Source organism: Massilia sp. IC2-476, from assembly GCF_020707295.1.
GTDB lineage: Bacteria > Pseudomonadota > Gammaproteobacteria > Burkholderiales > Burkholderiaceae_D > Telluria.
In genome coordinates, this window is sequence record NZ_JAJFER010000001.1 from 223,285 (window position 1) to 279,839 (window position 56,555).

Below are 56,555 nucleotides of genomic sequence, written 5' to 3' on the forward strand. Positions count from 1 at the left end.
AGACCAGCGAATTCTCGGACGCGAAGATGGTTGAACTCTCCGGATGTGCCGGGTCGTAGCGGACGGTGAATCTCTCCAGGCTGAGAACTTCGCGACGGGCGTCCTCGTGCGGACGTCGGCTGCTGGACCCGCCGTAGCCGATCGCCAGGGTATCGCCCTCGTAGCGGACGCCAGCAATGGTGTACGAATACTTCACCGACACATGGTAGGCCCTGGTGTTGCTGGCGTATCTGGGTACGACTTCGCATTTTTCCAGCCGCGCGTCGACCGATGGCCAATCACGCGCCGCAAGTCCAGTCCGGATCTGCCGCACTCCGGCGGTCAGAATGACGATGCCGGCAGCGTAGCTCAGTACCAGCATCGAGACGATCAGGATCGTGGCGAAATTCATCGTCAGGATGATGCCATTTCCTAATGACGGAAAATGCTCGGAAAGTCACACCCCGATGGGGAGTCGAACGAAAAAAAAGCGGGCCGAAGCCCGCTTTTCGTTGACGCTGCGTTGAGATTAACGCTTGTCGATCGACGCCACGTCGCGCACCGGCGAGCCGACGAACAGCTGGCGCGGGCGGCCGATCTTCTGTTCCGGATCGGCGATCATTTCGTTCCACTGGGCGATCCAGCCGATGGTACGGGCCATCGCGAAGATACCGGTGAACAGCGAGACCGGGATGCCCAGGGCCGACTGCACGATGCCCGAGTAGAAGTCGACGTTCGGGTACAGCTTGCGCGACACGAAGTATTCGTCGTTCAGGGCGATCTTTTCCAGTTCCATCGCCAGCTTGAACAGCGGGTCGTCCTGCAGGCCCAGTTCGTTCAGCACTTCGTGGCAGGTTTCGCGCATCAGCTTGGCGCGCGGGTCGAAGTTCTTGTAGACGCGGTGACCGAAGCCCATCAGCTTCACGCCCGAGTTCTTGTCCTTGACCTTCTCGATGAAGGCCGGGATGTTCTCGACGCTGCCGATTTCCTTCAGCATGGTCAGTGCGGCTTCGTTCGCGCCTCCGTGCGCCGGGCCCCACAGGCAGGCGATACCGGCAGCGATACAGGCGAACGGGTTGGCGCCCGACGAACCGGCCAGGCGGACGGTCGAGGTCGATGCGTTCTGCTCGTGGTCGGCATGCAGGATCAGGATGCGGTCGAGGGCGCGCACCAGCACGTCGTTGACCTTGTACTCTTCGCACGGGTTGGCGAACATCATGTGCATGAAGTTCGCGCTGTACGACAGGTCGTTGCGCGGGTACATGAACGGCTGGCCGATCGAGTACTTGTATGCCATGGCGACCAGGGTCGGCAGCTTGGCGATCAGGCGGATGGCCGAGATTTCACGCTGCTTCGGATCGTTGATGTCGAGCGAGTCGTGGTAGAACGAAGCCAGCGCGCCGACGGTGCCGACCAGGACCGACATCGGGTGCGCGTCGCGGCGGAAGCCACGGAAGAAGAAGTTCATCTGCTCGTGGACCATCGTGTGACGGGTCACGGTGTTTTCGAACTCGGCCTTCTGTTCGGCGTTCGGCAGTTCGCCGTTCAGCAGCAGGTAGCAGGTTTCCAGGAAGTCGCAGTTGACGGCCAGCTGCTCGATCGGGTAGCCGCGGTACAGCAGCTCGCCCTTGTCACCGTCGATGTAGGTGATGCTCGAGTTGCACGAGGCAGTCGACATGAAGCCAGGGTCGTAGGTGAACTTGCCGGTCTGGCCGTACAGCTTGCGGATGTCGATGACGTCCGGGCCGATGGTGCCTTTGTAGATCGGCATGTCGACCGACGGGCTGCCGTCGGAGAACGACAGGGTGGCTTTGGTATCAGAGATATTCATGGCACTTCCTTCTTGTGGGAGTGGATCTAAAAACAAAAAACTGGCGTCTCACGCTTGCCGCAGGCGCGCCAGCAAGGCGCGCACATGCGGCTGGTCGACCTCGCCTTCGGGCTCGGTCCGGCCCAGCAGCAGGTCCATCAGCGGATTGTCCGCCAGGTCCAGCAAGCGGGTCAGCGCATCGACTTCCTCGTCGGTCAGTTGTTCTTCATGCGCATCGAGGAAGCGCGTGAGGATCAAATCGTTCTCGAGCAGGCCACGGCGCGCGCGCCAGCGCAGGCGGGCACGGTTCGCGGGGTCGGATTGATGCGTTTTCACTAGAGTCCGTTGTTGGGTCAACATCATACTCCGCATGCCGGGATAAGGCAGTACGGTACTTTTACTGTATTTGCGGCATCATTATTGCGGGATGCTGCGAGTTGCTGCTGTTCGCAGACCGCGTGGGCGGGAGGACCCGCCCACCCTACCGGTTCGTGGTTCCGTAGGGTGGGCGGCTTTGCCGCCCATGCGGTATGTGCAGAGAAATACCGGAACGACGTTTAAATCGCGCGACGAACCAACAGTTCCTTGATCTTGCCGATCGCCTTGTTCGGATTCAGGCCCTTCGGGCACACGTCCGTGCAATTCATGATCGAGTGGCAGCGGAACAGGCGGTACGGGTCTTCCAGGTTATCCAGGCGCTCGTTGGTGGCTTCGTCGCGCGAGTCGGCGATGAAGCGGTAGGCCTGCAGCAGGCCGGCCGGGCCGACGAACTTGTCCGGGTTCCACCAGAACGATGGGCACGAGGTCGAGCAGCAGGCGCACAGGATGCACTCGTACAGGCCGTCGAGCTCTTCGCGCTCTTCCGGGGTCTGCAGGCGTTCCTTCTCCGGCTTGATCGAGTCGTTGATCAGGTACGGCTTGATCGAGTGGTACTGCTTGAAGAAGTTGGTCATGTCGACGATCAGGTCGCGCACCACCGGCAGGCCAGGTAGAGGACGCAGCACGATCGGCTGGGTCAGCTCGTTCAGGTTGGTGGTGCAGGCCAGGCCGTTCTTGCCGTTGATGTTCATCGCGTCCGAACCGCACACGCCTTCACGGCAGGAGCGGCGCAGGGCCAGCGAATCATCGACGTCCGACTTGATGCGCTGCAGGACGTCGAGCAGCATCTTGTCGGTGTCTTGCAGCTCGACGGTGACGTCTTGCATGTAAGGCTTCGCATCCTTGTCAGGATCGTAGCGGTAGATCTTCAGTTGGACGGTGCGTGCCATGTTTTTACCTGTGTGTTTTACTTAACTGCGGGGGCAGCGTGTTCGAACGCCGCCCTACACAAAATTAGAAAGTACGGGCCTTCGGCTTGAAGGTATCGACGGTCAGCGGTTTCTGCACCACCGGCTTGTACTCGAGGCGGTTGCCTTCCGAGAAGAACAGGGTGTGCTTCATCCAGTTCTCGTCGTCGCGGTTCGGGTAGTCGCTGTGGGCGTGGGCGCCGCGCGATTCCGGACGGGCCGCGGCCGAGACGATGGTTGCCTTGGCGGTCTCGATCAGGTTGTCGAGTTCCAGCGCTTCCACGCGGGCGGTGTTGAACACCTTCGACTTGTCCTGGAAGGAGACGTGCTTGCGACGCTCGTCGAGCTTCATGATTTCCTTGACGCCGGTTTCCAGCAGTTCCTGGGTACGGAACACGCCGCAGTACTTCTGCATGGTGGCGCGGATGTCGTTGGCCACGTGCTGGACTTTTTCGCCGCCGGTCGAGGTCTCGAGGCGGTTCAGGCGATCCAGTGCGAAGTCGGCGGCGTCCTTCGGCAGCGGCTTGTTGACCTTCTGCTTCAGGTTCGATGCCACCACGTGGTTGCCGGCCGCGCGGCCGAACACGACCAGGTCGAGCAGCGAGTTGGTGCCGAGGCGGTTGGCGCCGTGGACCGAGACGCAGGCGCATTCGCCGATCGCGTACAGGCCGTTGACGATCTTCTGGCCGCCGGTACCGTCAGGTGCAACCACCTGGCCGTGGATGTTGGTCGGGATGCCGCCCATCTGGTAGTGGATGGTCGGGACGACCGGGATCGGTTCCTTGGTCGCGTCGACGTTGGCGAACTTGTGGCCGATTTCCAGGATCGACGGCAGGCGCTTCTCGATGGTGTCCTTGCCGATGTGGCGCAGGTCCAGCAGCACGTGGTCCTTGTTCGGACCGCAGCCGCGGCCTTCCTTGATCTCCTGGTCCATCGAACGCGAGACGAAGTCGCGCGGCGCCAGGTCTTTCAGGGTCGGCGCGTAGCGCTCCATGAAGCGTTCGCCGTTCGAGTTGATCAGGATACCGCCCTCGCCGCGCACGCCCTCGGTGATCAGGACGCCCGCGCCGGACACGCCGGTCGGGTGGAACTGCCAGAACTCCATGTCCTGCAGCGGCAGGCCGGCGCGTGCCGCCATGCCCATGCCGTCGCCGGTGTTGATGAAGGCGTTGGTCGATGCGGCGAAGATGCGGCCTGCGCCGCCGGTGGCGAAGATGGTGGTCTTCGCTTCCAGGATCATGACGTCGCCGGTTTCCATTTCCAGGGCCATCACGCCGACCACGTCGCCGTCGGCGTCGCGGATCAGGTCGAGGGCCATCCACTCGACGAAGAAGTGGGTGCGGGCGCGGACGTTGCGCTGGTACAGGGTGTGCAGCAGTGCGTGGCCGGTACGGTCGGCCGCGGCGCAGGCGCGCTGGACCGGCTTCTCGCCGAAGTTCGCGGTGTGGCCGCCGAACGGACGCTGGTAGATGGTGCCGTCCGGGTTGCGGTCGAACGGCATGCCGAAGTGTTCGAGCTCGTACACGACCTTCGGTGCTTCGCGGCACATGAATTCGATCGCGTCCTGGTCGCCGAGGTAGTCGCCGCCCTTGACGGTGTCGAACATGTGCCAGTACCAGTCGTCTTCGCTCATGTTGCCCAGCGAAGCGCCGATGCCGCCCTGGGCAGCAACGGTGTGGGAACGGGTCGGGAACACTTTCGACAGCACCGCCACGTTCAGGCCGGCTTCAGCCAGCTGCAGCGATGCGCGCATGCCGGAACCGCCGGCGCCAACGATGACCGCGTCGAAGCGACGCGAAGGGATTGCAGTTTTAATAGCTGCCACGATTACACACTCCAGAGAATTTGCACGGTCCAGGCGGCGCAGGCGAGCAGCCAGAAGATGGTCAACAGCATCAGGAACAGGCGCAGGCCTGCCGATTTGACGTAGTCCATCCAGATGTCACGGATGCCGACCCAGGCGTGGTAGAACAGGCCCAGGAAGGTCACCAGGGCGAACAGCTTGAACCACTGGCGCGCGAACAGGCCAGCCCAGCCTTCATAGGTGAAATTCTGGCCGGTGAGGAAAGAAACCAGCAGCACGACCGTGAACACGGCCATCACGATGGCGGTGACGCGCTGCGCCAGCCAGTCCTTGACGCCGTAGTGGGCGCCGACGACGAGGCGGCGCGGTCCGATATTATTCTTGTTTGCCATGATTAAAAGACTCCGAACAGTTTCAGGGCGACCAGTGCGGTCAGCACCAGGCTGATGATCAGCACCCAGCGTGCGGTCTTCTGGGCGGCATCCTTGTCCAGGGCCAGGTGGTTGTCCATGAACAGGTGACGCACGCCGGCGACGAAGTGGTGCAGGTAAGCCCAGGACAGGCCGACCAGGATGATCTTGGCAAACGGGTTGCCAACGACACCGCGGAAATGCTCGAACGAGATTTCCGACAGCAGGCTTTCCTGCAGCAGATACAGCAGGAACGGCAGGAACAGGAACAGGCCCGCGCCGCTTACGCGGTGCAGGATCGACACGATGGCCGATGGCGGCATGCGATATTTACTTGTAATATCCCCAATGCCAACGTTGCGGAACTCCGGCCGCCCTTTTTTTGCAGCTTCTCTCACGGCTTCGGACATGTAACACCTCCCTTATGACGACAGATTTTTAGTGAACCCTTCATTTTCGCCGATTTTGTAACGGGGCACCAAGCATCTGCATGCAGAAAACCGGAACATCCCTGCGGCGCACCGGGTAACGTACGCCACTTACGCAAAACCAACATATTTTAATCGCTTCATGCGATCACTGCAGAGCGCCAGTCTGGCCCACCACAGTTGGGCGTCAGCAAGCCGGCGCCGTGTTTTCGTAGGGTGGGCGGGTTTCCCGCCCACGCGTTCAGGCAACGCATGCCCGTTTGAACGCGTGGGCGGCGAAGCCGCCCACCCTACGGGTATCTCTTATGACAACTCGTTCTGATAATGGTGGCGAGCTGTCGAATAAATGCCGCGGCGCAGCTCGACCGGCTTGTCGCCATAGGTAAACGACACCCGGTCCGCACACAGCAGCGGCGTGCCTTCCGCCACCTTCAGGTGCTCGCTCGCGGCCGCATCCGCCGCCACCGCGCGGATCTTCTCGGTCGCGCGGATCATGCGCGTGCCGAATTCCGACTCGAACAGGCCGTACATCGGCCCCTTGTATTCCACCAGGCGCTCCGCCGTCAGGCCCTTGAAAAGCTGACCCGGCAGCCACAGCTCTTCCAGGATGGTCGGCACCCCATCGAAGGACTGCACGCGCTTGATGTAGACCACGGCGTCGCCCGACTTCAGCTCGAGCAGGCGCGCGACCTCGGCCGTGGCGCGGATGCGCAACACGGCGATGATGCGGTTCTCGGGATGGTGGGGAACGCCCTCGTCGGGGTTCAAGCGCAGGAAGCGGAAATGGGCGCGCTCTTCCGCGTGGGTGGCAACGAAGGTGCCCTTGCCCTGGCGGCGCACCACCAGGTTCTCGGCCGCCAGCTCGTCGATGGCCTTGCGCACGGTGCCCTGGCTGACCTTGAAGCGGCCGGCCAGCTCGACCTCGCTCGGCATCAGCTCGCCCGGCTTCCATTCGCCCGACTGCAGGCTCTGGGTGATCAGGGCCTTGATCTGCTGGTACAACGGACGGAACGACGGCGACGCGTCGACCGCATCGCTGCTGTTGGGCGGAAGGGGGTTCATAGACCGTGATTTCACCACAAAAAGTGCACGTCCGTCCAGTGCGCGACCGTCAACACATGTGTCTTATATAAGACATATGATATGAATTGACAGATAGAACAGCGGAGGCATAAACTCGCGGTCGGTTTGGACGTCCACGCCTGCCCTTCACGTATGCGCGCGATATCCAATTGACACGGTGTCGCTTTTGGTATCATTGCAGTTTCCCTAAAACCGGCACCCCGGCTCGACCGTTTTCATTCCCACTTTGGAGATTCATCATGGCTAAAACCCCAATGCGCGTCGCCGTCACCGGCGCGGCCGGCCAGATCGGCTATTCCCTGCTGTTCCGCATCGCTAACGGCGACATGCTGGGCAAGGACCAGCCGGTCATCCTGCAGCTGCTCGAGATCGACAACGAGAAGGCACAGAAGGCGCTCAAGGGCGTCATGATGGAAATCGACGACTGCGCATTCCCGCTGCTGGCCGGCATGACCGCCCACGCCGACCCGATGACCGCCTTCAAGGATGCCGACGTGGCCCTGCTGGTCGGCGCCCGTCCGCGCGGCCCGGGCATGGAGCGCAAGGACCTGCTGGAAGCCAACGCCCAGATCTTCACCGTGCAGGGCAAGGCGCTGGACGCCGTCGCTTCGCGCAACGTCAAGGTGCTGGTGGTCGGTAACCCGGCCAACACCAACGCCTACATCGCCATGAAGTCGGCCCCGAACCTGCCGGCCAAGAACTTCACCGCCATGCTGCGCCTGGACCACAACCGCGCCCTGTCGCAAGTCGCCGCCAAGCTGGGTAAACCAGTCGGCAGCATCGAAAAGATGGCCGTGTGGGGCAACCACTCGCCGACCATGTACGCCGACTACCGCTTCGCCACCATCGACGGCCAGTCGGTCAAGGAAGCGATCAACGACGACGTCTGGAACCGCGACACCTTCCTGCCGACCGTCGGCAAGCGCGGCGCCGCCATCATCGAAGCGCGCGGCGCCTCGTCGGCAGCATCGGCCGCCAACGCAGCGATCGACCACGTGCGTGACTGGGTGCTGGGCACCAATGGCAAGTGGACCACCATGGGCATCCCGTCGGACGGCTCCTACGGCATCCCGGAAGGCACCATGTTCGGCTTCCCGGTGACCACCGAAAACGGCGAATACAAGATCGTCCAGGGCCTGGAAATCGATGCCTTCTCGCAGGAGCGCATCAACCTGACCCTGAAAGAGCTGGAAGAAGAGAAAGCCGGCGTTGCTCACCTGCTGGCCTAAGTAGTACAACGGCGCGCCCGCATGTCGCGGGCGCGCCAACCGCGCCATGCCGTTTCAACGACGGCATGGCCGATCCGTTTCAAGACATACCATGCACCCTTCCGAGGTTTTATTCCAGGGCAAACGCCAGCCGCTCCTCCTCCCCGCCTGCGATCACTACGCCGGCTCGGAGAAGCTGATGCGCAAATCGATGGCCCTGCAACAAGAGCTTGGGCCCGTCTTCGACATCACCTTCGACTGCGAGGACGGCGCCGCCGCCGGCAGCGAGGTCGAACATGCGCTGCTGGTCACGCAGCTGATCAATAGCGAGGACAACCGCTTCAACCGCATCGGCGTGCGCCTGCACGACACCGGCAGCCAGCACTTCGCGGGCGACGTCGCCGCCATCGTCGGCGCCACGGCAAAACGCCTGGCCTACGTGGTGCTGCCGAAGGTGGAAAGCACCGCCGAAGTCATTCGCGCGATCGACCTGATCAACCAGCACGCCTGCAAGGCCGGCCGGAATGACCTGCCCGTCCACGTCCTGATCGAAACCCACGGCGCCCTGCGCGACGCCTACGACATCGCCGCCCTGCCCCAGGTCGAGTGCCTGTCCTTTGGCATCATGGATTTCGTCTCCGCCCACTACGGCGCGGTGCCGGCCAGCGCGATGCGCACGCCGGGCCAGTTCACCCACCCGCTGGTGGTGCGCGCCAAGCTCGAGATGGTCGCGGCCTGCCACGCGCACGGCAAGGTGGCGTCGCACAACGTCACCACCGACATCAAGGACAGCGCGGTCGTCGCCAACGACGCCCAGCGCGCCGGGGCGGAATTCGGCTTCACCCGCATGTGGAGCATCCACCCGGACCAGATCAAGCCGATCCTGAAAGCCTTCACGCCGCGCCTGTCGGAAGTGAACGAAGCCACGAATATTCTGCAGGAAGCGATGAACGCGGGATGGGGACCCATCGCCCAGCACGGCCGCTTGCACGACCGCGCGAGCTACCGATATTATTGGACCGTTTTGCAGCGCGCGAAGCTGGCCGGCCTTGCGCTGCCGGAAGCCGCTGCGGCAATCGTCAACCAAACGGACTCCCCATAATGGCCACCCTCCTCTCCCGACTTCTGGCTGCCGGCGCGTTCGCGCTGGCAGCCCTCGGCCTGTGCGCGCACGCCAGCGCGGCGCCCGAGAAGCACCCGAAAGCCGAAGACGTCCTGAAGGCGAAGTCGAAAGCCAAGCCGAAGGCCAAGGCAAAGAAAGCTGCCGCCGCGGGCGCCGCTGCAGCCGCCGTCGCCGCGCCGGCCTTCACTGCCGAAGACGAAGCGGAACCGGACATCACGGACACGATCGTCACCGAGTACAGCTGCGAACTCGGCAACAAGATCACGATCTACACGAACGCGAAGGACGAGGGCCATATCGCCCTGCGCTGGAAGAAGCGCCTGCACCGCCTGAACCGCGTGGGCACCACGACGGGCGCGCTGCGCTTCGAGAACCCGTTCTGGGGGCTGATCTGGATCGGCATCCCGGCCAAGGGCATCCTGCTGGATTCGAAGCTGAACCGGCAGCTGGCCAACGAATGCAAGAACGCCGAACAGGCGGCGGCCGTGGCGAGCGCTGCGACCGCGCAAAAGAACGGATGATCCGCGGCTGACACCGTCGGATCGCCCTGTGAAGTAAATGGCAGTACCGGAATAACAATTAATCCCCACTGAAGGAGAGATTATGTCTCGCAACACCCTGAACACACTGAAGGAATTCCCGGCTGGCGCCGGCCAGACCGGCCAGTACTACTCGCTGCCGGCCCTGGGCGAAGCCCTCGGTGTGAACCTGTCGCGCCTGCCGGTGTCGATCCGTATCGTCCTCGAATCCGTCCTGCGCAACTGCGACGGCAAGAAGGTCACCGAAGAGCACATCAAGCAGCTGGCCAACTGGGGCCCGACCGCCGAGCGCACCGAAGAGATCCCCTTCGTCGTCGCACGCGTCGTGCTGCAGGACTTCACCGGCGTGCCGCTGCTGGCCGACCTGGCCGCGATGCGCAACGTCGCCTCGAAGATGGGCGCCGATCCGAAGAAGATCGAGCCGCTGGTGCCCGTCGACCTGGTGGTCGACCACTCGGTCACCATCGACCACTTCCGCGAGCCGGGCGCGCTGGACCTGAACATGAAGCTGGAATTCCAGCGCAATAACGAGCGCTACCAGTTCATGAAGTGGGGCATGCAGGCCTTCGACACCTTCGGCGTCGTGCCGCCGGGCTTCGGCATCGTCCACCAGGTCAACCTGGAATACCTGGCCCGCGGCGTGATGCGCCAGGGCGAAGTGTTCTACCCGGACACCCTGGTCGGTACCGACTCGCACACCACCATGATCAACGGCGTCGGCGTGGTCGGCTGGGGCGTGGGCGGCATCGAGGCGGAAGCCGGCATGCTGGGCCAGCCGGTCTACTTCCTGACCCCGGACGTCATCGGCGTCAACCTGACCGGCAAGCTGCGCGAAGGCTGCACCGCGACCGACCTGGTGCTGACCATCACCGAAATGCTGCGCCGTGAAAAAGTCGTCGGCAAGTTCGTCGAGTTCTTCGGCGCCGGCACCCGTTCGCTGTCGACCACCGACCGCGCCACCATCGCCAACATGGCCCCGGAATACGGCGCGACCATGGGCTTCTTCCCGGTGGACGAAGCGACCGTCGACTACTTCCGCGGCACCGGCCGTACCGAAGAAGAACTGGCTGCCTTCGAGAACTACTACAAGGCCCAGGGCATGTTCGGCATCCCGCAGGAAGGCGAGATCGAATACACCCGCGTGCTGCACCTCGACCTGTCGACCGTGACCCCGTCGCTGGCCGGCCCGAAGCGCCCGCAGGACCGTATCGAACTGGGCCACGTGAAGAACACCTTCACCGACCTGTTCAGCAAGCCGACCACCCAGAACGGCTTCAACAAGACCCCGGACGACCTGCACAAGGTCTACGAAACGACCAACGGCGTGCGCGTGAAGAACGGCGACGTCCTGATCGCCGCCATCACCTCGTGCACCAACACCTCGAACCCGAGCGTGCTGCTGGCCGCCGGCCTGCTGGCCAAGAAAGCCGTCGAGCGCGGCCTGACCGTGGCGCCGCACATCAAGTCCTCGCTGGCTCCCGGCTCGCGCGTGGTCACCGAGTACCTGACCGCCGCCGGCCTGCTGCCTTACCTGGACAAGCTGGGCTTCGGCGTGACCGCCTACGGCTGCACCACCTGCATCGGTAACGCCGGCGACCTGACCCCGGAACTGAACGCCGCGATCGTCGAGAACGACATCGTCGCCTCGGCCGTCCTGTCGGGCAACCGTAACTTCGAAGCGCGTATCCACCCGAACATCCGTTCGAACTTCCTGGCTTCGCCGCCGCTGGTCGTTGCCTACGCCATCGCCGGCAACATGACCAAGGACCTGATGAGCGAGCCGCTGGGCAAGGACCAGAACGGCGTCGACGTCTACCTGGGCGACATCTGGCCGTCGTCGCAGGAAGTGGGCGAACTGATGCGCTTCGCGATGAACTCGGAAGTCTTCCAGAAGAACTACGCCGACGTGAAGGGCAACCCGGGCGAACTGTGGCAGCGCGTGTCGTCGACCGAAGGTCAAGTCTACAACTGGCCTGAGTCGACCTACATCGCCGAGCCGCCGTTCTTCGCGGACTTCGAGATGACCCCGAAAACCGCCGCCACCGGCATCACCGGCGCACGCGCACTGGGCGTGTTCGGCGATTCGATCACCACCGACCACATCTCCCCGGCCGGTTCGATCAAGGAAGACGGTCCGGCAGGCAAGTGGCTCAAGGAGCACAATGTCCTGAAGGCGGACTTCAACTCCTACGGCTCACGCCGCGGCAACCACGAGATCATGATGCGCGGCACCTTCGCCAACGTGCGCATCAAGAACAAGATGATCCCGCCGAAGGCCGATGGTTCCGCAGTCGAAGGAGGCATCACCATCCACCAGCCGTCGGGCGAACAGCTGTCGATCTATGACGCGGCAATGAAGTACGTGGCGGAAGGCACCCCGACCATGATCTTCGGCGGCGAAGAGTACGGCACCGGCTCGTCGCGCGACTGGGCTGCCAAGGGCACCCAGCTGCTGGGCGTGAAGGCCGTGGTCGTGCGTTCGTACGAACGCATCCACCGCTCGAACCTGGTCGGCATGGGCGTGCTGCCGCTGCAGTTCATCGGCAACGACAGCGTCGAAAGCCTGGGCATCACCGGCAAGGAAACCTTCGACCTGAAGGGCCTGGAAGGCGAGATCAAGCCGCAACAACTGGCCACCCTGGTGATCCACCGCGAAGGCGGCGAATCGCAGGAAGTCCAAGTGCTGCTGCGTATCGACACCCCGATCGAAGTCGACTACTACAAGCATGGCGGCATCCTGCCGTTCGTGCTGCGCCAGCTGCTGGCTGCGTAATCAGGAAGCGCCCCGCAGGAGGTAAATCAAAAGGGCTGGAACCTTGACGGGTTCCAGCCCTTTTTTTTTGTCGATCGAAGCCTGGGCTTCTTACGGCTTTCCGACGCTGTACGAACAGACCCGCGCGCCGCGCTGGCCCACGGAGCGCGAAGCGCCTCCCGCCGCCGCCGCGCTTGCCGACGGTGCGTTCCAGCCTTGGGACTTCCATTGGGAAGCGCGCTCATCGATATCGACGCTGTTGACGGTGACATCCTCGAGTGCCCGGATCGCCTCGCCGGCGTCATCGCCATCGATATCGGCGGTCAAGAGGAAGCCGCCACGACGAATGCCCTCCTCGTAGAGATGGCGGTCCGAATCGGGCAGGAAGGCGTTCTTGATCGAGGCCCACAAGCCCGGCGACTCCTGTGACGAGTAGCCGCTTTCGCCGACGGAGGACTTGTCGTGGATCCTGACGTGGTCTGCATCGACATGGGCGTCGAGCAGTCGCTGGCGGCCGGCTTCGGCGTCGGCACGCGTGTCGAACAATGCAGTGAGAGTACGTGACATGGATGCTCCTTTGTAAGAGGTGTTCGGAAATCAGCGTGCCAGGACGACCAGCTCGGCGCGGCGGTTCTCGAACTGGCCGCTCGCAGTGGCGTTGGTATCGACCGGGTCGGTCTCGCCGCCTGAAGCGGTCTCGAGACGGCCGGCGTCGATTCCTTGCGCGACGAGCGCCGCTTTCACGCTGTCGGCGCGCTCCTTGCCGAGCGTGGCGTTGGCTGGGGCGGTGCCACGTGCATCGGCGTAACCGACGACCCGGATGCGCGCATTCGGGTATTGCTTCATCACGGCCGCCAGCGCGTTCAGCTCTTCACGATCGGCCTCCCGGATGTTGCTCTTGGCAGTATCGAAATTCAGCTTTTCAAACACGAAGGTGCGCGGCAGAGCTTCGGTACCGGCCAGATAGGTGCCGACGGTCGAGGCGCCGGGCAGGACCGCAGCGGCGCCGGCGGCAGGGGCGGTCACCGGTGCCGGTGCCGGTACGGCAGGCGTCGTGGCCGGCGCCGGTGCTACAGGCTCGGTCGTCGCGACCGGCGCCGTGAGGGCGGCCTCGTCGTTGTTCCTGCAGCTCCTGAGCCCGAACAGGAGCGCGAGCAGCCCCAGCGCCAGCAGCAGCCAGGGAAGCCACTTGGTTTTCTTCTCGGGGCCGATATGGACGTTCCTTGGTGGTGCACCGTCGTTCTGATGATCCGAATTTGCCATGAGCTTGTTCTCCTTATCTGTTTTGCTAGAGTTTGAATAAACTCGATCCATGTAACTGAACCAAGTCCGTAGCGCGTTTTTACCCCACCCGCGAAATGGCGGCCGTTCCTTTCATTTCGACAACTACCTGATGCAAGAGTCTGCGCAAGCGGGTGCGCCAGAAACAAGAAGGCCGGAATCCGCGAGGATCCCGGCCTTCTTGTTTCTGGCCCCGTCAGAGTCGGATGCGCTAGCGCCCTATTCCGATGCCGATCCCGATGCCGGAACCGCGTCCTCCACTGCCTATGCCGCCGAAGATGGAGGTCGAGACGCCACTACGGCCGCTTCTCTTGGCCGACTGGAGCACGCAATCGCGCCAGGGATCCGAATTCATCGCATAACCCAGCTGGCTGCACGCCGGCCCGAATTCGGCCATCAGGCGTTCCATCTCAGCCTGTTGCTGCATTGCCCGTTCCTGTGGCGTCGCACACCCGAGCAAACAAAGTGCGCTCGCTGCCGTCAACATCAACTTACGCATGGTATTTCTCCTTAAGCAATAGGATCGGCTTCAAGCCATGGTGACCCATGTAAGCAGTTTGCCTGTCCGAACACGCGGTCTGTAGAGGACAAGTGCTCATCGCCTCGTCAGACATGAAGCCGGCCACAAGTAGAGCTTGCCTTCCGGCACGGAAAAACCGTGTTTTTTCTACTGTGATATGGTCGCCATCGACCACATGGGCCCGGCATGGAAGGAGAAAGCATGAACCGCTTCAAAGACAAAGTCGTACTGGTGACAGGTGCCGCGTCCGGCATCGGTCTGGCGGCCGCGCGCCGCTTCCTCGACGAAGGCGCGCGTGTCGTCATGCTCGACATCGACGAGGCCTGCCTCAAGGAATCCAGCGCAAAACTTCCGCAGGACCGCATTCTGGTGCAGGTCGGCGATACCGCCGCCAAGGAAACCGCTGCAGCCGCCGTCAAGGCGGCCGTCGAGCGCTTCGGTGCGCTGCACATCCTGATCAACAACGCCGGCATGGCAACCGAAGGCGACATCATGAAAACGAGCGAAGAGGACTTCGAACGCGTCATGGCGGTCAACGTCGGCGGCTACTACCACATGGCCAAGGCGGCCATGCCTGAACTCGTGAAGACGCGCGGTTCGATCGTCATGACCTCCTCCGTCTCGGGGCTTGGCGGCGACTGGGAACTGTTCGCCTACAACACCTCGAAGGGCGCCGTCAGCAACATGGTGCGCTCGATGTCGATGGACGCGGCAAAGCACGGGGTGCGGGTGAACGCGGTCAACCCGAGTTTTACCGTCAGCCGGATGACCGAGGACATGGTGAGCGATCCTGAACTGGTGGAGAAGTTCAAGGAACGCATGCCGCTCGGCGCACCAATGGATCCGGAAGGTGTCGCGGCGGTGATGGCATTCCTCGCAAGCGAAGACGCGCGGCTGCTCACCGGTGTCAACCTGCAGGTGGACAATGGCTTGTCGGCCTCGAACGGACAGCCGCCGATGTAGTCGCGGTTCAGCCCGGCAGTCAGGGACATGGCATGACAAATGCAGAAGCATTGCCATTGAGGGGGCGCGATAATCAAGCCTTTTCAGTGATGACCATGCACATCCGCCCCTGCGCCGCCGGTGAAGAGCTGTCTTTGCTGGCCGTTTTCCAGTCTTCCGTCCGCGGCCTGGCCAGCCGCGACTATTCGCCCGAACAGATCGATGCATGGGCGCCGGCCGTCATGGATGAGGACAGCCGGATGCGATGGATCGCCCGCATCCAGTCGAATCGCCCCTGGGTCGCCGAAGTCGACGGGCGCCTGGCGGGATTCGCCGACCTCCAGCCCGACGGCTGTATCGATCAATTCTTCGTCGCCGCCGAGTTCAGTGGCCAGGGCGTCGGCACAGCCCTGATGCGTCACTTGCACGAGCTTGCGCGGTCCCAAGGCATCACCGAGCTGTTTTCCCACGTGAGCCTGACGGCGCAGCCCTTCTTCAGGCATGCCGGCTTTCGCGTGGAAAGCGAGCAGTATCCGGTGGTGCGCGGCATCGCACTGCGCAATGCACTGATGCGCAAGTAGCTGATCAAGCCTTCCTGATGCCTGGCCCCTCAGTTTTCCTGAGCGACGGCTGGAATAATTGATTAGTTCACGCGAAACAAGCTTGCTACATTTACGAGCATTGCCCTGACATCGTTGACTGCTCGCCTTGCTGAGGGATGCACTGGGGCTTCATTCAGGAAGTTTCGAGGAATGCCCATGAAAGACAAAGTAAATATTCCAGCTGCCCTTGCTCGCTTGACGGAGTTCTGGTCCCAGGAAACGGTCGCACAAGCCAACGGACAGTTGTTCAAGGTCGCCAAAGGCATCGGCTCGACACGCTGGCATCAACATGATGACCAGGATGAACTCTTCATCATTTATTCGGGCCAGCTGACGATCCAGCTGAGGGATCGCGACGTCCAGCTTGGCGAGGGAGACATCTTCGTCGTGCCTCGGGGTGTAGAACATTGTCCCAAAGCCGATATCGAGACACAGTTCTTGATCGTGGGTTTGAACATCACGTCGAATGCCGCCGGTGGGAAACCGGAGGCTTCCCGCATGGCTGAGGGTCAGACCTGAGGCTGCGCGGCCGGCGCGTGGCACTCGAAGTGCAGCCGGTCATACCACACGCCGCCCAGTTCGAAACTGCGGCGCGAATGGCCGAACTGATTGAAACCGTTGCGCTCCAGGACACGTTTCGACGCCAGGTTGTCGACGCGGCAGTCCGCCTCGATGCGCTGCAGGCGATGCTTGCCAAAAGCGAGCGCCAGCAGCTGGCGCACCGCCTCGCCGGCGTAGCCCTTGCCGCAATGCGCCTGCCCGATCCGGTAGCCCAGCACCGCGCTGTGAAAATGCGCGCGCTTGATGTTACTGAGGTTGATGCGCCCGACGATCCGGTCCGCATCGTCGATGACCAGGTACTGGTAGCCGATGTCCGCATACACGTCCGCCATGGCCTGCGCCACCGCCAGGCTCACACCCTCGCGCGCGTAGTAGGAAGCCGGACGTGCATTGATCGTCGCTTCGAAAAAGGCGCGGTTCTCCAGCTCGAAGGCAAGCAGCGCGTCGATGTGTTCGTGGCATGGCGCGACGAGCTTCATCACATCTCCGCCCACATGCGCAGCAGGTTGTGATAATGCCCGGTGATGCCCACGGTTGCCTCGCTTTCGCCGTGCGCCGCGCGCAGCTTCTGGATGTTGGTGTCCAGCTCGAACAGCAGCGCGCGTTTGCTATCGTCGCGCACCATGCTCTGGGTCCAGAGGAAGGACGCCACCCGCTCGCCGCGCGTCACCGGCAGCACCTGGTGCACGCTGCCCGACGGGTACACGATCGCGTCCCCGGCCGGCAGCTTGACCTCATGGGTGCCGTAGGCATCGACCACCACCAGTTCGCCCCCGTCGTAGTCTTCCGGGTCGGACAGGAACACAGTGGTCGACACGTCCGCCCGCACTGGTGGCAGGCCGCCACGCTGGGGACGCACCGCGCCGTCGACGTGCAGGCCGTAATGCTCTCCCCCGCCGTAGGCGTTGAAGTAAGGCGCCAGGATGCGCAGCGGCAGCACGCTGGAGAAGAACAACGGGTTGTTCATGAGCGCAGCGCTCACGACCTGCCCCAGCTCGACGGCCAGGGGAGAGCCTTCCTTCAGCTGGCGGTTGCGCTTGACCTGGGCGCCCTGCGGGCCGACGCTCTCGCGGCCATCCACCCATTCGGGGGCGCCGTCCATGCGCGCGCGGATGTGGGCGACCTGCTCGGCCGTGAGCACGCCAGGGATGTGCAGCATCATGATACGAATCCTCCAGAATAAAAAAGCCCCCCTGATTGTAAGCAGGAGGGCGAATCCGGTTGCCCGGCGGGGGTGGTACCCAGGAGTCAGAACTTGAGATTGGCCATCAGCGATGCCGAGCGACCTGCGCCCACGCCAGCGTAGTGCGGCGAGGAGACGCGGTCGAAGTAGAACTTGTTCGTCAGGTTCTGGATGTTCAGCTGGAACGACACGCTCGGGTTCAGCGTGTAGCTCGCCATCGCGTCGAAGCGGGTGTAGCTCGGCGAATACTTGTTGTTGTTGACGTTGGCGAACTGGCGATCCACGAAGTTGGCGCCGCCGCCGATCGTCAGCGACTTGTCGATCGCGTAGGTCGTCCACAGCGAAGCGCTGTGCTTCGGCGTGGTCGGGAAGGCGTTGCCGTTGAACGGCGACGCGGTCCAGCGCGGCGCCGAGGCGGTACCGGTATTCACGAAGCCGTTGTCGGCGATGATGCCGTGCAGGTAGGTGTAGCCGCCGAACACGGTCCAGGCGTTGGTGAGGCGGCCCGACAGGCCGAATTCCACGCCTTCAAGTTCCTTGCGGCCCACGTTCTGGGTGCTGCCGTCCGGCGCGGTGACGCGGGCGTTGTCCATGTCGCTCTTGAACACGGCGGCGCTGACCGACAGGCGGCCGCCCGGCAGGACTTCCCACTTGGTGCCCAGCTCGATGCTGCGGCTCTTCTGCGGCTGCAGGTTCTGGATCTGCACGGTCAGCGCATCCAGGCCGTCGCCGCCGTCGTTGCCCGGCGGGGTGGCCGAGGTCGCCCAGGACACGTAGATGCTGCCGTTCGCCTTCGGCTTGTACACCAGGCCGGCCTGGTAGGTGTCGAAGGTCGACTGCACGCGGGCGTTGACCACGCCCGCGGTGGCGGTGGCCGGGGTGAACAGGGTGCTCGAGAAGTCGTCCCAGCGTGCGCCGATGTTCAGCAGCCACTGCGGGGTGAACTCGATGGTGTCGAAGCCGTACACGGCGCGAGTGCGGGTCTCGACCGTGGTCAGGGTCGGCGACTTGGTACGGGTGTAGACCCACGGGTCGTACGGGTTCGGGTTGACCAGCGTGGTGCAGTTGTACAGGGTGGCGGCGCCTGCAGTCGGGCAGTTCGAGGTGCCGGCCACCGGATTGTTGGTGCCCGGCGTGAACACGAAGCTGCCGCGGTCGGTGTCCTCGCGCGAGAACTCGACGCCCACGTTGAAGCTGTGCTTGATGCCGGCGGTGGTCAATTGGCCGGTCAGGCTGGTCGCGTTGGCCAGGGTCTTGGTGTCGACCACGCGGGTGTTGGCGCGGCGCCAGACGGTGCCGTACAGGACGGTGTTGCCCTTCGAATCGTCCGGCTGGGTGTAGACGTAGTCCTGGCCGGTCTTGCCCCAGCGCGTCACGTTGCGGATGGCCAGGTTCGGGCTGAACTCGTGGCGCAGGTCGATGGTGGCGACATCGGTCTGGGTATCGCGGAAATCGCGGTTCTTCAGGCCATAGAAGGCCTCGCGGTCCACGGTGAATGGGGTGCCGCCGCCATTCCTCGCGGCGTTGGGACCGCTGGCGATCGGGTTGTTGAACGGGATGCCGGTATCCGGGATCTCGCTGCTCTGCAGGTGGTAGTAGCTCAGGATCGCACGAGTCGGGCCGTTCAGGCCGAAGGTGACGGTGGGCGCGATACCCCAGCGCTCGCCGCCGACCACGTCGCGGCCGGCGATGTCGTTGGCGTGGACCATGGCGTTCAGGCGGAAACCGGTGTTCTCGCCGACCACGCGGTTGAGGTCGGCAGTGACGCGGGCATACTTGTCGGTGCCCAGGCCGACGGTGGCGTTATTGAAATTGGTGTCGCGTGCGGTCTTGGTGACGATGTTGACGCCGCCGCCGGCCGAGGAGCGGCCGCCCATCGCCGAATTCGGGCCCTTGACGACTTCGACCTGCTCGATCGCGAAGATCTCGCGTGACTGCGAGCCGGAATCGCGCACGCCGTCGATATAGGTGTCGGTCTGGGCGTTGTAGCCGCGAATGAAGAGGTTGTCGCCCACCGGGTTGCCGCCTTCCGAGGCGCCGATGGTGATGCCCGGGACGGTGCGCAGCGCGTCGGTCAGCGACACGGCGCCGGTCTGCGAGATGGTTTCCGAGGTCACCACGGTGACCGATTTCGGGGTGTCGAGCAGCGGCGCGGTGAACTTGTCGGAGCTGGCGCGCACCGGACCCTGCACGGCGCGGTCGTTGCCGGCGGTGACGTGCACTTGCGGCAGCTTGGCGTCCGCCGGCAGTTCCGGCGCTTCGTCGATGCCGGTGGCGTGGGCCAGCGGCATGGCCAGCGTGGCCAGCACGGCCAGCACGGGGGCGGAAGGACGGGAGTGTTTCTTGCTCTTGATAAAGGTGTTGCCAGCTTGCGTGGTAATCGTGGTCATTTTCTTCTTAGTTAGAGAAACCCGGCAATCTCGCCCGGCCCCGGAATTTTAATGAGAACGATTCGCATTATGGTTTCTATTTAGGTTTTTGGCAAGCGCAACGTCCTGTGTGCCTGGCGGCGGCGTGTTCGTGGCATGTGGCCGAATCAACTACAATACCGGGGATATGGGTTTATCATGACCTGACCATTTATTGAAAAGAGAGACCCCTAGCGCCATGCGTCGTCCTTCCAAAGATTCAACCCCTAAACTCTCCGCCGAAAGCCAGCGTCTCGTCAGCATCGCGCAAGCCATCATGCAGGCCGCCAGCCGCGTCGAGGAACGGACCTGGGAGCACCAACTGGACACGCAACTGCAGAAGCTGCTCAAGACCAACCACCAGGACAGCATCGACGCCGCCCTCAACGCCCTGTTCAAGGACGATCTGGCTTCGTACGACGTGCTGATGGATGCGGTCGAGGCCGTGAGCGAGTCGGCCACCATGGTCGAGCAGCAGGACGGCAGTGACGTCACCTGGCAGGCACTGCTGGTGGCCGCGCCGGTGCTCGCCTGGACCCGCTTCAACATCGCCTCCGGCAATATCCCGCCGGAGATGCTGAGCACGCTGCAGGCGCACTTCTCGGCCCACCTGCTGGCCGAAGGCACGCGCATCGCCATGGCGCCGACGCTGTACTCGATCGATCAGCTGCCGCGCACCCATGCCGAGACCTATGCCCTGACCCACAAACTGGCCGCCGCCGCCCACAAGGGCGGCACGGTCAAGCCGGCCGCGCGCGTGGACGAAACCGCGCCCTTCCTGGCCGACACCCGCTACCTGCTGGTGGCGATCGTCGCGCCCCAGGGCGCCCCGATGTTCCGCTGGCAGGAACCGCAGCACCACATCGGCTTCGCCGACGAGCGCAACCGCGCGCTGGAACAATGGCGCGCCCAGGGCACGGCCAACATTGCACGCCTGCTGCCGGGCTGCGGCGTCGAGCTGCTGCTGCCGGAAGCGTATTACGTGGCCTGCCGCGAAGCCGACAAGCTGATCCGCCCGATCTCGATCCGCGCCGCCGTCCACTACCTGACCCACACCCTGGGCGTGGAAGCCTCCGACCTGCGCGCCGTCATCGCCGGCTTCGGCGAAGAGTCGGCCGACATCCAGATCGACGAATACCGGGTCTCGTTCACGATGCGCCAGGACAGCGACGTCATGTACGGCATCGTGTGGCCGCTGTACGGCCAGGAAGACGAGAACGGCACGCCGATGGAAGGCCCGTTCGCCGCCGGCCCTGCCCCGCTGACGCCGCTCAACGAGATCGTCTCCCACCTCAACGAAGCGGGGATTGCGCACATCAAGCGCATCAACGAGCGTTATGTCGCCGAGTACTGTGACGATTGCGGGTCGCCGCTGTTTGCAGATCCGTCGGGCGAGCTAGTGCATGCTGAGATGCCGGAAGATACGCCGGCCGGGAGCGAGCACTTCCACTGAGCTGACCGTTTTTCGTAGGGTGGGCGGATCCTCCGCCCACGCGGTGATAGTTATGGGATGATCAGCCGCGCTGGCAGTAGCACCGTAATTTGACCGCGTGGGCGGGAGAACCCGCCCACGCTACAGTTGCCATGCTAGAGTTGATGTTCGTCAACCGTCGCATGGAGAACCCGAGATGCTCCGTCTCACCGCCGCTACCCTCGCCTTCTGCACCGCCTCCCTCGCCTTCGCCGCTCCGGCGCCGGCCAAGTCTCCCCAGCAAGCCCACAGCACCAGCATCAAGGGCAAGATCAACTACCTGACCTTCCTGCCCAAGTCCTACAGCGCCAAGGGCGACAAGGTCCCGCTGATCGTCTTCCTGCACGGCTCCGGCGAGCGCGGCGCCGACCTGAACAAGGTCAAGGCCTGGGGCCCGCCGGCGATCGTCGAAAAGGATCCGGACTTTCCCTTCATGGTGGTCTCGCCCCAGGTGCCGGAAGGCCAGTGGTGGGACACCTACCTGCTGAAATCGATGCTGGACGATGTGCTCAAGCGCTACAACGTTGACCCGAAACGGGTCTACCTCACCGGCATCAGCATGGGCGGCTACGGCGCCTGGGATTTTGCTTCGCGCTATCCGGAATACTTCGCGGCGGTGGCGCCGATCTGCGGCGGCGGCATTCCGCGCCTGACGCGCAGCATGAAGGACATTCCGGTGTGGGTCTTCCACGGCCTGAAGGACGATGCAGTGCCGGAACAGGAATCGGCACGCATGGTGGAAGCGCTCAAGGCGCAGGGCGGCAACGTGAAGTACACGGTGCTGCCTGAGGCAGGCCACATCGACGCATGGGTGCATGCCTACGGCGAGGCCGGGCTGTTCGACTGGTTCGCGCAGCAGCGCAAATAGTAGGGTGGTCGGCTCTGCCGACCGCGCGTTCAATCAGTACATGATGTACCACAACGCATACCTGAGTTGGACGCGCGGTCGGCGAAGCCGACCACCCTACAAAAGCACGGCGGATCTTAGAAGCGGAAGTTCGCCGTCAGGCTGGCCGAGCGCGGCGTGCCTGGCGTGTAGCGGTAACCGCTCTTGTTGATGCTGGCCACGTAGCGCTCGTCCGCCAGGTTGTACACGTTCAGGCGCAGGTCCAGGTTCGGGCCGATGCGGTACTGGGCCATGGCATCGAACACCCAGTAGGACTCGGTGTATTTGGGCGTGCCGACCGCGCCGTCGGTGCCGCGCTTGAGCTCGTCGGCGAAGCGGGCGCCGCCGCCGATCTTGAAGTTGGGCGTCACGTCATACGCCGTCCACAGCGTGAACGAGGACTTCGGCGTGTAGGTCAGGCTGTTCTCGCCGTTGGCAGTAATCAGTCGGCCCGCTTCGACGCTGGTGTCCATGTACAGGTAGCCCGCGCTCACCAGCCAGTTGCTGGCCAGCGCGCCGGTCATGCCCAGTTCCACGCCCTGCACGCGCTTCTTGCCGGTCTGGTACCACTGCAGGTCGACCGGATCCTGCTCGACCTCGTTCTTGACGTCGGTGCGAAACAGGGCCGCCGACAGCGCCAGCTTCTGGCGCAGCAGGTCGAGCTTGCCGCCGAGTTCCCAGTTCGTGGTTTCCTGCGGATCGAAGATCGGGTTCTGGGCGCTGCTGGCGCTGCTCGATGCCGTGAAGTTGGCGCCCGGCGGCTGCTTCGAAGTGGCGACCATGCCGTACACGCTGCTGTTCGCGGTCGGCTTGTACAGGAGCGAGGCCTTGCCGTTGACCAGGGTCTTGTTGACGTTCAGGCGCGCCGGGACCAGCACGTTGTTGGTCAAGGTCACCGCATCGAACACGCCGCGGAAGCGGTCCACGCGCACGCCGCCATTGAAGATCCACTTCTCGCCCAGCTTGATGGTGTCGAAGGCGAACAGGCTCTGGGTATCGACGTCGCCTTCGGTGTAGGCGCCGGTCCGGGCCAGGGTCAGGCCGGTCACCGGGTCGGCCGGGTTCGGGCGGTACAGGTTGGCGGCCGGCAGCGTGCCCAGTCCGGTACGGCCGAAGCTGACCTGGGTCTCGTTGACGAACTCGAGGCCGGTGACCAGGGTGTGTTTCAGACTGCCGGTCTCGAAATCGGCGGTGAGCACGGTCTGGTTGGTCAGGATCTTGTTCTCCGCATCTTTCACGGTGCGGGTGCTGCGCGCCACGGTCCAGGTCGACGGATCGGCGATCACCGGGGTGCGGAAGTTGGCGCTGCTGGCCAGCCAGGCAGTCAGGAGGTAATCCTGTTTGGTGCGGCCATAGCGGCTGACGTTCGACAGCTGCAGGGTCGGCGAGAAGGCGTGCTCGACGCGGATGGTGGCCATGTCGGCCTTGACCTTGTCGAAGTCGGTGTTCGAGCCGTAGAAGTTTTCCGGATCGACCGGCGCCGCGTTGCCGATGAAGGGACGGGCCGGGTCTGGGCTGGTGTAGCCGGGCAGGCCGATGGTCGGCACGCCGCCGTCCGGGATATTGTCCTGGTCCACGTGCAGGTAATCCAGGTAGACCCGGGTCGGGCCGTTCAGGCCGAAACCGATGCTCGGGGCAACCGCCCAGCGCTTCTTGTTGACCACCTCACGGCCCGGCACGCCGGAATCCTGCGCCATTGCGTTCAGGCGCAGGGCGATACCGCGCTCGGCGTTCAGGACCGTATTCAGGTCGGCGGTGGCGCGCTTCTGCGAGTCGGTGCCGCCCAGTATCGAGCCCGAGCGGCCGCTGCTCATGTTGGCCTTCTTGCTGACCAGGTTGATCGAACCGGTCGGCGAGCCGCGGCCGGTGTCGGTCCCTGCCGGGCCCTTCAGGACGTCGATCTGTTCCAGGTTGAAGGTGTCGCGCGAGATCGAACCGATGTCGCGCGCGCCGTCCACGAAAATGCTGCCCGAGGTGTCGAAGCCGCGCATGAAGATGGCATCACCCGTGTTGGTGTTGCCGTTCTCGCCCAGGAAGAAGGCGCCAACGCCCGGGGTGTTGCGCAGGGCTTCGGTCAGGGTCACGGCGCCCTGCTGCTCGAACAATTCCTTCTTGATGACCTGCACCGTTTGCGCGGTATCGAGCAGCTTCTCGGTGTACTTGGGCGACGAGGCCTGCTCTGCCTTGAAAGCGTTCTCGGACTTGCCAACCACTTCGACCGTGGTGGCGGGGGCGATCGCAGCTGCAGCACCGTCCATGTCGTTCGCATGCGCGGCCATTGGCAACAGGACCGCCGCCAGGGCGGTGCCCATCATGCGCGATTGAGGGTGTTTGCGGCTTTTTATTGTTTTCATACGAAGCTGTTCCTTGGCAGTCAGATGGTGGGAAAGTCAACAATGAAAATTATTGTAAAGAAAAGGTTCCGATATGTAAACAGGAATCATTCTCATTATCGTTTACATTCACACTAATGGAAGAGCGATGGCGCAAGCGAACGCAGGCAGCCGGGGAGCGTCAGCGCGAACAGCAAGGGAAAGCGAGGGGAAGTGAGCGGCAGCAGCGCCGGGCGGGCTGCTGCCGATGGAGATGGCCTGGTCAGCCAGGCCGGAAGGACTTAGCGGCGGATACTGGCGATGACCTTGGTGGCGAAGTCGGCAGCGTTGCCGGCATGCCAGCGCCAGACGATCACGAGATCGTGGTCAGGCGAAACGAGGACAGTGTTGCTGCCCGCCCCCAGCGCAGCGTAGGCATTGGCCGGCAGGCCGGGCAGGTTCTTGCCCTTGGTATTGAGCCACCAGAGATAGCCATAGTCCGGGCCATGCGCGCTCGGGCTCAGCGCCGCCTTCACGTAGGACGGCGGCAGCACCTGCTTGCCGTTCCAGGCCCCGCCGCGCAGCCACAGGTAGCCGAAGCGCGCCATGTCCCAGGAATTGATCCACATGCCGCCGCCCCAGCGCGTGCCGCCGCTGACCGACGCTACCGGCTTGCCGTTCAGTTCCACATAGCTGTTGTGGTACGGGACCCACTTCCAGCTGTTCGAGGCGCCGATCGGGTCCATCACTTGCTGCTGGAACACGTCCGGCACGGCCTGGTCGAATACGCGCAGCAGCGACAGCGCAAAGCGGTTGATGCGCACGTCGTTGTATTCGTAGAAGCTGCCCGGCGCCTGCAGGGCGCGCGGCTTGCGCTCCCCTGCCCCAAAGGCTTCCTTGCCGATGAAGTCGGCGTTCTTGCCCCACAGGCTGCCTTCCCACTCGGTTTCCTGTTGCAGGTGTTGCTGCCAGGTCACCCGCGCGTTCTGGGGCGACGCATAGCCGCCGTCGTTCACGCGCCTGGCCACCGGTTCGTCCAGCACGATCCGGCCGTCGCGCACGGCCACGCCGGCGACCGTCGCCAGCATGCTTTTCGCCACCGAATAGGTCGGATCGACGAACTGGGTGTCGCCGAATTCGGCCACCACGTAGCCCTTGTAGATCACCAGCCCGTTGGTACGGGCGCGGCGCGTCGGCATCGAACCCAGGCGGCTGCCGAAGGTGGCTTCCTGGTCGGAGAAATCGACGGCGCGGGTGGTTTCGCGCGACTGGGCGAACTGCACCGCGGCGGCCAAGGCGGCCGGGTCCATCCCGAGTTCGGCGGGCGACTTGCGGGCCCATTCGCCCTGCGGCGGGAAGTACGCGGCGGGCGCGGCGGCAAAAGCGGCCGACGGCAGCAGCGCGCCCAAGACCAGGCTCAGGACGGCGCGGCGGGAAACATGCATCATGGTGTGGTCCATTGAGAGAACGGGAAGCGGATCAGGCTGGAGTTGTAGTAGCGCTTATCGCCGGTGACTTCCTGGCCGACCCACGCGGGTTTCTCGAACTGCGCGTCTTCGGAGGGCAGTTCGATTTCGGCCACCACCAGGCCCGCGTTCTCGCCCAGGAATTCATCGACTTCCCAGGTAAAGCCCGCGTGCGCGATGCGGCGCCGGTATTTTTCGACGAGCGGACGCTCGCACAGGCGGTCGAGCAGTTCCTGCGCTTCAAGCAGCGGAATCGGATACTCCCATTCGCCGCGCGTCGCGCCCGTGCTTTTGCTCTTGATGGTGAGGACGCCGGCCTCGCCCTCGATGCGCACGCGCACGGTGCGCACCGGGTCCGAGCACAGGTAGCCCTGGCGCAGCAGCACGGGTTCGCCCTGGGCGCGCCAGTCCTCGCCGGACAGGAGGAACTTGCGCTCGATTTCGACGCCCACGCTCAGTCCAGCGTCTGCAAAATCGGCTGCAGGATCGCCGCGCCCAGCGCCGCGCTGCGGGCGCCGTTCCAGCCGGTGTGCGGATCGGGCAGGTTGGCGTTGTCCTTGAACGGCATTTCCAAGGTCAGGGACAGGCACTTGAAAGTGTGGCCGATGTACTTCGAGGCCAGGGTCAGGAGTTCCTCGTTGTACTTGCTCGCGGCATAGCCGTAGACGTTCTGGAAGTCCGGGCTGGCCGCCATGTAGCGCTGCACGAAGGCATCCTGGCGCGCCTGGCGCTCGGGGCCGAAGTCGGACAGCATCTCGTTGCCGGCCACGAAGTTGTACGGCAGTGCTTCGTCACCATGGATGTCGAAGAACATGTCGACGCCGGTTTCGTGGATCTTGTTCTTCACGCACAGCACTTCCGGGCTGCGCTCCAGCGACGGGGTCATCCACTCACGGTTCAGGTTGGCGCCGGCCGCATTGGTACGCAGATTGCCGCGCACTGAGCCGTCCGGGTTCATGTTCGGCACGATGTAGAACACGGCGCGCTGGAGCAGTTTGCGCGCGACCGGGTTGGCGTTATCGAGCAGCGCATCCATCATGCCTTCGACGAACCATTCGGCCATGGTCTCGCCCGGATGCTGGCGTGCGATCACCCAGATCTTCTTTTCCGCCTGCGGGTTGCCGATCACGACCAGGTTCATGTCGCGGCCGTCGATGGTGGTGCCGATGTCTTGCACGCGTGCGACCGGGTTCTCGGCCACTTCGCCCAGCAGGCGCAGGTGGCGGTCCCAGGTGTAGGGCTCGAAATAGGCGTAGTAGATGCTATCGAGTTCAGGCGTGTGATTGATCGTCATCACCTGGCCGTCGAAGCTGGTCGGCACGCGGAACCAGTTCTCGGTGTCGTAGCTGGCGGCGACCTGGTAGTCCTCGAAGCCCTTGGGGTAGGTGGCCTGTCCCGCATTCAGGAAGCGGATGGTGCAGGCCTGGTCGCGTGCGCCCTGCAGGCGGAAGTGAAACCACTGGTGGATGTCGGCGTGCGAATCCTTGCGCAGGTTCAGGTCGATCGCCCTGGGGCCGTCGGCGCGCACGACTTCGATGGCGCCGGAATCGAAAGTCTGGCTGATTTTGATGGGCATGGCGAATCCTTCATTGTCCGTTCAAAGAAACGCATATTACCGGACAGTGCGCAGACCGGCGCGGTCCTCGCCCTGCCCGGCCTGCTCCGCTTACTGCGCGTCAAGGTCGATCAGGTCCTTGGTGTACATGGCCATGACCTGGCGCATCAGTTCGACGTTGCTGCGGTCAAGCACGACGGTCAGGTCTTCCTTGCTGTCGAGGACGAAGGTCATGCGCAGCGCGCCGCGCAATTCCTTGCACTGCACGTACTGGGCGCGCGGGGTGTAGGGATTGTCCCAGTCTTGCTGCGTGATCTGCGGCGCGGCCGGCGGCGCAGCCAGGTTCGGGTCCTGGTTGACCGGCAGGTGCCTGAGCAGCCAGAACACGATAAAGGCCGGCACATAGATGCACAGGTCGCGCGCGCCCTTGCTGGAGAACTTCACCAGCAACAGGTTGCCGACGCGGTCGCAGGACATGGACATGCTCTTGACTTCACGAATTACCGCAGGTTTCACGACGATATTCCTAGGGAAAGGTTGAAAAAGGCGCAGCGATTCTACCGCATCCCATGGCCCAGTTGTGTGGTATCCGTGGGCCAAAAAACAAAACGGGGAGCTTGCGCTCCCCGACTTTGTCGTGCTTCGGCTTCCGCAACGCGCAAGCCTTGCTCCGGCCTTACTCTTTCGAGCCGCGGCCGCCCTGCGAGTTGCGGCCGCCCTTGCTGGAGGCTGCGCGCGACGGGCCACCCGAGCCGGCGTTGGCCGACTGGCGGTTGCCGTGGCTCATGCTGCCGGCACGGCGGGCTTCTTCCGAGGTGAACTCGTGAGCCGTACCCTTGGCGTGGGCAGCCTTGCCGCCCTGGCTGGCGATTTCACGCTGGCGTGCCGGATCCATCGATGCGAAACCGCGATTGCGGGTGCCGCTGCTTTGGCTGTTGCCGCCCTGGTTGCTACCTTGCTTGTTACCTTGATTGCTCGAGGCCATGATGATCTTCTCCCTTGTACGCTTTATGGACCGCCGCGTCCTGCGGCAGGCTTCTACCCATCACAATCCATGCCCGATGAGTGACCGGCGAAATCATCTTAGGTAGCACAGATGAATGCTGGTATAGGACGCTTTCAGATGACTTTGTAGGACTTCACGCGACAGAAAATGCATTAACGAAAATGTACTTCCAGTCGTCAACAAACCCTTCAGTAAGTGTCCTACATGGCACCCCTACGTCTTCCTATACTGTGTTAGAGGAGACCGGCGCATGATGGCAGTATCAGGCGGGACTTTGAGCAGTTACCGCTGGCTTATCGAAAGGAGTCGACAATGGACGCGAACCAACGCAGCGAATTCAATAACCAGACTAATAACGGCGCCAACGAGAAATGGACACCTGGCTCCAAGGGCAATACCCAGAGTGGCCCGATGGACCACACCTATCCACAGGGACCAGGCCAGCAATCAGTGATCCGCGGCGAAAACGAGATGCGCCCGACGGACGATCCCGCGCGCATGGGCCAGCAGGAAGTCGCCGCCGAGGACGGCGGCCGCGCCGACTACGAAACCACCCTCCCCGGCGCCGTGCCCGATGACCTGCCGGGCGGCTCGCTGCAAAGCCAGCAGACCGGCGGCTCCGGCCCGCAGCAAGGCATCACCGACAGCCACCAGCGCCAGATGGAACAGCGCTCGGGCGCCTGGGGCCTGCTGGAACAGCCGGTCGGCCACCGCGACCGGGATTCCGGCACCGACCTGCGCGCCCACCCGGCCAACCAGCAGGGCAACAGCCAGGCCGCGCACGCCATGAACCCGCACGACGCACGACAGCCCGAGCTGCAGGGCGGCTCGCTGGGCCGCCACCACGACGTAGCGCCGGGCACCTACGAGTCCCAGGGCACGACCGCCCAGGTCGGCTACGGCAACAAGCAGAGCGCGGCAAGCCAGGGCGAAGGCACCGGCATGGCGATCGGCCCGCACCCGACGAACCAGCAAAGGAGGGAACGATGAACGAGCAAAAGAACCAGAACCAGCAGGGCAGCACGGACCGCAGCGGTTCGCAGACCGGGGCCGGCGGCAGCGAAGGCAAGGCCCTGTCCCATGAGTCGAACGACGTCGCCGGCGGCCTGCCGCGCAGCCCCGGCAACAGCGGCCCGCGCAGCGAGAACCAGGGCTGGAAGCCGGGCCAGAGTGTGCAGGCCGACACCGACCCGGTGCACGAATCGAACGACGTCGCCGGCGGCCTGCCGAAAAGCCCGGCCGGCGCCAACCGTCTGGCCGGCGACCGCAAGATGGACGATGACACGGGCTTCTCCCGCAAGTAAGTCGTAGGGTGGGCGGGTCCTCCCGCCCACGCGGTCTACGAGCTTTAGAATATTCCGGAAACATTTACGGCCACCGCCAGTCCGCCGTCCAGCCCGATCATTGATCCACCTCCAAGCCCCTTCCCTCTGACGGAACCCGTCCGTTCCCGCCCGACTCCAACCGCACTCAACACGCCCCGTCGTTCGCACGTCGCGATGACGGCCAACGTGACTGGAGTACACGCGGAGACGAGACATGCCTGCAACGACGGATGACGCAACGATCGCGGTTTCGGTGGTGGTGCCCGCCTGCGGCCGCATGGACCTGCTCGACCGCTGCCTGGACGCGCTGATGCGCCAGGGGTTCGACCCGCAGAGCTACGAGATCGTCGTCGTCGACGACGAACCCAACCACAACACCCTGCACCTGGTGGCCGGCTGGCGCACCCGCACCCTGGAACGCGGCCCGCGCCTGTCCTATGTCGCCAACCCGGGCCCGGTCGGCCCGGCATCGAGCCGCAACCGCGGCTGGCGCGCCGCGCGCGCGCCCATCGTCGCCTTCACCACCGACGACGCCGTTCCAGAACCCAACTGGCTGTCCGAAGGGGTGGCCGCCTTTGCCGATGACGCCGAGGTCGTCTGCGGGCGCATCCAGACCCCGGTTCCCGCCCGCCCCACCGAATACCAGCGCAGCGCCCACGGCCACGATGCGGCCGACTTCACCAGCGCCAGCTGCTTCTTCCGCAAGACGGTGCTGGAACGCCTGGACGGTTTCGACGAACGCTTCAGCGTGCCGCGCGGCAGCGACGCCGACATGTATTTCCGCCTGCTGGAACACGGCGTTCCCATCGTGCGCGCCCCGCGCGCGCTGGTGGTCCATCCGGTGCGCCCCGTGCCCTGGGGCGCCAGCCTGCTGCAGATCCGCCACGCGGTGTTCGACGCCCTGCTCTACAAGAAACACCCGGCCCTGTACCGCCAGAAGGTCGAGCCGCGCCCGCGCTGGGACCACTACGCCATCGTGGCCGTGCTGCTGCTGGCGCTGGCCGGCCTGCTGGCCGGGCTGCCGGTGCTGGCCGGCCTCGCCTTCTCCGCCTGGCTGCTGCTCACGGGCCGCCTGTGCGCGCACCGCCTGCGCGGGGCCGCGCACACGCCCGCGCACGTGGCCGAGATGATCCTGACCTCGGCCCTGCTGCCCCCGCTGGCGGTGTTCTGGCGCCTGGCCGGCGCGGTGCGCTACCGCGTGCGTTTCGCGTGAGGCCGCCATGCGCAGACTGAAGGTCCTCACCTGGCACACCCACGGCAGCTACCTGCACTACCTGTCGCACGCGCCGCACGATTTCTACGTGCTCTCGAAGCCCGGCTGCCCGCCCGGCTACGGCGGACGCTGCGGCAGCATGCCCTGGCGCGACAACGTGCACGACCTGCCGGCCGAGTTCGCGCGTGACCACGAATTCGACTGCATCCTGTTCCAGGACGATTTCCAGTGGGAGAAAGACCAGTACGAGTTCCTCACTCCGGCCCAGCGCGCGCTGCCACGCATCTACCTCGAGCACGACCCGCCCATGGGGCACCCGGCCAGCACTCGCCATCCGGTCGACGACCCGGACGTGCTGCTGGTTCACGTCACGCCATTCAACGCCCTGATGTGGGACAGCGGCCGCACGCCGGTGCGCGTCATCGAACACGGCGTCACGGTGCCGCCCGACCTGCACTACGGCGGCGAACTGGCGCGCGGCCTGGTGGTCACCAACCACCTCGCACGCCGCGGCCGCCGCATGGGCCCGGACCTGTTCCTGCAGGCGCGCCAGACCATCGCCCTCGACCTGGTCGGCATGGCCGCCCAGGAACTCGGCGGGCTGGACGAGATCGAGCATGCCCGGCTACCCGCCTTCATGGCGCGCTACCGCTTCCTGTTCAGTCCGATCCGCTATTCGAGCCTCGGACTGGCCGTGATCGAGGCAATGATGGTCGGCCTGCCGGTGGTGGCCTTCGCGACCACCGAGATGGCCACCGTCATCGAGAACGGCGTGTCCGGCTACACCGCAACCGACCTGCCGACCCTGCTCGGCGACATGCGGGTGCTGCTCGACGATCCGGCCCTGGCCCGCCACCTCGGCGAAGGGGCCCGCCGCACCGCACGCGACCGCTTTTCGATCGGCCGCTTCAGCAGCGACTGGGATGCCGCGCTGCGCCACGTCACCGGCCTGGGCGCGACCCGGCAGGAGCAAATATGAAATTAAATGAAGTGCAGGCCGCCGTTGCGGCGGCCAAGGCGGCACTGGCAAGCGCGCCCTCCACCCAGGCCGATGTCGCAGTACCCGCGCCGCCTGCCCACCTGCCCTTGGCCACCGGCCCTGGCGGCACGCGCCGCCGCATCGCCATCATCAGCGACCACGCCTCGCCGCTGGCCGAACCCGGCAGCATCGACTGCGGCGGCCAAAACGTCTACGTGGCCCAGCTGGCCCGCGAACTGGCGCGCGCCGGGCACCTGGTCGACGTCTTCACCCGCCGCGATGCCCCCGAGCAGCGGCTGGTGGCGCAGTGGTGCGAGAACATCCGTGTCATCCACGTGCCGGCCGGGCCGCCGCGCTATGTCCCCAAGGAGCAGATGCTGCCGCACGTCGACGCCTTCTCGCGCTACGTCACCCGCTTCGCGCGGCGCCAGCCGGTGCCCTACGACATCGTGCACGCCAACTTCTTCATGTCGGGCATGGTCGCCCAGCACCTGAAGGCCAGCCTGGGCCTGCCCTTCGTGATCACCTTCCATGCGCTGGGCCGCGTGCGCCGGCTGGCGCAAGGCAGCGCCGACACCTTCCCGATCGCCCGCATGCGCATCGAAGCGGCGCTGATGCGCGCGGCCGACCGCATCATCGCCGAGTGCCCGCAAGACCGCCAGGACATGGAACGGCTTTACGGCGCGCCGCTGTCGCGCATCGCAATCGCGCCCTGCGGCTTCTCGCCCGACGAACTGTGGCCGGTGCCGATGCACGAGGCACGTGCCCGCCTGGGCCTGGACGACGGCCGTTTCGTGGTACTCCAGCTCGGCCGCATGGTGCCGCGCAAGGGTGTCGACACGGTCATCCAGGGCGTCGCCATGCTGCGCCACCGCCACGGCGTCGATGCCCAGTTACTGGTCGTCGGCGGCAATGCCGGACCGAGCACGGGCGGCCAGCCGGGCGATGACGTCGAACTGGCGCGCCTGCGCAGCGTTGCCGCCGACCTCGGCGTCGGCGCCCATGTGCGCTTCGCCGGCCAGCAGCCGCGCGCCGTGCTGCGCGACTACTACAGCGCCGCCAACGTCTTCGCCAGCACGCCCTGGTATGAGCCCTTCGGCATCACCCCGGTCGAGGCCATGGCCTGCGCTCGGCCAGTGGTCGGCTCCGAAGTGGGCGGCATCAAGAGCACCGTCAACGACAGCGTAACCGGCTTCCTGATTCCCTCACGCGACCCGGCCGCGCTGGCCGACCGGCTGGCGCGCCTGCACCGGCACCCCGACCTGGCGCGCGCAATGGGCGAGGCCGGCCGCCGCCGCGCCTGCGAGCACTACACCTGGCGCCACGTCGCCACCCAGCTGGCTGCCATCTACGCCGACGTCCTGGACGCCACCCGCTCCACTGCCCAGCCGGCGGTTTTGCCGAACTGAGTGCCGAACTGATGTTGAACCGAGCCTGACCGCACTCCCATTCCAACCGAGCCCACCCGAGGAGCCCATGAGCACGACGACGCAGCATCAACCTTCCCTGCACGGCAAGGCCGCCCTGATCACCGGTGCTGCAAGCGGCCTCGGCGCCGCCCTCGCGCGCCGCCTGGCCGCCTCCGGCGCCAGTATCTTCGGCGTCGACCTGCAGGCCAGCCGCCTGGCCGACAGCATGGCGCAGCTGCGTGAACTGGGCGTGCAGGCACATGCGCTCGGCGTCGACATCACCGATCCGGGCGCCGCGCCGCGCGTGGTGGCGCATGCCGTCGACGTGCTCGGGCGCCTCGACATCCTCGTCAACAACGCCGGCACCGACGTCACCCTGCCGATCGCCGAACTGCCGGACAGCGACTGGCTGCGCGTGGTCGGCACCAACCTGAGTGCACCGTTCCTGCTGTCGAAGTACGCGGCCATAGCCATGCGCTCCCAGGGCGGCGGCCACATCGTGAACATCGCCTCGACGGCCGCCAAGCGCGCCTGGCCCAATGCCAGCGCCTACCACGCCAGCAAGTGGGGCCTGCTGGGCCTGTCGCATGCGCTGCACGCCGAACTGCGGCTTGAAAACATCCGCGTCACCGCCGTGATCGCCGGCGGCATGCGCACGCCCTTCCTGCTCGAACGCTTCCCCGATCTCGATGCCGACAGCCTGCAGGACCCGGCCGACGTCGCCGACGCCATCCACTCGGTCCTGGTGCTGCCGCCCACCACCGTCGTGGCCGAACTGACCGTCCTGCCGCTGCGCGAAACCTCGTGGCCCTGACATGAAGGCTATCTTCCTGGACAAGGACGGCACCCTGGTCGACGACCTGCCCTATAACGTGGAGCCGCGCCGCATCCGCCTGGTCAGTGGTGCCGGCGCCGCCCTGCGCCTGCTGGCCCGGCTCGACTACCGCTTCTTCGTCGTGACCAACCAGTCCGGCATCGCCCACGGCTGCTTCGGCGAAGACGCCATGGGCCCGGTCGCCGACCGCGTGGCCGACCTGCTGTTTCGCGAAAACCTGACGCTGGACGGCTTCTATTATTGCCCCCACCACCCGCTGGGCACGATCGGCGCCTACGCCATGGTCTGCGCCTGCCGCAAGCCCTCGCCAGGCATGTTGATCAAGGCCGCCCACGAGCACGACATTAACCTGCGCGACTCGTGGATGATCGGCGACATCCTGCACGACGTCGAAGCCGGCAACCGCGCCGGCTGCCGTACCCTCCTGATCGACAACGGCAACGAAACCGAATGGCGGCTCGGCCCGCGCCGTGTCCCTACCCGCATGGCGCCGGACCTGTACTCGGCCGCCGTCCTGATCGCCTCGCACGAGGAAGCACGATGAGCGCTGCATGGCAGTCCGCACGGCGCATCCTGTGCATCCGCCTCGATTCGCTGGGCGATGTGCTCATGTGTACGCCAGCCATTCGCGCCCTGCGCCAAAGCATCCCGGGCTGCGAGCTCACCTTGCTCACCTCTCCGTCCGGCGCAGCCGTAACGCCCTACATTCCCGAGCTCGACGGGGCGATCAGCTACCGTGCCCCGTGGATGAAACACGAGGAGCTCGCCACCAGTGCGGCCCTGCAGGAATGCGCCACGCAGCTCACCGCCCAGCGCTTCGACGCCGCCGTCATCTTCACCTCGTACTCGCAAAGCCCGCTACCGGCCGCCATACTGTGCCACCTCGCCGGCATCCCTCTGCGGCTGGCGTCCTCGCGCGAGAATCCCTACCAGCTCCTGTCCCACTGGGTGCCGGAGCGCGAGCGCGAGCGCGCTACACGCCACGAAGTGCAGCGCCAGCTCGATCTGGTCGATCACATCGGCTGCTCGACCTCCGACACCTCGCTGTCCTTCGCCATTCCAAAGGAAGCCGCGACCAGCGTCGCCGCCATGCTGATCGATGCCGGCATCGACCCAAATGCGCCTTACCTGGTGCTGCATGCAGGCGCCAGCGCCCCCTCGCGCCGCTATCCCGTCAGGCACTGGCTGGTCCTGATCGGCATGCTCGGAACGCACTTCGGCTACCCGATCATCCTCACCGGCGACCGCGGCGACGTCGAATCGCTGCGCCCCCTGTCCGACACCTGGGTCGGCCCCTCGCACTCGCTGATCGGTAAACTCAATGTGGGAGAACTGGGCGCCCTGATCCGCTCATCCAGCCTGCTCATCACCGGCAACACCGGGCCGGCGCACATCGCCGCCGCCGTCGGCACGCCCCTGGTCGACCTGTACGCGCTGACCAATCCCCAGCACACCCCCTGGCGCGTTGCGCACCGCCTGCTGTTTCACGATGTCAGCTGCCGCAACTGCCTGCGCAGCAGCTGTCCGCAGAGCCACCATGCCTGTCTGGACCTGCTGGCGCCGCGAAAGGTGCTTGAGGCTGCAGTCGACCTGTTGGCCGCTGACACGCCCCGACCGGCGCGAACCGACGATATCGCCCTGGCTTTCGAGTAGGGAAAGCGATATTGACGATGTTCGCGCCTGCGCAAGCACAAGAATCTGCGCGCGCGCCTATTACAAAAACTCAAGTTTTTGGACGAGCTCTGATATAATTTCAGAGTTAGTCGGGGCGTAGCGCAGCCTGGTAGCGTACCTGCATGGGGTGCAGGGGGTCGGAGGTTCGAATCCTCTCGCCCCGACCAACAAAATCAATGAGTTAGGCCAGCCAACCGGTTGGCCTTTTTCGTTTGGAGCAGGCCTGAATGCTTCTGGCTGCAGGAATGACGTCGAAGTTCGAGGTACATCTCCGCTGCACGTTCGACTACCTACCGCAAATCATTTCTTGAAGACGGCATCGCCGAAACCTCGGCCAAGCTCACGCCCGATCCGGTAACTCCAGGCACGGAAATCTTCTTCTTTTCCCGCGTACGCGCCAAAGGTCTCGATGTCGTTTTCCTTGGGCTGCCTGGGATCGACCATCGGATGGATGGTCACCTTTACCATCGCAGGATGTGCCCGTTCGGCTGGCGTAGTAAAAAAGTAGATGAACGAATCTGCAGAAGGACTGATGAGTGAATAAGCGTGCCCGTTCGTATCGCTGCTTCTTTGAAATCGCTTCGATCCGAGCAGCTGCGACTCTACCTTTCGAATACTTTCGGCAGAAGTATGGCCCTGTGCGGGCAGGGTTATGCCATCGGAACCGAACACAGTGCCTGCGAACGCAAACAAAAGGAATCCAAGTATTTTTTTCATAGAACCTCCGGCATTCAACCGAATGAATCCAACACCACGGGACAAACGATACCGATCACTTGGCCTCGCCGTTTGCTGGTAGCCGAAAACAGAAGATACTAATCATCCGCTCACGATGTAAGCTGGCTATCTGGCGATACAACACCTATTTCCAATCCCCCCGCAGCGCCAGCACCTGCTGCTGCAAATACTCCGGCGACGCCGCCTCCGGCGCCACCGGCTGCCCCACCGCCAGCGCCAGCTTCGACCGGATCCCGCGCGCAAACGAGCGCTCGAACACGTTCGACGGATCGCGCGTGAACACGCTGCCCCACAGCCCGCGCAGCGCCATCGGAATCACCGGCACCTTGCTGCGCTCGACGATCTTGGCGATCCCGCTTCGGAACTCGCTGATCTCGCCGGTCTTGGTCAGTTTGCCTTCGGGGAAAATGCAGACCAGTTCCCCCTGATGCAGCGCTTCCGCGATGTCCACGAAAGCGCGCTCCATCATGAACGGATCTTCCTTGGCCGGCGCGATCGGGATCGCCTTGGCCGCGCGGAAGATCCAGCGCAGGAAGGGCGTCCTGAAGATGCGGTGGTCCATCACGAAGCGGATCGGGCGCGGGCTGGCGGCGCCGATCACGAGTGCGTCGACATAGCTCACGTGGTTGCAGACCAGGACTGCCGGGCCCTCGTCGGGGATGCGGTCGGCGTCGATGGTGCGCACACGGTAGCCGGTGTGAATCAACATCCAGGCCAGGAAGCGCATCAGGAATTCCGGCACCAGCGAGAAGATGTACACGGCCACGCAGGCGTTCAGCAGCGCGGTCACCAGGAACATTTCGGGAATCGTGAAGCCCTGTCCCAGCAGCACGATCGCCACGCCGGCTGCGGCCACCATGAACAAGGCATTCAGGATGTTCATGCCGGCGATGGTGCGCGAGACGTGCTTCTGGTCGCAGCGGGTCTGGATCAGGGCGAACAGCGGCACGATGAACAGGCCGCCGAACACGCCGATCAGTACCAGGTCCAGCATGATGCGCCACGCGCCCGGCAGGCTCAGCAGTGCAATGGCATCCACGGCCGCCGTATTGGTGTAGGCCACGCTGGCGAAATACAGGTCGATGCCGAACACCGACAGGCCGATCGAGCCGAAAGGCACGAGGCCGATCTCGACCTTGTGGCCGGAGAGCTTTTCACACAGCAGCGAGCCGGCGCCGATGCCGAGCGAGAACACGGTCAGCAGCAGCATGATCACGCTGTGGTCGCCGTGCAGGTAATCCTTGGCGTACAGCGGGAATTGCGAGAGCACCAGGGCGCCGTAGAACCAGAACCAGGAATTGCCCAGCATCGACAGGAACACGGTGCGGTTCTGGCTCGAGAATTTGAGGTTGCGGATCGATTCGGCAAACGGATTGCGGCTGATCTTCAGTTCAGGCGCCGGCGCCGGCGACGGCGGAATGCGCCAGCTGGCCAGCAGGCCCAGCACCGCGCACAGCAGCGTGCCGCCGGCCACCAGCTCGATGCCCCAGGGTTTGACGCCGACCAGCAGCGTCCCGGCGACCTCGCCCAGCAGGATGCCGACAAAGGTGCCCATTTCGATCACGCCATTGCCGCCGACCAGCTCTTCCGATTTCAGGTGCTGTGGCAGGTAGGCGTACTTGACCGGCCCGAACAGGGTCGAGTGCAGGCCCATGCCGACCACGGCGGCGATCAGGACCCACAGCGTGTGCGTCAGCCAGCCGATGCCGGCCACCAGCATGATGGCGATCTCGAGCAGTTTGACGAACCTTGCCATGCGCGCCTTGTCGAACTTGTCGGCGACCTGGCCGGCGGTTGCCGAGAACAGCACGAAGGGCAGGATGAACAGGCCGGCGATCAGGTTGTTCAGCATGCCGGGGTCGGCGGTGGTCCAGTTGGCGGTGTCGAAGGTCAGCGCCACCAGCAAGGCGGTCTTGAACAGGTTGTCGTTGAAGGCACCGAAGAACTGGGTCCAGAAGAAGGGGCCGAAACGGCGTTGCGTCAGCAGGGAAAACTGGCTCGGTTGGCTCATGGGGCTGCGTGTTGGCTGGTAATCAAGATTCGTAATCTACATCAGGACGCGCTAGCCATACAAAGACTATTGCTCATTCACATCATTCAGCTATTGATACTAATACGCAAAGTCTCGGCTGGCGATACCGGATGGGTAAAAAGCATAGACTGCCGAAGCGTTCAAGCGGCGCGCGGCGTCAAGCGGGGGCATTGATAAACTTGATTGAAACGGCTCAATCGAGTGTGCATACTGCAGGATTGTGCAGCGCAGCGCGGGTAGAATCCGCGGATGACTTCTACCGACTTTCTCCTTCGCTACGCCAGCGTGACCACCTCGCTGTTCGACCACATCGAACAGGACATGCTGGCCCTGTCCTGTGCCTTCATCGACGAAGACGAGCATCTACCCAGCAGCATGCACGAGGCCGGTACGGTGCCGATGCCGCAACCGCTCGGCCTCCCGCAAACATGAGACGCCCATAAAAAAATGATTCGGATTTGCGGACCATGCCGCAAAATCCGAATCATGTTTCCGCCCTGCTGGCGGTCCGCTCAGCTCAGGGTTTCGAGGCGGATGCGGGTGACCTTGCTGATCACCGCCGGCAGATTCTCGATCTTCTCGATCGCCGCGATGATGTTCTTCTCGCGGGTCTGGTGGGTGAGCAGGATAATGTCGAGGTTGACCTGGTCGCCCGGCTCCTTTTGCAGCACCGCGTCGATCGAGATGCCGGCGTCGGCCAGGATGCGGGTCAGGTCGGCCATCACGCCGAGCTGGTCCTTCACATAGACGCGCAGGTAGTAGCTGGTGGTGATCTCGGCCATCGGCATGATGGCGACGTCGGTCATCTCGTTCGGCTGGAAGGCCAGGTGCGGCACGCGGCAGTAGGGGTCGACGGTCGCCAGGCGGGTCACATCGACCAGGTCGGCGATCACCGCCGAGGCGGTCGGTTCGGAACCGGCGCCCTTGCCGTAGTAAAGCGATGCGCCGACGGCGTCGGCCTGCACCAGCACCGCGTTCATCGCGCCTTCCACGTTGGCGATCAGGCGTGCCGCCGGGATCAGGGTCGGGTGCACGCGCAGTTCGATCCCTTCCCCACTTTCAGTGCGGGTGCGGCGGGTGATGCCCAGCAGCTTGATGCGGTAGCCCAGTTGTTCGGCGTAGCGGATGTCGCGCGCCTGCAGCTGGCTGATGCCCTCGATATACGCCTTGTCGAACTGTACCGGGATGCCGAAGGCGATCGCCGACATGATGGTGAGCTTATGGGCCGCATCCACGCCTTCGATGTCGAAGGTCGGGTCGGCTTCGGCATAGCCCAGCTCCTGTGCCTGTTTCAGCACGGTGGCAAAGTCCAGGCCCTTCTCGCGCATTTCCGACAGGATGAAGTTGGTGGTGCCATTGATGATGCCAGCCACCGATTCGATACGGTTTGCGGTCAGGCCCTCGCGCAGCGCCTTGATGATCGGCACCCCGCCTGCCACGGCCGCTTCAAATGCGACCGTCACGCCCTTTTCCTGGGCGGCAGCAAAGATCTCGTTGCCGTGCAGCGCCAGCAGCGCCTTGTTGGCGGTGACCACGTGCTTGCCGTTGGCGATTGCCTTCAGCACCAGCTCGCGCGGCAGCTCGTAGCCGCCGATCAGTTCGACGACGATGTCGATGTCCGGATTGTTCACGACCAGGAACGGGTCGCCCACGACTTCCACTCCGGCGCCGACGATCCCGCGCGCCTTGTCGAGGTTGCGCGCCGCCACCATCGTAATCTCGATACCGCGGCCGGCGCGGCGGCGGATATCCTCCTGGTTGCGTTGAAGAACGTTGAAGGTGCCGGCGCCGACGGTGCCGATGCCCAGGAGGCCTACTTTGATGGGTTTCATGATCTCGATTTTCGTTAATCGGCTTAACGCGCGTGGCGTCGCCGGTAACCGTCCAGGAAGCGCGCGATGCGGCCGCAGGCATCCGTCAGGTCGTCGGAATTAGGCAGGAACACCAGCCGGAAATGGTCCGGGGCGATCCAGTTGAAGCCGGTGCCTTGCACCAGCAGCACTTTTTCCTCGGACAGCAGTTCGCAGATGAACTGCTGGTCGTCCGTGATCGGGTACATCTTCGGATCGAGGCGGGGGAACATGTACAGCGCCGCTTTTGGCTTGACGCAGGACACGCCCGGAATATCGGTGAGCAGCTTGTGCGCGAGGTCGCGCTGTTTCAGGAGGCGTCCACCGGGGCCGACCAGGTCGGCGATGCTCTGGTAGCCGCCCAGCGCGGTCTGGATCGCGTACTGACCCGGCGCATTGGCGCACAGGCGCATCGAGGCCAGCATGTTCAGGCCCTCGATATAGCCCTTCGCGTGGCGCTTTTCGCCCGACACCACCATCCAGCCGGCACGGTAGCCGCAGGAGCGGTAGTTCTTCGACAGGCCGTTCAAGGTAAGGAACAGGACGTCGTCGGCCAGCGAGGCGATCGAGACGTGCTCTTCGCCGTCGTACAGGGTCTTGTCGTAGATCTCGTCGGCGTAGATGATCAGGCCGTGTTGGCGCGCCAGCTCGACGATCTCGAGCAGCACTTCGCGGTGGTACAGGGCGCCGGTCGGGTTATTCGGGTTGATGACGACGATCGCGCGCGTATTCGGCGTGATCTTCTTGCGCATGTCCTCGATGTCCGGCAGCCAGCCGCTCTGCTCGTCACACACGTAGTGCACCGGGTTGCCGCCCGCCAGGCTCACCGCCGCGGTCCACAGCGGGTAGTCCGGCGCCGGCACCAGCACTTCGTCGCCGTTGTTCAACAGGCCCTGCATCGCCATAACGATCAGCTCGGAGGCGCCATTACCCAGGTAGATGTCGTCGATGCCGACGCCGGCGATGTTCTTGCCCTGGGTGTAGTGCATGACCGCCTTGCGCGGCGCAAACATGCCTTTCGAGTCGGTATAGCCGGCCGCGCCGTGCATGTTGCGGATCATGTCGTGCACGATCTCGTCGGGCGGATCGAAACCGAACACGGCCAGGTTGCCGATGTTCAGCTTGATGATCTTCTGGCCGTCGTCTTCCATCTGCCGGGCCTTTTCCAGGGCCGGGCCACGGATTTCATAGCAGACGTCGTCCAGCTTGTTCGATTTCAGGATCGGTCGCAAGGGGTCCCCTGTTCTGTGGCGCTATGTTGCAGTGCGAAAAATACCATTCTGCCGAAAGCGCCCGATTTAAGCAACCTCGCCTCTCGCGGTTACAATGGCCGCTTCCATCTCAATGCAAATGCGCGATACGATGAAGCTCCATTCCGACAATACCCAGCAGTACCAGACCGTCACCGGCTACGACGCCAGCGGGGTCGAGATCAACGCCCAACGCTTCAACTACAGCCTGACCGTGATGCCGGAAATGGCGCCGCGTCCGTGGAATGTGGCGCGTTTCGAAGACCTGAGCGCCGCCCACTTCGAGGAAATCGCAAAGGATGCGCCGGACGTCGTGGTGCTCGGCACCGGCGAACGCCAGCGCTTCGTCCATCCGAAGCTGGTCGCCAGCCTGTCCGCGATGCACGTGGGCGTGGAAAGCATGGACAGCCAGGCTGCCTGCCGTACCTATAACGTGCTGATGGGCGAAGGCCGCAAGGTCACGCTGGCCCTGATCATTCCACCTGCGGCCTGAGTTTTTCGGGCGGCCCGGCCTTTCCGCCCAGGCGGCGGCGGGCCCGCTTGCGCCCGGCCAGCCCATACTAATCACGACATGAATCCATCGGCTTTTGCCTTCATCATCACCGGCGTCATCCTGAACGCGGCCGCCCAGCTCCTGCTCAAGGCCGGCACCAACGCCCTCGGCGGCGCCATCCACCTCACCCGCGACAACTGGTTCGTCACCGGCCTGAAGGTCGCCACCCAATGGCCGATCGTGCTGGGCATGCTGTGCTACGGCATCTCGCTGGTGGTCTGGATCCTGGGACTCTCGCGCACCGACGTCACCGTCGCCTACCCGATGCTCTCGCTGGGCTATGTGATCGGCGCCATCGGCGCCTGGATGTTCCTGGGGGAAGTCATTTCACCGCAACGCATGCTGGCGCTCGGCGTTATCGTGTTGGGCGTGGTCCTGCTGGCCCGCAGTTAGGCGGCGGCGCCAGGAAAACATCGTTGCCAAACAAGCAGTTAAGCCAGCCAGGGCGCCATGTTGTAAAAAATGCTGACAATAATTTCATCTTGGCATCTTGAAAAAATGGCATAGCCGACCCATATCGCGTTCCAGAACCCATCCATACAGGACTGGCGAGAGAAGGCGGCCCCGATTATCATTCTGGTATCCGCTCCTGCTTCGCCGGGACCGGTAGTGAACGCCGCCATGATACGCCAGGAGAATCCCGTGGCCGAGAGCCCAACTGCAGCAACCGTCGAGAATTTTTCCGCGCCCATGACCAGCGGCCAGACCTTCGAGCTGGCCGGCCGTCCCGCGAAGTACACCGTGCTGTACTTCTACCCGAAGGACAACACGCCGGGCTGCACCACCGAAAGCATCGCCTTCCGCGAGGCCTATCCGGAAATCCAGGCCGCCGGCGCCGAAATCTACGGCATCAGCCGCGACTCGCTGCGCTCGCACGAGAACTTCAAGGGCAAGCTCGGCCTGCCCTTCGAACTGATTTCCGATCCCGAGGAAGCGGTGTGCAACCAGTTCGCTGTCATGAAGATGAAAAACATGTATGGCAAACAAGTGCGCGGCGTTGAGCGCAGTACGTTTATCATTGACGCTAACGGCCGATTGGTGAAAGAATGGCGTGGCGTGAAAGTCAACGACCACGTGGCTGAAGTGCTGGAATTTCTGAAGAGCCAGCCCTGAATAACGGATGGCTCCAGCAACCCAGTTCCTGTAACTTTGCTGGACATTGCCACCTATTTTGAGTCACAGAGCATCTCATCAGCATCACTCTCCCGACTGCCGCCGGACCGGCATCCTCCGGCTGCAGCTCAACCCGCAGCACCACTCCCAAGTAGCATCGTTTCCGTGCAGCGGCGCGCCCCGTGCTGCGCCCGCGCGTCCATCCAAGAACTTTTTCGAATCGAGAACCTGATGCCACTGCCAAAAATGCCTAGCAAGCCAGCGACCATGCTGCTGGCCAAAGATTATCCGAAAGCCGAACCGGGCAAGTCGCCCGTGCGTCCCGCGTCCGCCAAGGCCGACGCCGACCTCGAAGAACTGATCAGCGGCCAGGCCGTGCCCACGCCGAAGGCGAGCAAGGCGCGCAAGGCCAAGACCGCCCCGGCCGCGAACGACGCCGTCGCCGCCGGCGTGACCGGCACCGCACCGGTGAATGCCGTCAACGCCCCGGCCGCCGAAGCGCCGACGGGCGAAGCGCCGCTGGCGAAAGGCCCGGCCCGCAAGTCGAAGGACGGCGTCGGCGCGCGCCTGCGCGAGACCGATGCCGACCAGCCGCATCCGGTCAAGCACAAGCCGGTCGAAGTCACCGTCAAGTCCTCCACCAGCCGCAAGGCCGACAAGGCCGGCGCCGGCAAGGTCTTCGTGCTCGACACCAACGTGCTGATGCACGACCCGACCTCGCTGTTCCGCTTCGAGGAACACGACGTCTACCTGCCGATGATGACGCTGGAGGAGCTCGACAACCACAAGAAGGGCATGTCGGAAGTCGCGCGCAATGCCCGCCAGGTGGCGCGCACCCTCGACGCCCTGATCGCCAACGTCGACGACGATGCGATCGAAGCCGGCATCCCGCTGGCCAAGCTGGGCAACAAGGATGCACGCGGCCGCCTCTACTTCCAGACCAACCTGGATTCCGCCCCGCTGCCCGAAGGCCTGCCCGAGGGCAAGGCCGACAACCAGATCCTGGGCGTGGTGCGCGCGCTGGAAGACAAGATGGCGGGCCGCGCCATCGTGCTGGTGTCGAAAGACATCAACATGCGCATCAAGGCTAGAGCCCTGGGCCTGCCGGCCGAGGATTACTTCAACGACCATGTGCTGGAAGACACCGACCTGCTGTACTCGGGCATCGTCCAGCTGCCGGATGATTTCTGGAACAAGCATGGCAAGGACATGGAGTCCTGGCAGGAAAACAAGAACGGCAGCTCGGCCACCTACTACCGCGTGACCGGCCCCGTGATTCCGACCCTGCTGGTGAACCAGTTCGTGTTCATCGAGCCGCAGAATGGCGAAGCGCCCTTCTATGGTCAGGTGAAACAGATCAACGGCAAGACCGCCGTGTTCCAGACCCTGCGCGACTACAGCCACAACAAGAACAATGTGTGGGGCATCACGGCGCGCAACCGCGAGCAGAACTTCGCGCTCAACCTCCTGATGAACCCGGAGTGCGACTTCGTCACTCTGCTGGGCCAGGCCGGCACCGGTAAAACCCTGCTGGCGCTGGCCGCTGGCTTGGCGCAGGTGCTGGAAACCAAGCAGTACAACGAGATCATCGTCACCCGTGTCACCGTGCCGGTCGGCGAAGACATCGGCTTCCTGCCGGGTACCGAGGAAGAGAAGATGTCGCCGTGGATGGGAGCGTTCGACGACAACCTGGAAGTGCTGATGAAGTCGGACAGCGACGGCGGCGACTGGGGCCGCGCTGCGACCCAGGACCTGATCCGCTCGCGCATCAAGATCAAGTCCCTGAACTTCATGCGTGGCCGTACGTTCGTGAACAAGTTCCTCATCATCGACGAGGCGCAGAACCTCACGCCGAAGCAGATGAAGACCCTGGTTACGCGCGCCGGCCCTGGCACCAAGATCCTGTGCCTTGGTAACATCGCCCAGATCGACACGCCGTATCTGACCGAAGGCTCGAGCGGCCTGACCTATGTGGTCGACCGCTTCAAGGGCTGGAGCCACAGCGGCCACGTCACCCTGGCGCGCGGCGAACGCTCGCGCCTGGCGGACCACGCCAGCGACGTGCTGTAAGCCTGTTTCTTCCCCACCCAAAACGCTCGCTTGCAAAAGCGGGCGTTTTTCATTTGAGCCCTGTATTCGTCACGCATGATCTTCTTACTCAAACTGCTGCTCGTCCCTTCCCTGATCGCCCTCGTCACCCTGGCCGGCCGCCGCTGGGGACCGCTGGTGGCCGGCTGGCTGTCCGCCTTTCCCATCGTCGCCGGGCCGATCCTGCTGGTGATCGCGCTGGAACAGGGCCCCGCCTTTGCCGCCGCGGCCAGCGCCAATACCCTGCTGGCCGTACTGGCCATCCTCGTCTTCAGCATCGCCTATGCGCGCTGCGCCCACCTCGGCATGCCGCGCGCGATGACGGCCGCCCTGCTGGCCTACGCGCTGGCGGTGCTGGTCCTGAAAAGCCTGTCCCTGCCGCTGTGGGCCGGTTTCATCGCCGTGGTGGGCGCGCTGCTGCTGGCGCCACGCCTCTTTGGGCCTGCACCAGGGCAGGCAGGGAGCGGCAAGCCTGCCGGCGACCTGCCCTGGCGCATGCTGGCCGGCGCCCTGCTGTCCCTGAGCGTCACCTATGCGGCATCCAGCCTGGGCCCGCGCCTGAGCGGCCTGTTCGCCATGTTCCCCGTGATGAGCACGGTGCTGGTCGGCTTCTCGCACCGCTCGAGCGGCCCCGGCTTCGCAGTGGCGCTGCTGCGCGGCATGGTGAATGGCTACTATGCCTTCGCCGTGTTCTGCGTGGTGCTGTCCCTGTTGCTGCCCGCGCAGGGGATCGTCCGGTCCTTCCTGGCGGCCACCATGGCCGCGCTGGCCGTGCAACTGGGCGTGCGCTGGCTGGTCCAACGGCATAATGAAAAAACTTTGCGCGCCGCAGCGTGCCAGCCGTCGGCAGCCAGCTTAGAATAGCCGGGTTCAATCCACCGAGGAGGATTCCGATGCCGCACATGCTGTTGATCCACGAACCCATCGGCCAGCGCGCCACCCGCAACGAGCTTGAAGGCCGTGCCACCTACGACCGCATGCTGCGCTGGCGCGACGACCTGCGCAGCCGCGGCCTGCTGCTGGCAGCGGAATCGCTGGCCAACCAGGACAAGGCGGTGCGCGTCACGGTCCCCGCGGGCAAGGCGCGGATCGTCGACGGTCCGTTTGCCGAGGCCAAGGAAATGGTGGGCGGTTTCTTCCTGGTGAACGTCGACACGCGCGAGGAAGCGATCGCACTGGCCCAGCAGTGCCCGGCGGCGGAGTGGGCGACGGTGGAAGTGCGCGCCCTGGCCCCGTGCTACGAGCAGTAAGGCGGACGGCCGGAAAATAAGTCCGGCAGCGATGTCGAATCCTGTCCTTCCTCTTCGTCGTAGGTATGAACGCAGCCAACACGCTTTCATCGAGACCACCAGGAGACCGACATGCGCTTCATGATCATCGTCAAGGCCACCGCCGACACGGAGGCCGGCATCTTCCCCGGCGAACCGCTGTTCGCCGCGATGGCCGAGTACCACCAGGAGCTGGCCCGGGCCGGCGTCCTGTTAGATGCCAACGGCCTGCGTCCCAGCCGCGACGGCTGGCGCATCCGCTACCAGGAAGGCCGCCGCAGCAGCACCGACGGGCCCTTCGCCGAAATAAAGGAGCTGATCGCCGGCTACACCCTGATCCAGGTGCGTTCGCGCGAGGAAGCGATGGAGTGGTCGCGCCGCTTCCCCGCCCCGCACGGTGAATTCGCCGATGCCGAGATCGAAGTACGCCAGCTGTACGAACCGGGCGACCTGCCCTGCTGAACAAGGAGACCGCCATGAACAAGCAGATCTACGTGAACCTTCCCGTCAAGGACCTCGAGCGCAGCAAGGCTTTCTTCAGTGCGCTCGGCTTCGGCTTCAACCCGCAGTTCACCAACCAGGACGCCGCCTGCATGGTCATCAGCGAAGACATCTACGTCATGCTGCTGACCGAAACTTTCTTCAAGGGCTTCACGCCGAAGGCGATCTCGGACGCGCGCAAGAGCACCGAGGTGCTGCTGTGCCTGTCCTGCGACAGCCGCGCCGCGGTCGACGACATGGCCGCCAAGGCCAGGGCCGCCGGCGGCAACTGGCCGAATGCGCCCAAGGACCATGGCTTCATGTACCAGCACGGCTTCGAAGACCTCGACGGCCACATGTGGGAGCTGGCGTACATGGAAGGCATGCCGGAACAGGCGCTCGACGCCGCGGACGCGGACGTCGCCATTTGATGAACGCCGAGGTCGAACGCAGCATCGCCGCGGTCTGGCGCATCGAATCGGCCAAGATCGTGGCGGTCGTCGCGCGCATGGTGCGCGACGTCGGCCTGGCCGAGGAACTGGCCCAGGACGCGCTGGTGTCGGCCCTCGAGCATTGGCCGCAACAGGGCATCCCGGACAAGCCCGGCGCCTGGCTGACGACCACCGCCAAGCATGCCGCGCTCGACCGCCTGCGGCGCGACCGCGTGCTCCAGCAGAAGCTGGAGCAGATCGGGCTCGACCTCGAAGCCCAGGAGGCTCTGATCGTGCCCGATTTCGTCGATGGCCTGGACGCCGCGCGCAACGACGTCATTGGCGACGACCTGCTGCGCCTGATGTTCACCGCCTGCCATCCGGTGCTCTCGCTCGATGCGCGCCTGGCGCTCACGCTCAAGCTGCTGGGCGGCCTGTCGACCCAGGAGATCGCGCGCGCCTTCCTGGTGCCCGAGGCCACCATGGCCCAGCGCATCGTGCGCGCCAAGCGCACCCTGGGCGAGGCCGGGGTTCCCTTCGAACTGCCGCCGCCCCAGGAACTGGGCGAGCGCCTGGGCGCGGTGCTGGAAGCGGTCTACCTGATCTTCAACGAAGGCTATACCGCCACGGCGGGCGAAGACTGGATGCGCCCCGCCCTGGCGGACGAAGCCTTGCGCCTCGGGCGCATGCTGGCCGAACTGGCCCCGAGCGAACCGGAAGCCCACGGCCTGGTGGCGCTGATGGAACTGCAGGCCTCGCGCATGGGTGCGCGCCTGGATGCCGAGGGGCGCCCGGTGCTGCTGCTCGACCAGGACCGCTCGCGCTGGGACGGCGTGCTGCTGCGCCGCGGCCTGGCGGCGCTCGAGCGCGCGGCGCGTTTGCAGCAGCCGCGCGGGCCCTACGTGCTGCAGGCCGAGATCGCGGCCTGCCATGCGCGCGCCCATGTGGCGGACAGCACCGACTGGCACGCCATCGCCGCACTGTACGGCGAACTGGCGCAAGTCCAGCCCTCGCCTGTGGTCGAACTCAACCGCGCGGTGGCGGTCGGGATGGCCGACGGCCCCGCCGCCGGCCTGGCGCTGGCCGACGCGCTGGCGCTGGAGGGCAAGCTAGACGGCTACCATTGGCTACCGAGCGTGCGCGCCGACCTGCTGTCCAAGCTGGGCCGCGTCGAGGAAGCGCGCGCCGAATTCGAACGCGCCGCCGCCATGACGGCCAACGGCCGCGAACGCGAACTGCTGCTGGCGCGCGCCCGCGCCCTGCGCTCCTGACAGTAAAAAAGCCCCGTGGCCGGTGGCGCACGGGGCTTGTTGAATTGCAGCGCTGAGCTTCAGCGCACGATGCAGTCGGCGCCCTGTCCCTGTCCCTGGCCTGCAGCAGGCCCGTTGCCGGCCAGCGGTCCGCCGGCGCCCGCGTCGAACGAGGGCGGCGGCACGAACTGCAGGTTGGTGTTGGGCGGTACGATCACCGGCGCCTGATTCGCGTTCGGCACGTAGCCGAACTGGCCGGCCTGGAAGCCGAGCGCGCCGCCGTTGTTGGTCACGATGATGGCGCCGTCGGTTACCGACAGGTGCAGGCCAGGGGGCAGCGCCGGCGGCGCGCCGGATGCCGGCAGCTTCGGCGCGGCTTCCTGCGCGGCCGGCGCCACGTACTGCACCACGAAAGTGGTGCCGCGGATGCCGATGGTCGCGTTCGGGGTCTTCAGCGAGAACTTCTCCTTGTTGCGCTTGCCCATCAGGCCGGTGATCGAGCGCAGGCCGCCCTTCACCAGGCTGTAGCTGGCGCTGTCCGCGTCCGGCTTGCCCTCGTCGAACGAGAAGTTCTCGACCTTGAAGGTGGTGCCGGGACGCAGCGTGATCTCGCTGTTGTCGATGAACTTGATCTGGGCGTAGGTATTCTTTTCCGACACCAGGGTGTCGCCGCTTTCGATCTCGGACTTGAGCGCCAGTACCTTGACGCTGCCGTCCGCCTTCTTCGCCATCAGCGGGCCGCTCAGGCGCGCCACCACGCCGGCGACCTGCGCGGCCCAGGCCGCGTTGCCGACGGTGAGCAGCGCCGCGAACAGCAGCGCGCCCAGCGCGCGCTGCACCGGATTAGTTGCAATACATTTTTGAAGCTGGCTTTTCATTCTTTACTCCGGTGTTCGTACCTGCGGCCGGGCCGGCCTGATTCTCCGACTGCTCGGATGGCTTGCCGCCGCCCTCGCCGCCCTTGCTGCCATCCGGCGTGCCGGCGGCGCTCGATCCCGCCGGCGCCTTGGCCTGCGATGCCGGGGAACGCGAATTGAGCAGCTCCACGGTGGTCTGCTGGACCTGTGCCACCGGCTTCTTCGATTCGCCGCCGCCCTGGGTCGGGGCCGGATTGAACACGGCGCACTTCGGATCGGTCGGATGGGTGCTGCAGAAGTCCGGCTTGGGCAGCACCGCCACGCAGCCTTCCAGGCTCGGGTTGACCGCGCACTGTTCCAGCTTCGGCAGCTGCACCGAGCAGCCTTGCAGGGTCGGGCTGCCGATGCACTGCTGCAGGGTCGGCAGCACTGCCTGGCAGCCGGCCGTGCTCTTGTCGTTCACGCACTGCGACAGGGTCGGCAGGATGCCGCTGCACGACGGATCGCTCGGCTTGACCAGGCAGGCGTCGAAGGTCACTTTCAGCACCGCCGCGCAACCTTCCTTGCCCGGCGTGACTTTGCAGACCGAGAGCTCCGGCAGGCGCGCCGCGCAGCCGCTGGCGCTCGGGTTGGCCACGCACGCCAGGAACTCGGCGCGTTCGATCACCGGCGCGCAGCCGTACAGGCTGCCGTCCTTGCGGCAGCTATCCAGCGGCGGCAGGGTCTCGCCGCAGCCGCTCGCGCCCGGGTTCTTGATGCAGGCAGCGATGGCTTCGCGTTCGGCGATGACCGGCGCGCAGCCGTAGGTATCCGGCGACTTCTCGCACACGCCCCATACCGGCAGCGTGGCGCCGCAGCCTTCCGCCTTCGGCGTCCGGATGCATTGGGCGATGGCTTCGCGTTCGGCGATGACCGGCGCGCAGCCGTAGGTGTCCGGTGCCTTTTCACACACGTTCCAGACCGGCAGCGTGCTGCCGCAGCCCTCGCCCTTCGGATTGCGGATGCATTGGGCGATGGCCTCGCGCTCGGCGATGACCGGCGCGCAGCCGTAGGTGCCCGGCGTCTTTTCGCACACGCCCCATGCCGGCAGGATCGCCTCGCAGCCCGAGGCTTTCGGGGTCACGATACATTCGCGCACCAGCACCGCGCCGCAACCGAGTTTGGTCGGGTCGTCGCGGCAAGTCTGCGGCTGCGGCAGCACGGCGCGGCACTGCGGCGTTTCGGGGGTGCCGATGCAGTCACGCGTAGCCTGCTCGATCACGCCGTTACAGCCCGGGGCATTCGGATTGGCCAGGCAGGTGTCGAGCGGCGGCTTCGGATCCGGCTCTGGGTCCGGCTTCGGCTCTTCGTTCGGCTTGGTCCTGGTGATCGACAGCTTGCCCGGGTCGGACACCTGCACGCTGCCGTCGGGGGCGGTGACGGTGCCGCCGGTCAGGCTGACGCTGCCCGACGTCGATTTCACCAGGCCGGCGCCGCGGATGATCAATGGGCCGTCGTCGGCCGCGATCAGGGTCACGTTGCCGCTTTCGGTGCTGACCTTGCCTTCGATGGTCAGCGGGCTATGGGTGTGCAGGCGGATGTTGCCGCTGCCGGTGCGCACGCCCTGCTTGCCGCTCGGGGTGGCCGCGACGGTCAGGCCGCCGGTGGTCTCGATCGCGATCGCACCAGCATTGGCCTCGCCTGCCTGCACCACGTCGTCCAGGATCAGGATGCGGTCGTTGAGGACGTTGATCGGAGCGCGGCCGCTCGCGGTGTTCACCGCGCTCAGCCGGCCGGTGCTGGTGCGCAGCGCACTGGTGGTTTCACCGATGCCGCCGCGCGAGCGCAGGTCCATCGATTCGGCCTTGTACATGCCGGCGCCGTAGATGCTCGCGGCGTCGATCACCAGGTCCTTGCCAGCCTCGATGTTGAGGTCGGCGCGCAGGCCGTCGCCCCTCAGGTTCATACCGTATGCCGACTGCAAGCCCGAGATGCCGCCGACCGTGCCGACCTTCAGGTCGCCGCTCCAGCGGAAGATCATGCCCTTTTGTTCCTCGTCGCCGCCAGTGGCCCTGCCGGCCAGCGTGCTGACCTGGTTCACGGCCAGCATCTCGACCCTGCTCCCTTCCACCACCAGGGATGGCGCTTTCACCAGGGTGCCGCTGTCCTGGTAAAGCTCACCCTCGGCGCGCAGGCTCAGGGAATTGCCGGCTTCGATCCGGGTGCTCAGCGACGTCCCCTCGGTATCGTAGGGGTTGCGGCGAATCTGGATGCCGCCGCTGGCGGCGGTGATGGCGATGTCGTCGCCTTTGAGCTGGCCCGAAATCTGGGTCTGGTCGGCGCCGAGGATGCTGATCTTGCTGGCGGTGAGCACGCCGGACGTGGTGACCGCTGCGACGGAACCGAAGGACTCGTGCAGCGTGCCGATGAACTGGCTGTCCGAACCGGTCAGGGTGACCGGTGCGTTGATGTTGATCGAGTTCCTGGTATCGATGACCAGGTTACCGGCCATGCGCAGTTCCTGGTCGATGCTGATCGGGCCGTTGTGGGCGCTGCTGCCGATGTTGATCTCGTAGGCGCCGAAGCTGCCGAGGCGCTGCGGGTCCAGGCCCAGCGTGAACGTGGGCGCACTGCCGCGCAGGTAGATGGGGCGATCGTTGTCGAAGGGGTTGAACGAAATTACCGGCAGCACGTCGTTCACGCCGCCGATATGCCCGGCGAGCGTCATGCGGTTCGACTTCAGGTCGATGTAGTTGGGGCTGGCCAGCGAGCCGCCGGCCGTGATCGTGATGCTGTCCTTCGCGCGCAGGTCGATGCTGCCGCCGCTCGAGCTCACCGCCGCGCCCACCGTCATCGTCTTGCCTGCCTCGGCGCGCACATTGTGGTCCACGACGAGGTCTTCGCGGAAGTCCAGCTTGTCGGTGGCCTGCAAAACGATGTCGGCATTGGTCGCCTTCAGGCTGTCCGCCCGGATGTAGGTGGTATCCAGTTCCGGTTCGCTGAGGCTGGCGCCGACGACGAGGTTGGTCGGATCGATCAGCCAGGTGCCGGTACGCTGGCCGCCCGCATCCACGCGGATGCCGTCGATGGCAAGCTGGCGGCCCGAGGTTTCGACCAGGCCGCCGTTGCCGCCCCCGGCGCCGCGCGCCGAGATGCTGCCGGCCGCCGTGGTGGCGCCGTCCGACCACAGCACGACCTTGCCGCCCTTGCCCGCTTGCGTCGCGTCGGCGCGGATCACGGCATCCTTGCCGAAGGAAGTCTGCTGCGCGTTCGGCAGGGCCGGGTTCTTGCCCTGGTAGTCGCCGCCCACGAGGACGGTGCCGCCCTGGGTGGCGCCGCTGGCGTCCACCTGCGCGTTGCCGGCGATGGCCACGCGCTCGCCCAGCAGCTGGACTTCGCCGCCCGTGCCGGCGCCGATCGCGCTGGTGACGCTGCCCTGTTCGAGCACGGCTTCCTTGCTTGCCTTGAGGATAATCTTGCCGTCCTGGCCGACCACCGCGCTGTTGGCATTGACCACGCCGCGCTGGTTCACCAGCGCGCCATAGATGCCGATGCGGCCGCCGCTGGCGACGACCTGGCCCAGGTTGATGGCCTGGTCGCCCGGCGCCGACACGACCACGGTCAGGTCGGGATTGCTGGAATCGACCAGCTGCACGCTGCGGCCGGCGGCCAGCACCACCTGGCCGTTCGGGGCCGAGATGATGCCGGTGTTCTCGACGTTCGGCGCCACCAGGAAGACCTTGCCGCCGCTTGGCGTGGTGATCATGCCTTCGTTGCGCACGTTGCCGGCCGCATTGTTCCCGCCCGGACCAGCCGTGAAATTCTTCTTCCCGGCCAGGAAGTCGGCGTCGCTCATGTTCAGCGTCGAGGCCACCAGGCCGTTCACGTCCACGCGCGCGTTCTGGCCGAAGACCACGCCGTTCGGGTTGATCAGAAAGACCTTGCCGTTCGACTGCAGCGCGCCGAGGATGCGGCTGGGGTCCTGCCCATTGACTCGGTTCAGGACCGCGCTGTCGCTGCTTTGCTGGATGAAGCGGGTGATCTCGCCAGCGTTCACCGAGAAGCTCTGCCAGTTGATGATGGCGCCCGGTGTGTTCGTGATCGAGAACACGTTGCCGTCCTGGGAGAAGCTGGCCTGCCCGGCCACCACCTTCGGCAGCGTCGGCGCGGCGTGCGCCACACTAAGAGCGCCTAACAAAACCCCGAGGGCAAGGCGCATTGTCGAAGACAGTACGCTAGTACGGCGAGACGATGCAACGCAGCCATCGGGGGAATTGTTAGGCGCTCTAAAGCAGGCAGCGACGCACAGCGCCGCCCGGGATAAACGAATCAAGCCGTTTCTCATCTATTCTCTCCTAGTAGGCCAGGCCGACGCGCACGTGCAGCCTGTCCTTGTCGGCGCCGTCCAGGGCGCCTTCTTTCACTACCTTGCCGTAATCGACCTGCAGGTTCAGGCTACTGCCCACCGAGAAGCGCAGGCCGACGCCGGCGCCGGCGATCGTGGTGCTGCGCAGTTCACCCGGCAGCGCCTTGTTGCGCTTGCCGTAGGCCGTGTCGTAGAAACCCAGCAGGCGGCATTGCCAGCCGCTCCTGGTGCAGAAGTTCGGGGTGTAGGCTTCCAGGTTCAGGCCCAGGCCGGAATCCGCCGCCAGGGCGCGTTCGTCGAAGCCGCGCACGCTGGTCGAGCCGCCGGCGCCGAACTGCTCGCCCGGCACCAGGGCGTCCGGCGAATACTGGCCATTGGCCAGCACGCGCGTCAGCCAGTCGCTCGAGCCGAGCGCGCGGCTCCAGGCGGCGGCCAGGCGCAGCGCGCTGTAGCCGGCCTTGGCGCCGGCGCGCGCGGCCGTGAAGTCTTCCTGCGAACCGCGCGATCCGCCCGGGATGTTGCGCAGCACGCTGAGCGCGAAGTTGGCTTCGCCGTTATCGAGCGCCACGCGGCCCTGGTAGCCGATGCTCAGCGGGCGTACCGTGACGTCGTTGCCGAAGTCCTGGTCGAAGAACAGCACGCTGTTCTTGTAGGCCTTGACTTCCAGGCCGGCGATGAAGCGGCCTTCCAGCTCGCGTCCACCCAGGCTGCGCTTGGCCAGCACCTTGGTGTAGCGCGCGCCGTAGACGGCGCCGCGGCCGCTGACGGCCAGGTCGAACAGGCCGGCGCTGACCACGCCGGTGTCGACGTCGGAATAGCTGGCGTACAGGTCGAGCGCCGCGCCTTGCGCATACAGCGGCACGTGGTATCCCAGGCCCCACACCGCGACCTGGGACGGCTCTTCCACGGTGGTGGTGTATTGCAGGCTGGCGACGTGATCGCTTCCCCCCAGGTTCGCATGCTGCAGCACCACGCCGGCGTGGGTGCGGCCGGTATCGTGGGTGCCGGTGTTGTCGAAGTTGGCCATCACCGACCACGGGGACTCGTCGGCCACCTCGATGCGCGCATCGACCGTCTCATCGCGCTCGCCGCTGCCCAGGCTCAGCTTGACCTTCTTCGCGGGGTTCTCGTTGGCCAGCTTCAGGTTGGCCGACACGCGGGTCAGGTTCGGCGTTTCGCCTTCACGCAGGGCCGGCAGGCTGCGGCGGATGTTCTCGACGCTGAAGGCGCGGTTGCCCTCGACCGTGACCTTGCCAATTTTCGTCTGCTGGACGTTCAGGCGCACCACGCCGCCGTTGAGCTCCTGCTCGGGCAGCTGCACCGTCACCACGTTGTAGCCGCGTGCATGGTACAGCGCCTCGAGCGCCTCCAGGGCGCGCTGGACGTCGCCGAAGTCGCGGTCCTTGCCGGTAAACGGCGCGACCGCCGCATCGACTTCGGCGGCGGACAGCAGTGTGTTCCCGGTCACGTCGAAGCGCGTGACCTCGAAGCGGACGATGTCGTCCTGGGCCCAGGCACTGCTGACGGCCATGGCAAGCACTGAGCCTGCAAGCAGGCGCGCAAAGCGTTGTTTCATCGGATTTGCTTTAAAGATTGTTGTTTTTATAAGGTTGTCTTATGAATCTATAGAGGAAGACCATGCTCGACGGGCAGTTTATCGAGCTTTTTGTTGCAGTGGAGAAAATTTGCGGCGAGAGGGAGAACTTCCCCCATGGGAAGGGGGAATGCCCGGCCTATTCCGTTGTTTGAACGACACAGCCATCCTGCATAGGATTTACTTGGTGTCGAAGGTCGTTACGCCATCCCAGTCCAGGCCTGGCGGATGGCTGCGGTAATGGGCGATGCGCTCCAGGTAGAGGGCGTACAGGCCGCGCTCCGGATTGGCCGCGGCCAGCGCTTCGATGGCCTGCTGCGCCGCGTCCCACTGTTGGGAACGCACCAGGGCCAGCGCCGCATCCCACTGCCCCAGCTCCTCGATGACGGCGGGCGCCAGCTCGCCGGGTTTGCCGAGCGGCTCGAAGATCGCGACCGGCTCGTTCTTGCCCTTCACCCGCACCAGGTCGAGTTCGCGGTAGACGAATTCCGGCGCGGCCAGGCGCGTCGCCACCCCGACCGCAATGCCGACGCCGTAGACCTTGGTGATGCCTTCCAGGCGCGAGCCGAGGTTCACGGCGTCGCCCATCACGGTATAGGCGCGGCGGATTTTCGAGCCCATGTCGCCGACGTGCATCAGGCCCGTATTCAGGCCGA

General features: G+C 64.8%; 55 protein-coding genes and 1 tRNA gene (2 of these 56 only partly in view). 28 read left to right on the forward strand and 28 right to left on the reverse strand.

Annotated features, from left to right (window positions below):
• The 8 genes from LK539_RS01075 to LK539_RS01110 all read right to left on the reverse strand — a co-directional run.
• Positions 1-391: the 5' portion of a DUF3592 domain-containing protein gene (locus tag LK539_RS01075; protein ID WP_227799058.1), read on the reverse strand. The gene continues 110 nt to the left of window position 1, outside the view; 391 of the gene's 501 nt are visible here — the first part of the coding sequence; it begins with the start codon at positions 389-391; the stop codon falls past the left edge of the window.
• A 117-nt stretch (positions 392-508) separates the two neighbouring features.
• Positions 509-1,810, reverse strand: a complete 1,302-nt coding sequence (gltA, locus tag LK539_RS01080; RefSeq protein WP_227799059.1) for a citrate synthase — start codon at positions 1,808-1,810, stop codon at positions 509-511.
• A 48-nt stretch (positions 1,811-1,858) separates the two neighbouring features.
• Entirely contained in the window at positions 1,859-2,125 is a 267-nt protein-coding gene (locus LK539_RS01085) for a succinate dehydrogenase assembly factor 2 (protein WP_373889504.1), read from the reverse strand.
• A gap of 221 nt (positions 2,126-2,346) precedes the next feature.
• Complete coding sequence (locus LK539_RS01090) at positions 2,347-3,057, reverse strand: succinate dehydrogenase iron-sulfur subunit (protein WP_227799061.1); 711 nt, start codon at positions 3,055-3,057, stop codon at positions 2,347-2,349.
• 64 nt (positions 3,058-3,121) lie between these two features.
• Complete coding sequence (gene sdhA / locus LK539_RS01095) at positions 3,122-4,900, reverse strand: succinate dehydrogenase flavoprotein subunit (RefSeq protein WP_227799062.1); 1,779 nt, start codon at positions 4,898-4,900, stop codon at positions 3,122-3,124.
• Between the two features lie 2 nt (positions 4,901-4,902).
• Positions 4,903-5,271 carry a succinate dehydrogenase, hydrophobic membrane anchor protein gene (gene sdhD / locus LK539_RS01100; RefSeq protein WP_227799063.1) on the reverse strand — a complete coding sequence of 123 codons (369 nt, stop codon included), beginning with the start codon at positions 5,269-5,271 and terminating at the stop codon, positions 4,903-4,905.
• Between the two features lie 2 nt (positions 5,272-5,273).
• Positions 5,274-5,687 (reverse strand): succinate dehydrogenase, cytochrome b556 subunit, encoded by a 414-nt coding sequence (gene sdhC, locus LK539_RS01105; protein WP_159705435.1) that lies wholly within the window; start codon positions 5,685-5,687, stop codon positions 5,274-5,276.
• A 333-nt stretch (positions 5,688-6,020) separates the two neighbouring features.
• Entirely contained in the window at positions 6,021-6,779 is a 759-nt protein-coding gene (locus LK539_RS01110) for a GntR family transcriptional regulator (protein WP_227799064.1), read from the reverse strand.
• Between the two features lie 260 nt (positions 6,780-7,039).
• Between LK539_RS01110 and LK539_RS01115 the strand changes: the two genes are divergently transcribed.
• From LK539_RS01115 to acnA, 4 genes are all read left to right on the forward strand, one after another.
• Positions 7,040-8,029: a malate dehydrogenase gene (locus LK539_RS01115; protein WP_227799065.1), complete on the forward strand. Its 990-nt coding sequence runs from the start codon at positions 7,040-7,042 to the stop codon at positions 8,027-8,029.
• A 91-nt stretch (positions 8,030-8,120) separates the two neighbouring features.
• On the forward strand, positions 8,121-9,110 hold the full coding sequence (locus tag LK539_RS01120) for a CoA ester lyase (RefSeq protein ID WP_227799066.1): 990 nt from the start codon (positions 8,121-8,123) through the stop codon (positions 9,108-9,110).
• Positions 9,110-9,652, forward strand: a complete 543-nt coding sequence (locus LK539_RS01125) for a hypothetical protein (protein ID WP_227799067.1) — start codon at positions 9,110-9,112, stop codon at positions 9,650-9,652. Before LK539_RS01120 ends, LK539_RS01125 begins: the two co-directional genes overlap by 1 nt.
• A gap of 82 nt (positions 9,653-9,734) precedes the next feature.
• Positions 9,735-12,443 carry an aconitate hydratase AcnA gene (acnA, locus tag LK539_RS01130; protein ID WP_227799068.1) on the forward strand — a complete coding sequence of 903 codons (2,709 nt, stop codon included), beginning with the start codon at positions 9,735-9,737 and terminating at the stop codon, positions 12,441-12,443.
• Between the two features lie 90 nt (positions 12,444-12,533).
• On the opposite strand, the gene LK539_RS01135 is transcribed toward acnA, so the two are convergent.
• The 3 genes from LK539_RS01135 to LK539_RS01145 form a co-directional block, all read right to left on the reverse strand.
• Positions 12,534-12,989 carry a hypothetical protein gene (locus LK539_RS01135; RefSeq protein ID WP_227799069.1) on the reverse strand — a complete coding sequence of 152 codons (456 nt, stop codon included), beginning with the start codon at positions 12,987-12,989 and terminating at the stop codon, positions 12,534-12,536.
• A gap of 30 nt (positions 12,990-13,019) precedes the next feature.
• On the reverse strand, positions 13,020-13,685 hold the full coding sequence (locus LK539_RS01140) for an OmpA family protein (protein ID WP_227799070.1): 666 nt from the start codon (positions 13,683-13,685) through the stop codon (positions 13,020-13,022).
• A 229-nt stretch (positions 13,686-13,914) separates the two neighbouring features.
• Positions 13,915-14,130 (reverse strand): hypothetical protein, encoded by a 216-nt coding sequence (locus LK539_RS01145; protein WP_227799071.1) that lies wholly within the window; start codon positions 14,128-14,130, stop codon positions 13,915-13,917.
• A 294-nt stretch (positions 14,131-14,424) separates the two neighbouring features.
• Here LK539_RS01145 and LK539_RS01150 point away from each other — a divergent pair, with 294 nt between their 5' ends.
• The 3 genes from LK539_RS01150 to LK539_RS01160 all read left to right on the forward strand — a co-directional run bounded on the left by LK539_RS01150 (position 14,425) and on the right by LK539_RS01160 (position 16,286).
• A complete protein-coding gene (locus LK539_RS01150; RefSeq protein WP_227799072.1) occupies positions 14,425-15,186 on the forward strand; it encodes an SDR family NAD(P)-dependent oxidoreductase in 762 nt (253 codons plus the stop codon).
• A 32-nt stretch (positions 15,187-15,218) separates the two neighbouring features.
• The gene (locus LK539_RS01155) at positions 15,219-15,746 is read left to right on the forward strand and encodes a GNAT family N-acetyltransferase (protein WP_227799073.1); all 528 of its coding nucleotides are present in this window, start codon (positions 15,219-15,221) and stop codon (positions 15,744-15,746) included.
• A 177-nt stretch (positions 15,747-15,923) separates the two neighbouring features.
• On the forward strand, positions 15,924-16,286 hold the full coding sequence (locus LK539_RS01160) for a cupin domain-containing protein (protein ID WP_227799074.1): 363 nt from the start codon (positions 15,924-15,926) through the stop codon (positions 16,284-16,286).
• Here LK539_RS01160 and LK539_RS01165 read toward each other — a convergent pair.
• The 3 genes from LK539_RS01165 to LK539_RS01175 form a co-directional block, all read right to left on the reverse strand.
• A complete protein-coding gene (locus tag LK539_RS01165) occupies positions 16,277-16,807 on the reverse strand; it encodes a GNAT family N-acetyltransferase (RefSeq protein WP_227799075.1) in 531 nt (176 codons plus the stop codon). The genes LK539_RS01160 and LK539_RS01165 overlap by 10 nt on opposite strands.
• Positions 16,807-17,490 carry a Fe2+-dependent dioxygenase gene (locus LK539_RS01170; RefSeq protein ID WP_227799076.1) on the reverse strand — a complete coding sequence of 228 codons (684 nt, stop codon included), beginning with the start codon at positions 17,488-17,490 and terminating at the stop codon, positions 16,807-16,809. Before LK539_RS01170 ends, LK539_RS01165 begins: the two co-directional genes overlap by 1 nt.
• A gap of 86 nt (positions 17,491-17,576) precedes the next feature.
• Positions 17,577-19,901, reverse strand: a complete 2,325-nt coding sequence (locus tag LK539_RS01175; protein ID WP_227799077.1) for a TonB-dependent siderophore receptor — start codon at positions 19,899-19,901, stop codon at positions 17,577-17,579.
• A 217-nt stretch (positions 19,902-20,118) separates the two neighbouring features.
• Here LK539_RS01175 and LK539_RS01180 point away from each other — a divergent pair, with 217 nt between their 5' ends.
• Both LK539_RS01180 and LK539_RS01185 read left to right on the forward strand, forming a co-directional pair.
• Entirely contained in the window at positions 20,119-21,372 is a 1,254-nt protein-coding gene (locus tag LK539_RS01180) for a DUF2863 family protein (RefSeq protein WP_227799078.1), read from the forward strand.
• Between the two features lie 175 nt (positions 21,373-21,547).
• A complete protein-coding gene (locus LK539_RS01185; protein WP_227799079.1) occupies positions 21,548-22,258 on the forward strand; it encodes a prolyl oligopeptidase family serine peptidase in 711 nt (236 codons plus the stop codon).
• Between the two features lie 116 nt (positions 22,259-22,374).
• Here LK539_RS01185 and LK539_RS01190 read toward each other — a convergent pair whose 3' ends face one another.
• The 6 genes from LK539_RS01190 to LK539_RS01215 form a co-directional block, all read right to left on the reverse strand.
• Complete coding sequence (locus tag LK539_RS01190; protein ID WP_227799080.1) at positions 22,375-24,630, reverse strand: catecholate siderophore receptor Fiu; 2,256 nt, start codon at positions 24,628-24,630, stop codon at positions 22,375-22,377.
• Positions 24,631-24,890: 260 nt separating this feature from the next.
• Positions 24,891-26,036: a serine hydrolase gene (locus tag LK539_RS01195; RefSeq protein WP_227799081.1), complete on the reverse strand. Its 1,146-nt coding sequence runs from the start codon at positions 26,034-26,036 to the stop codon at positions 24,891-24,893.
• The gene (locus tag LK539_RS01200; RefSeq protein ID WP_227799082.1) at positions 26,033-26,506 is read right to left on the reverse strand and encodes a CYTH domain-containing protein; all 474 of its coding nucleotides are present in this window, start codon (positions 26,504-26,506) and stop codon (positions 26,033-26,035) included. The genes LK539_RS01195 and LK539_RS01200 overlap by 4 nt, the downstream gene beginning before the upstream one ends.
• Positions 26,507-26,508: 2 nt before the next feature.
• Positions 26,509-27,630, reverse strand: coding sequence for a M14-type cytosolic carboxypeptidase (locus tag LK539_RS01205; RefSeq protein WP_227799083.1), 1,122 nt, complete (start codon positions 27,628-27,630; stop codon positions 26,509-26,511).
• A 90-nt stretch (positions 27,631-27,720) separates the two neighbouring features.
• Positions 27,721-28,092 carry a hypothetical protein gene (locus LK539_RS01210; protein WP_227799084.1) on the reverse strand — a complete coding sequence of 124 codons (372 nt, stop codon included), beginning with the start codon at positions 28,090-28,092 and terminating at the stop codon, positions 27,721-27,723.
• Positions 28,093-28,285: 193 nt separating this feature from the next.
• Entirely contained in the window at positions 28,286-28,594 is a 309-nt protein-coding gene (locus LK539_RS01215) for a KGG domain-containing protein (RefSeq protein ID WP_227799085.1), read from the reverse strand.
• Positions 28,595-28,927: 333 nt separating this feature from the next.
• Between LK539_RS01215 and LK539_RS01220 the strand changes: the two genes are divergently transcribed.
• The 9 genes from LK539_RS01220 to LK539_RS01260 all read left to right on the forward strand — a co-directional run bounded on the left by LK539_RS01220 (position 28,928) and on the right by LK539_RS01260 (position 36,217).
• Positions 28,928-29,605 (forward strand): hypothetical protein, encoded by a 678-nt coding sequence (locus LK539_RS01220; protein ID WP_227799086.1) that lies wholly within the window; start codon positions 28,928-28,930, stop codon positions 29,603-29,605.
• The gene (locus tag LK539_RS01225) at positions 29,602-29,919 is read left to right on the forward strand and encodes a hypothetical protein (RefSeq protein ID WP_227799087.1); all 318 of its coding nucleotides are present in this window, start codon (positions 29,602-29,604) and stop codon (positions 29,917-29,919) included. The genes LK539_RS01220 and LK539_RS01225 overlap by 4 nt, the downstream gene beginning before the upstream one ends.
• Positions 29,920-30,154: 235 nt before the next feature.
• Positions 30,155-31,153 (forward strand): glycosyltransferase family 2 protein, encoded by a 999-nt coding sequence (locus LK539_RS01230; protein ID WP_227799088.1) that lies wholly within the window; start codon positions 30,155-30,157, stop codon positions 31,151-31,153.
• A 7-nt stretch (positions 31,154-31,160) separates the two neighbouring features.
• Entirely contained in the window at positions 31,161-32,132 is a 972-nt protein-coding gene (locus LK539_RS01235; RefSeq protein ID WP_227799089.1) for a glycosyltransferase, read from the forward strand.
• Positions 32,129-33,541, forward strand: a complete 1,413-nt coding sequence (locus LK539_RS01240; protein WP_227799090.1) for a glycosyltransferase — start codon at positions 32,129-32,131, stop codon at positions 33,539-33,541. The genes LK539_RS01235 and LK539_RS01240 overlap by 4 nt, the downstream gene beginning before the upstream one ends.
• 67 nt (positions 33,542-33,608) lie before the next feature.
• Positions 33,609-34,355, forward strand: a complete 747-nt coding sequence (locus LK539_RS01245; protein WP_227799091.1) for an SDR family oxidoreductase — start codon at positions 33,609-33,611, stop codon at positions 34,353-34,355.
• Position 34,356: 1 nt separating this feature from the next.
• Positions 34,357-34,920, forward strand: coding sequence for an HAD-IIIA family hydrolase (locus LK539_RS01250; protein ID WP_227799092.1), 564 nt, complete (start codon positions 34,357-34,359; stop codon positions 34,918-34,920).
• Positions 34,917-36,029: a glycosyltransferase family 9 protein gene (locus LK539_RS01255; RefSeq protein WP_227799093.1), complete on the forward strand. Its 1,113-nt coding sequence runs from the start codon at positions 34,917-34,919 to the stop codon at positions 36,027-36,029. Before LK539_RS01250 ends, LK539_RS01255 begins: the two co-directional genes overlap by 4 nt.
• 111 nt (positions 36,030-36,140) lie before the next feature.
• Positions 36,141-36,217: transfer RNA gene (locus LK539_RS01260), tRNA-Pro, on the forward strand.
• A gap of 133 nt (positions 36,218-36,350) precedes the next feature.
• On the opposite strand, the gene LK539_RS01265 is transcribed toward LK539_RS01260, so the two are convergent.
• Complete coding sequence (locus LK539_RS01265) at positions 36,351-36,767, reverse strand: hypothetical protein (protein ID WP_227799094.1); 417 nt, start codon at positions 36,765-36,767, stop codon at positions 36,351-36,353.
• 145 nt (positions 36,768-36,912) lie between these two features.
• Complete coding sequence (locus LK539_RS01270; RefSeq protein WP_227799095.1) at positions 36,913-38,799, reverse strand: MFS transporter; 1,887 nt, start codon at positions 38,797-38,799, stop codon at positions 36,913-36,915.
• A 270-nt stretch (positions 38,800-39,069) separates the two neighbouring features.
• Between LK539_RS01270 and LK539_RS01275 the strand changes: the two genes are divergently transcribed.
• On the forward strand, positions 39,070-39,252 hold the full coding sequence (locus tag LK539_RS01275; RefSeq protein ID WP_227799096.1) for a hypothetical protein: 183 nt from the start codon (positions 39,070-39,072) through the stop codon (positions 39,250-39,252).
• Between the two features lie 80 nt (positions 39,253-39,332).
• On the opposite strand, the gene LK539_RS01280 is transcribed toward LK539_RS01275, so the two are convergent.
• Positions 39,333-40,652: a homoserine dehydrogenase gene (locus LK539_RS01280; RefSeq protein ID WP_227799097.1), complete on the reverse strand. Its 1,320-nt coding sequence runs from the start codon at positions 40,650-40,652 to the stop codon at positions 39,333-39,335.
• Positions 40,653-40,675: 23 nt separating this feature from the next.
• A complete protein-coding gene (locus LK539_RS01285) occupies positions 40,676-41,902 on the reverse strand; it encodes a pyridoxal phosphate-dependent aminotransferase (protein ID WP_227799098.1) in 1,227 nt (408 codons plus the stop codon).
• Between the two features lie 130 nt (positions 41,903-42,032).
• Here LK539_RS01285 and LK539_RS01290 point away from each other — a divergent pair, with 130 nt between their 5' ends.
• The 9 genes from LK539_RS01290 (at position 42,033) to LK539_RS01330 (ending at position 49,124) form a co-directional block, all read left to right on the forward strand.
• Entirely contained in the window at positions 42,033-42,413 is a 381-nt protein-coding gene (locus LK539_RS01290) for an Mth938-like domain-containing protein (protein WP_227799099.1), read from the forward strand.
• A 78-nt stretch (positions 42,414-42,491) separates the two neighbouring features.
• Positions 42,492-42,866 carry an SMR family transporter gene (locus LK539_RS01295; protein ID WP_227799100.1) on the forward strand — a complete coding sequence of 125 codons (375 nt, stop codon included), beginning with the start codon at positions 42,492-42,494 and terminating at the stop codon, positions 42,864-42,866.
• Between the two features lie 228 nt (positions 42,867-43,094).
• Positions 43,095-43,586: a peroxiredoxin gene (locus LK539_RS01300; protein ID WP_267877660.1), complete on the forward strand. Its 492-nt coding sequence runs from the start codon at positions 43,095-43,097 to the stop codon at positions 43,584-43,586.
• A gap of 231 nt (positions 43,587-43,817) precedes the next feature.
• Entirely contained in the window at positions 43,818-45,656 is a 1,839-nt protein-coding gene (locus LK539_RS01305; protein WP_227799102.1) for a PhoH family protein, read from the forward strand.
• Positions 45,657-45,731: 75 nt separating this feature from the next.
• Positions 45,732-46,538 (forward strand): hypothetical protein, encoded by an 807-nt coding sequence (locus tag LK539_RS01310; RefSeq protein WP_227799103.1) that lies wholly within the window; start codon positions 45,732-45,734, stop codon positions 46,536-46,538.
• 29 nt (positions 46,539-46,567) lie between these two features.
• Entirely contained in the window at positions 46,568-46,924 is a 357-nt protein-coding gene (locus LK539_RS01315; protein WP_227799104.1) for a YciI family protein, read from the forward strand.
• Positions 46,925-47,035: 111 nt separating this feature from the next.
• Positions 47,036-47,404 (forward strand): YciI family protein, encoded by a 369-nt coding sequence (locus LK539_RS01320; RefSeq protein WP_227799105.1) that lies wholly within the window; start codon positions 47,036-47,038, stop codon positions 47,402-47,404.
• A 14-nt stretch (positions 47,405-47,418) separates the two neighbouring features.
• Positions 47,419-47,853 (forward strand): VOC family protein, encoded by a 435-nt coding sequence (locus LK539_RS01325; protein ID WP_227799106.1) that lies wholly within the window; start codon positions 47,419-47,421, stop codon positions 47,851-47,853.
• Positions 47,853-49,124, forward strand: coding sequence for an RNA polymerase sigma factor (locus LK539_RS01330; protein ID WP_227799107.1), 1,272 nt, complete (start codon positions 47,853-47,855; stop codon positions 49,122-49,124). Before LK539_RS01325 ends, LK539_RS01330 begins: the two co-directional genes overlap by 1 nt.
• A 59-nt stretch (positions 49,125-49,183) precedes the next feature.
• Here LK539_RS01330 and LK539_RS01335 read toward each other — a convergent pair whose 3' ends face one another.
• The 4 genes from LK539_RS01335 to LK539_RS01350 form a co-directional block, all read right to left on the reverse strand.
• Positions 49,184-49,981, reverse strand: a complete 798-nt coding sequence (locus LK539_RS01335) for a FecR domain-containing protein (RefSeq protein ID WP_227799108.1) — start codon at positions 49,979-49,981, stop codon at positions 49,184-49,186.
• Positions 49,947-54,119: a filamentous hemagglutinin N-terminal domain-containing protein gene (locus tag LK539_RS01340; protein ID WP_227799109.1), complete on the reverse strand. Its 4,173-nt coding sequence runs from the start codon at positions 54,117-54,119 to the stop codon at positions 49,947-49,949. The genes LK539_RS01335 and LK539_RS01340 overlap by 35 nt, the downstream gene beginning before the upstream one ends.
• Positions 54,120-54,294: 175 nt before the next feature.
• Positions 54,295-55,881 carry a ShlB/FhaC/HecB family hemolysin secretion/activation protein gene (locus tag LK539_RS01345; protein WP_227799110.1) on the reverse strand — a complete coding sequence of 529 codons (1,587 nt, stop codon included), beginning with the start codon at positions 55,879-55,881 and terminating at the stop codon, positions 54,295-54,297.
• Positions 55,882-56,079: 198 nt separating this feature from the next.
• A protein-coding gene (locus LK539_RS01350; protein ID WP_227799111.1) for a CHASE2 domain-containing protein crosses the window boundary here: on the reverse strand, positions 56,080-56,555 show its 3' end. The gene runs 1,792 nt beyond the window's last position; only the last 476 of its 2,268 coding nucleotides appear in the window; its start codon lies off the right edge, out of view; it ends in the stop codon at positions 56,080-56,082.

Coding starts and splice junctions, on each gene's coding strand:
- gltA (WP_227799059.1), bottom strand. CDS start 1,810: ATGAATATCTCTGATACCAAAGCCACCCTGTCGTTCTCCGACGGCAGC.
- LK539_RS01090 (WP_227799061.1), bottom strand. CDS start 3,057: ATGGCACGCACCGTCCAACTGAAGATCTACCGCTACGATCCTGACAAG.
- sdhD (WP_227799063.1), bottom strand. CDS start 5,271: ATGGCAAACAAGAATAATATCGGACCGCGCCGCCTCGTCGTCGGCGCC.
- LK539_RS01110 (WP_227799064.1), bottom strand. CDS start 6,779: ATGAACCCCCTTCCGCCCAACAGCAGCGATGCGGTCGACGCGTCGCCG.
- LK539_RS01115 (WP_227799065.1), top strand. CDS start 7,040: ATGGCTAAAACCCCAATGCGCGTCGCCGTCACCGGCGCGGCCGGCCAG.
- LK539_RS01120 (WP_227799066.1), top strand. CDS start 8,121: ATGCACCCTTCCGAGGTTTTATTCCAGGGCAAACGCCAGCCGCTCCTC.
- LK539_RS01125 (WP_227799067.1), top strand. CDS start 9,110: ATGGCCACCCTCCTCTCCCGACTTCTGGCTGCCGGCGCGTTCGCGCTG.
- acnA (WP_227799068.1), top strand. CDS start 9,735: ATGTCTCGCAACACCCTGAACACACTGAAGGAATTCCCGGCTGGCGCC.
- LK539_RS01135 (WP_227799069.1), bottom strand. CDS start 12,989: ATGTCACGTACTCTCACTGCATTGTTCGACACGCGTGCCGACGCCGAA.
- LK539_RS01140 (WP_227799070.1), bottom strand. CDS start 13,685: ATGGCAAATTCGGATCATCAGAACGACGGTGCACCACCAAGGAACGTC.
- LK539_RS01145 (WP_227799071.1), bottom strand. CDS start 14,130: ATGCAGCAACAGGCTGAGATGGAACGCCTGATGGCCGAATTCGGGCCG.
- LK539_RS01150 (WP_227799072.1), top strand. CDS start 14,425: ATGAACCGCTTCAAAGACAAAGTCGTACTGGTGACAGGTGCCGCGTCC.
- LK539_RS01155 (WP_227799073.1), top strand. CDS start 15,219: ATGACAAATGCAGAAGCATTGCCATTGAGGGGGCGCGATAATCAAGCC.
- LK539_RS01160 (WP_227799074.1), top strand. CDS start 15,924: ATGAAAGACAAAGTAAATATTCCAGCTGCCCTTGCTCGCTTGACGGAG.
- LK539_RS01165 (WP_227799075.1), bottom strand. CDS start 16,807: ATGAAGCTCGTCGCGCCATGCCACGAACACATCGACGCGCTGCTTGCC.
- LK539_RS01170 (WP_227799076.1), bottom strand. CDS start 17,490: ATGATGCTGCACATCCCTGGCGTGCTCACGGCCGAGCAGGTCGCCCAC.
- LK539_RS01175 (WP_227799077.1), bottom strand. CDS start 19,901: ATGACCACGATTACCACGCAAGCTGGCAACACCTTTATCAAGAGCAAG.
- LK539_RS01180 (WP_227799078.1), top strand. CDS start 20,119: ATGCGTCGTCCTTCCAAAGATTCAACCCCTAAACTCTCCGCCGAAAGC.
- LK539_RS01185 (WP_227799079.1), top strand. CDS start 21,548: ATGCTCCGTCTCACCGCCGCTACCCTCGCCTTCTGCACCGCCTCCCTC.
- LK539_RS01190 (WP_227799080.1), bottom strand. CDS start 24,630: ATGAAAACAATAAAAAGCCGCAAACACCCTCAATCGCGCATGATGGGC.
- LK539_RS01195 (WP_227799081.1), bottom strand. CDS start 26,036: ATGATGCATGTTTCCCGCCGCGCCGTCCTGAGCCTGGTCTTGGGCGCG.
- LK539_RS01205 (WP_227799083.1), bottom strand. CDS start 27,630: ATGCCCATCAAAATCAGCCAGACTTTCGATTCCGGCGCCATCGAAGTC.
- LK539_RS01210 (WP_227799084.1), bottom strand. CDS start 28,092: ATGTCCATGTCCTGCGACCGCGTCGGCAACCTGTTGCTGGTGAAGTTC.
- LK539_RS01215 (WP_227799085.1), bottom strand. CDS start 28,594: ATGGCCTCGAGCAATCAAGGTAACAAGCAAGGTAGCAACCAGGGCGGC.
- LK539_RS01220 (WP_227799086.1), top strand. CDS start 28,928: ATGGACGCGAACCAACGCAGCGAATTCAATAACCAGACTAATAACGGC.
- LK539_RS01225 (WP_227799087.1), top strand. CDS start 29,602: ATGAACGAGCAAAAGAACCAGAACCAGCAGGGCAGCACGGACCGCAGC.
- LK539_RS01230 (WP_227799088.1), top strand. CDS start 30,155: ATGCCTGCAACGACGGATGACGCAACGATCGCGGTTTCGGTGGTGGTG.
- LK539_RS01235 (WP_227799089.1), top strand. CDS start 31,161: ATGCGCAGACTGAAGGTCCTCACCTGGCACACCCACGGCAGCTACCTG.
- LK539_RS01240 (WP_227799090.1), top strand. CDS start 32,129: ATGAAATTAAATGAAGTGCAGGCCGCCGTTGCGGCGGCCAAGGCGGCA.
- LK539_RS01245 (WP_227799091.1), top strand. CDS start 33,609: ATGAGCACGACGACGCAGCATCAACCTTCCCTGCACGGCAAGGCCGCC.
- LK539_RS01250 (WP_227799092.1), top strand. CDS start 34,357: ATGAAGGCTATCTTCCTGGACAAGGACGGCACCCTGGTCGACGACCTG.
- LK539_RS01255 (WP_227799093.1), top strand. CDS start 34,917: ATGAGCGCTGCATGGCAGTCCGCACGGCGCATCCTGTGCATCCGCCTC.
- LK539_RS01265 (WP_227799094.1), bottom strand. CDS start 36,767: ATGAAAAAAATACTTGGATTCCTTTTGTTTGCGTTCGCAGGCACTGTG.
- LK539_RS01270 (WP_227799095.1), bottom strand. CDS start 38,799: ATGAGCCAACCGAGCCAGTTTTCCCTGCTGACGCAACGCCGTTTCGGC.
- LK539_RS01275 (WP_227799096.1), top strand. CDS start 39,070: ATGACTTCTACCGACTTTCTCCTTCGCTACGCCAGCGTGACCACCTCG.
- LK539_RS01280 (WP_227799097.1), bottom strand. CDS start 40,652: ATGAAACCCATCAAAGTAGGCCTCCTGGGCATCGGCACCGTCGGCGCC.
- LK539_RS01290 (WP_227799099.1), top strand. CDS start 42,033: ATGAAGCTCCATTCCGACAATACCCAGCAGTACCAGACCGTCACCGGC.
- LK539_RS01295 (WP_227799100.1), top strand. CDS start 42,492: ATGAATCCATCGGCTTTTGCCTTCATCATCACCGGCGTCATCCTGAAC.
- LK539_RS01300 (WP_267877660.1), top strand. CDS start 43,095: ATGATACGCCAGGAGAATCCCGTGGCCGAGAGCCCAACTGCAGCAACC.
- LK539_RS01305 (WP_227799102.1), top strand. CDS start 43,818: ATGCCACTGCCAAAAATGCCTAGCAAGCCAGCGACCATGCTGCTGGCC.
- LK539_RS01310 (WP_227799103.1), top strand. CDS start 45,732: ATGATCTTCTTACTCAAACTGCTGCTCGTCCCTTCCCTGATCGCCCTC.
- LK539_RS01315 (WP_227799104.1), top strand. CDS start 46,568: ATGCCGCACATGCTGTTGATCCACGAACCCATCGGCCAGCGCGCCACC.
- LK539_RS01320 (WP_227799105.1), top strand. CDS start 47,036: ATGCGCTTCATGATCATCGTCAAGGCCACCGCCGACACGGAGGCCGGC.
- LK539_RS01325 (WP_227799106.1), top strand. CDS start 47,419: ATGAACAAGCAGATCTACGTGAACCTTCCCGTCAAGGACCTCGAGCGC.
- LK539_RS01330 (WP_227799107.1), top strand. CDS start 47,853: ATGAACGCCGAGGTCGAACGCAGCATCGCCGCGGTCTGGCGCATCGAA.
- LK539_RS01335 (WP_227799108.1), bottom strand. CDS start 49,981: ATGAAAAGCCAGCTTCAAAAATGTATTGCAACTAATCCGGTGCAGCGC.
- LK539_RS01345 (WP_227799110.1), bottom strand. CDS start 55,881: ATGAAACAACGCTTTGCGCGCCTGCTTGCAGGCTCAGTGCTTGCCATG.